55 protein-coding genes and 1 riboswitch (2 of these 56 cut by a window edge) are annotated in these 57671 nt (G+C 53.0%); of the genes, 23 read left to right on the top strand and 32 right to left on the bottom strand.

What is annotated here, in order from left to right; genetic code table 11:
* On the top strand, window positions 1-347 hold the final stretch of the coding sequence (gene aroP / locus ACJHXA_RS12205) for an aromatic amino acid transporter AroP (RefSeq protein ID WP_000969914.1). The gene continues 1027 nt to the left of window position 1, outside the view; 347 of the gene's 1374 nt are visible here — the last part of the coding sequence; the start codon falls outside the window, past its left edge; its stop codon occupies window positions 345-347.
* A gap of 42 nt (window positions 348-389) precedes the next feature.
* Here the strand turns inward: aroP and ampE are convergent, their stop codons facing one another.
* Both ampE and ampD read right to left on the bottom strand, forming a co-directional pair.
* A complete protein-coding gene (gene ampE / locus ACJHXA_RS12200; protein ID WP_000172006.1) occupies window positions 390-1244 on the bottom strand; it encodes a beta-lactamase regulator AmpE in 855 nt (284 codons plus the stop codon).
* Window positions 1241-1792, bottom strand: coding sequence for a 1,6-anhydro-N-acetylmuramyl-L-alanine amidase AmpD (gene ampD, locus ACJHXA_RS12195; protein WP_000923721.1), 552 nt, complete (start codon window positions 1790-1792; stop codon window positions 1241-1243). The genes ampE and ampD overlap by 4 nt, the downstream gene beginning before the upstream one ends.
* A gap of 87 nt (window positions 1793-1879) precedes the next feature.
* On the opposite strand from ampD, the gene nadC reads away from it, so the two are divergent.
* The 4 genes from nadC (at window position 1880) to hofC (ending at window position 6003) form a co-directional block, all read left to right on the top strand.
* Entirely contained in the window at window positions 1880-2773 is an 894-nt protein-coding gene (gene nadC, locus ACJHXA_RS12190; protein WP_001135174.1) for a carboxylating nicotinate-nucleotide diphosphorylase, read from the top strand.
* A 202-nt stretch (window positions 2774-2975) separates the two neighbouring features.
* The gene (gene ppdD / locus ACJHXA_RS12185; protein WP_000360895.1) at window positions 2976-3416 is read left to right on the top strand and encodes a prepilin peptidase-dependent pilin; all 441 of its coding nucleotides are present in this window, start codon (window positions 2976-2978) and stop codon (window positions 3414-3416) included.
* Between the two features lie 9 nt (window positions 3417-3425).
* Window positions 3426-4811 (top strand): type II secretion system protein GspE, encoded by a 1386-nt coding sequence (gene gspE, locus ACJHXA_RS12180; RefSeq protein ID WP_001025173.1) that lies wholly within the window; start codon window positions 3426-3428, stop codon window positions 4809-4811.
* Window positions 4801-6003, top strand: coding sequence for a protein transport protein HofC (hofC, locus tag ACJHXA_RS12175; protein WP_000157234.1), 1203 nt, complete (start codon window positions 4801-4803; stop codon window positions 6001-6003). The genes gspE and hofC overlap by 11 nt, the downstream gene beginning before the upstream one ends.
* Window positions 6004-6037: 34 nt before the next feature.
* Here hofC and guaC read toward each other — a convergent pair whose 3' ends face one another.
* Window positions 6038-7081 carry a GMP reductase gene (gene guaC / locus ACJHXA_RS12170; protein WP_001217338.1) on the bottom strand — a complete coding sequence of 348 codons (1044 nt, stop codon included), beginning with the start codon at window positions 7079-7081 and terminating at the stop codon, window positions 6038-6040.
* 155 nt (window positions 7082-7236) lie between these two features.
* On the bottom strand, window positions 7237-7281 hold the full coding sequence (locus ACJHXA_RS12165; protein WP_120795372.1) for a protein YacM: 45 nt from the start codon (window positions 7279-7281) through the stop codon (window positions 7237-7239).
* A 24-nt stretch (window positions 7282-7305) separates the two neighbouring features.
* Here ACJHXA_RS12165 and coaE point away from each other — a divergent pair, with 24 nt between their 5' ends.
* The 3 genes from coaE to yacG are packed head-to-tail and all read left to right on the top strand — an operon-like array spanning window position 7306 to window position 8876.
* A complete protein-coding gene (gene coaE / locus ACJHXA_RS12160; protein WP_001269527.1) occupies window positions 7306-7926 on the top strand; it encodes a dephospho-CoA kinase in 621 nt (206 codons plus the stop codon).
* The gene (zapD, locus tag ACJHXA_RS12155) at window positions 7926-8669 is read left to right on the top strand and encodes a cell division protein ZapD (protein ID WP_001194734.1); all 744 of its coding nucleotides are present in this window, start codon (window positions 7926-7928) and stop codon (window positions 8667-8669) included. The genes coaE and zapD overlap by 1 nt, the downstream gene beginning before the upstream one ends.
* 9 nt (window positions 8670-8678) lie before the next feature.
* Window positions 8679-8876 carry a DNA gyrase inhibitor YacG gene (yacG, locus tag ACJHXA_RS12150; RefSeq protein WP_000005042.1) on the top strand — a complete coding sequence of 66 codons (198 nt, stop codon included), beginning with the start codon at window positions 8679-8681 and terminating at the stop codon, window positions 8874-8876.
* Window positions 8877-8975: 99 nt separating this feature from the next.
* On the opposite strand, the gene mutT is transcribed toward yacG, so the two are convergent.
* The 23 genes from mutT to ilvI form a co-directional block, all read right to left on the bottom strand.
* On the bottom strand, window positions 8976-9365 hold the full coding sequence (mutT, locus tag ACJHXA_RS12145) for an 8-oxo-dGTP diphosphatase MutT (protein ID WP_000736013.1): 390 nt from the start codon (window positions 9363-9365) through the stop codon (window positions 8976-8978).
* 59 nt (window positions 9366-9424) lie between these two features.
* Window positions 9425-12130: a preprotein translocase subunit SecA gene (secA, locus tag ACJHXA_RS12140; protein ID WP_000905789.1), complete on the bottom strand. Its 2706-nt coding sequence runs from the start codon at window positions 12128-12130 to the stop codon at window positions 9425-9427.
* A 61-nt stretch (window positions 12131-12191) separates the two neighbouring features.
* Window positions 12192-12704, bottom strand: coding sequence for a secA translation cis-regulator SecM (gene secM / locus ACJHXA_RS12135; RefSeq protein WP_000014321.1), 513 nt, complete (start codon window positions 12702-12704; stop codon window positions 12192-12194).
* Window positions 12705-12934: 230 nt separating this feature from the next.
* On the bottom strand, window positions 12935-13852 hold the full coding sequence (gene lpxC, locus ACJHXA_RS12130; protein WP_000595482.1) for a UDP-3-O-acyl-N-acetylglucosamine deacetylase: 918 nt from the start codon (window positions 13850-13852) through the stop codon (window positions 12935-12937).
* Window positions 13853-13952: 100 nt separating this feature from the next.
* Entirely contained in the window at window positions 13953-15104 is a 1152-nt protein-coding gene (gene ftsZ / locus ACJHXA_RS12125; RefSeq protein WP_000462776.1) for a cell division protein FtsZ, read from the bottom strand.
* 60 nt (window positions 15105-15164) lie between these two features.
* Window positions 15165-16427, bottom strand: a complete 1263-nt coding sequence (gene ftsA / locus ACJHXA_RS12120) for a cell division protein FtsA (protein ID WP_000588474.1) — start codon at window positions 16425-16427, stop codon at window positions 15165-15167.
* Window positions 16424-17254, bottom strand: a complete 831-nt coding sequence (ftsQ, locus tag ACJHXA_RS12115) for a cell division protein FtsQ (protein WP_000075744.1) — start codon at window positions 17252-17254, stop codon at window positions 16424-16426. Before ftsQ ends, ftsA begins: the two co-directional genes overlap by 4 nt.
* Before the next feature lies 1 nt (window position 17255).
* Window positions 17256-18176: a D-alanine--D-alanine ligase gene (gene ddlB, locus ACJHXA_RS12110; protein ID WP_000130056.1), complete on the bottom strand. Its 921-nt coding sequence runs from the start codon at window positions 18174-18176 to the stop codon at window positions 17256-17258.
* Window positions 18169-19644: a UDP-N-acetylmuramate--L-alanine ligase gene (murC, locus tag ACJHXA_RS12105; protein ID WP_001096048.1), complete on the bottom strand. Its 1476-nt coding sequence runs from the start codon at window positions 19642-19644 to the stop codon at window positions 18169-18171. The genes ddlB and murC overlap by 8 nt, the downstream gene beginning before the upstream one ends.
* Before the next feature lie 53 nt (window positions 19645-19697).
* Window positions 19698-20765, bottom strand: a complete 1068-nt coding sequence (gene murG, locus ACJHXA_RS12100; protein ID WP_000016559.1) for an undecaprenyldiphospho-muramoylpentapeptide beta-N-acetylglucosaminyltransferase — start codon at window positions 20763-20765, stop codon at window positions 19698-19700.
* Window positions 20762-22006, bottom strand: coding sequence for a cell division protein FtsW (gene ftsW / locus ACJHXA_RS12095; protein ID WP_001295532.1), 1245 nt, complete (start codon window positions 22004-22006; stop codon window positions 20762-20764). The genes murG and ftsW overlap by 4 nt, the downstream gene beginning before the upstream one ends.
* Entirely contained in the window at window positions 22006-23322 is a 1317-nt protein-coding gene (murD, locus tag ACJHXA_RS12090; protein ID WP_000796448.1) for a UDP-N-acetylmuramoyl-L-alanine--D-glutamate ligase, read from the bottom strand. Before murD ends, ftsW begins: the two co-directional genes overlap by 1 nt.
* A 2-nt stretch (window positions 23323-23324) precedes the next feature.
* Window positions 23325-24407 carry a phospho-N-acetylmuramoyl-pentapeptide-transferase gene (gene mraY, locus ACJHXA_RS12085; RefSeq protein ID WP_000964131.1) on the bottom strand — a complete coding sequence of 361 codons (1083 nt, stop codon included), beginning with the start codon at window positions 24405-24407 and terminating at the stop codon, window positions 23325-23327.
* Window positions 24401-25759 carry a UDP-N-acetylmuramoyl-tripeptide--D-alanyl-D-alanine ligase gene (gene murF / locus ACJHXA_RS12080; RefSeq protein WP_000626688.1) on the bottom strand — a complete coding sequence of 453 codons (1359 nt, stop codon included), beginning with the start codon at window positions 25757-25759 and terminating at the stop codon, window positions 24401-24403. Before murF ends, mraY begins: the two co-directional genes overlap by 7 nt.
* Complete coding sequence (gene murE / locus ACJHXA_RS12075; RefSeq protein ID WP_000785141.1) at window positions 25756-27243, bottom strand: UDP-N-acetylmuramoyl-L-alanyl-D-glutamate--2,6-diaminopimelate ligase; 1488 nt, start codon at window positions 27241-27243, stop codon at window positions 25756-25758. Before murE ends, murF begins: the two co-directional genes overlap by 4 nt.
* Window positions 27230-28996 carry a peptidoglycan glycosyltransferase FtsI gene (gene ftsI / locus ACJHXA_RS12070; RefSeq protein WP_000642196.1) on the bottom strand — a complete coding sequence of 589 codons (1767 nt, stop codon included), beginning with the start codon at window positions 28994-28996 and terminating at the stop codon, window positions 27230-27232. Before ftsI ends, murE begins: the two co-directional genes overlap by 14 nt.
* A 15-nt stretch (window positions 28997-29011) precedes the next feature.
* On the bottom strand, window positions 29012-29377 hold the full coding sequence (ftsL, locus tag ACJHXA_RS12065; RefSeq protein WP_231227968.1) for a cell division protein FtsL: 366 nt from the start codon (window positions 29375-29377) through the stop codon (window positions 29012-29014).
* Entirely contained in the window at window positions 29374-30315 is a 942-nt protein-coding gene (gene rsmH / locus ACJHXA_RS12060) for a 16S rRNA (cytosine(1402)-N(4))-methyltransferase RsmH (RefSeq protein ID WP_000970479.1), read from the bottom strand. The genes ftsL and rsmH overlap by 4 nt, the downstream gene beginning before the upstream one ends.
* A 1-nt stretch (window position 30316) precedes the next feature.
* The gene (gene mraZ, locus ACJHXA_RS12055) at window positions 30317-30775 is read right to left on the bottom strand and encodes a division/cell wall cluster transcriptional repressor MraZ (protein ID WP_001295770.1); all 459 of its coding nucleotides are present in this window, start codon (window positions 30773-30775) and stop codon (window positions 30317-30319) included.
* Window positions 30776-31376: 601 nt separating this feature from the next.
* Complete coding sequence (cra, locus tag ACJHXA_RS12050; RefSeq protein WP_000762401.1) at window positions 31377-32381, bottom strand: catabolite repressor/activator; 1005 nt, start codon at window positions 32379-32381, stop codon at window positions 31377-31379.
* Window positions 32382-32462: 81 nt separating this feature from the next.
* Window positions 32463-32549, bottom strand: a complete 87-nt coding sequence (locus ACJHXA_RS12045; protein WP_001303787.1) for a fruR/shl operon leader peptide — start codon at window positions 32547-32549, stop codon at window positions 32463-32465.
* Window positions 32550-32560: 11 nt separating this feature from the next.
* Entirely contained in the window at window positions 32561-33052 is a 492-nt protein-coding gene (gene ilvN, locus ACJHXA_RS12040) for an acetolactate synthase small subunit (RefSeq protein ID WP_001252744.1), read from the bottom strand.
* Between the two features lie 2 nt (window positions 33053-33054).
* Entirely contained in the window at window positions 33055-34779 is a 1725-nt protein-coding gene (ilvI, locus tag ACJHXA_RS12035) for an acetolactate synthase 3 large subunit (protein ID WP_000425668.1), read from the bottom strand.
* 118 nt (window positions 34780-34897) lie between these two features.
* Here ilvI and ACJHXA_RS12030 point away from each other — a divergent pair, with 118 nt between their 5' ends.
* On the top strand, window positions 34898-34942 hold the full coding sequence (locus ACJHXA_RS12030; protein ID WP_128566915.1) for a hypothetical protein: 45 nt from the start codon (window positions 34898-34900) through the stop codon (window positions 34940-34942).
* Between the two features lie 154 nt (window positions 34943-35096).
* Here ACJHXA_RS12030 and leuO read toward each other — a convergent pair whose 3' ends face one another.
* Window positions 35097-36041 carry a transcriptional regulator LeuO gene (gene leuO, locus ACJHXA_RS12025; RefSeq protein ID WP_001297362.1) on the bottom strand — a complete coding sequence of 315 codons (945 nt, stop codon included), beginning with the start codon at window positions 36039-36041 and terminating at the stop codon, window positions 35097-35099.
* Between the two features lie 659 nt (window positions 36042-36700).
* Between leuO and leuL the strand changes: the two genes are divergently transcribed.
* The 5 genes from leuL (at window position 36701) to leuD (ending at window position 41561) form a co-directional block, all read left to right on the top strand.
* Window positions 36701-36787 carry a leu operon leader peptide gene (gene leuL, locus ACJHXA_RS12020; RefSeq protein ID WP_001300467.1) on the top strand — a complete coding sequence of 29 codons (87 nt, stop codon included), beginning with the start codon at window positions 36701-36703 and terminating at the stop codon, window positions 36785-36787.
* A 92-nt stretch (window positions 36788-36879) separates the two neighbouring features.
* Entirely contained in the window at window positions 36880-38451 is a 1572-nt protein-coding gene (leuA, locus tag ACJHXA_RS12015) for a 2-isopropylmalate synthase (protein ID WP_000082846.1), read from the top strand.
* The gene (gene leuB / locus ACJHXA_RS12010) at window positions 38451-39542 is read left to right on the top strand and encodes a 3-isopropylmalate dehydrogenase (protein WP_000042353.1); all 1092 of its coding nucleotides are present in this window, start codon (window positions 38451-38453) and stop codon (window positions 39540-39542) included. The genes leuA and leuB overlap by 1 nt, the downstream gene beginning before the upstream one ends.
* 2 nt (window positions 39543-39544) lie before the next feature.
* Window positions 39545-40945, top strand: a complete 1401-nt coding sequence (leuC, locus tag ACJHXA_RS12005) for a 3-isopropylmalate dehydratase large subunit (RefSeq protein ID WP_001140652.1) — start codon at window positions 39545-39547, stop codon at window positions 40943-40945.
* Window positions 40946-40955: 10 nt separating this feature from the next.
* On the top strand, window positions 40956-41561 hold the full coding sequence (leuD, locus tag ACJHXA_RS12000; protein WP_000818228.1) for a 3-isopropylmalate dehydratase small subunit: 606 nt from the start codon (window positions 40956-40958) through the stop codon (window positions 41559-41561).
* A gap of 48 nt (window positions 41562-41609) precedes the next feature.
* Here leuD and setA read toward each other — a convergent pair whose 3' ends face one another.
* Window positions 41610-42788: a sugar efflux transporter SetA gene (gene setA, locus ACJHXA_RS11995; RefSeq protein WP_000637846.1), complete on the bottom strand. Its 1179-nt coding sequence runs from the start codon at window positions 42786-42788 to the stop codon at window positions 41610-41612.
* Window positions 42789-42889: 101 nt separating this feature from the next.
* Window positions 42890-43021, bottom strand: a complete 132-nt coding sequence (sgrT, locus tag ACJHXA_RS11990) for a glucose uptake inhibitor SgrT (protein ID WP_001248770.1) — start codon at window positions 43019-43021, stop codon at window positions 42890-42892.
* An 88-nt stretch (window positions 43022-43109) separates the two neighbouring features.
* Here sgrT and sgrR point away from each other — a divergent pair, with 88 nt between their 5' ends.
* The 4 genes from sgrR (at window position 43110) to thiQ (ending at window position 48180) form a co-directional block, all read left to right on the top strand.
* Window positions 43110-44765 (top strand): DNA-binding transcriptional regulator SgrR, encoded by a 1656-nt coding sequence (gene sgrR / locus ACJHXA_RS11985; RefSeq protein ID WP_001297366.1) that lies wholly within the window; start codon window positions 43110-43112, stop codon window positions 44763-44765.
* A gap of 33 nt (window positions 44766-44798) precedes the next feature.
* Window positions 44799-44898: riboswitch (TPP riboswitch) on the top strand.
* Window positions 44899-44928: 30 nt separating this feature from the next.
* Window positions 44929-45912 (top strand): thiamine ABC transporter substrate binding subunit, encoded by a 984-nt coding sequence (gene thiB / locus ACJHXA_RS11980; RefSeq protein WP_001297368.1) that lies wholly within the window; start codon window positions 44929-44931, stop codon window positions 45910-45912.
* Window positions 45888-47498 carry a thiamine/thiamine pyrophosphate ABC transporter permease ThiP gene (thiP, locus tag ACJHXA_RS11975; RefSeq protein WP_000235687.1) on the top strand — a complete coding sequence of 537 codons (1611 nt, stop codon included), beginning with the start codon at window positions 45888-45890 and terminating at the stop codon, window positions 47496-47498. The genes thiB and thiP overlap by 25 nt, the downstream gene beginning before the upstream one ends.
* Window positions 47482-48180 (top strand): thiamine ABC transporter ATP-binding protein ThiQ, encoded by a 699-nt coding sequence (gene thiQ, locus ACJHXA_RS11970; protein WP_000916310.1) that lies wholly within the window; start codon window positions 47482-47484, stop codon window positions 48178-48180. The genes thiP and thiQ overlap by 17 nt, the downstream gene beginning before the upstream one ends.
* Window positions 48181-48293: 113 nt before the next feature.
* Here the strand turns inward: thiQ and ACJHXA_RS11965 are convergent, their stop codons facing one another.
* Both ACJHXA_RS11965 and araC read right to left on the bottom strand, forming a co-directional pair.
* The gene (locus ACJHXA_RS11965) at window positions 48294-49058 is read right to left on the bottom strand and encodes a DedA family protein (protein WP_001532173.1); all 765 of its coding nucleotides are present in this window, start codon (window positions 49056-49058) and stop codon (window positions 48294-48296) included.
* A gap of 85 nt (window positions 49059-49143) precedes the next feature.
* The gene (gene araC, locus ACJHXA_RS11960) at window positions 49144-50022 is read right to left on the bottom strand and encodes an arabinose operon transcriptional regulator AraC (RefSeq protein WP_001300811.1); all 879 of its coding nucleotides are present in this window, start codon (window positions 50020-50022) and stop codon (window positions 49144-49146) included.
* 338 nt (window positions 50023-50360) lie between these two features.
* Here araC and araB point away from each other — a divergent pair, with 338 nt between their 5' ends.
* The 5 genes from araB to rapA form a co-directional block, all read left to right on the top strand.
* A complete protein-coding gene (araB, locus tag ACJHXA_RS11955) occupies window positions 50361-52061 on the top strand; it encodes a ribulokinase (protein ID WP_000951795.1) in 1701 nt (566 codons plus the stop codon).
* A gap of 10 nt (window positions 52062-52071) precedes the next feature.
* Window positions 52072-53574 (top strand): L-arabinose isomerase, encoded by a 1503-nt coding sequence (araA, locus tag ACJHXA_RS11950; protein WP_000151734.1) that lies wholly within the window; start codon window positions 52072-52074, stop codon window positions 53572-53574.
* Window positions 53575-53742: 168 nt separating this feature from the next.
* Entirely contained in the window at window positions 53743-54438 is a 696-nt protein-coding gene (gene araD / locus ACJHXA_RS11945) for an L-ribulose-5-phosphate 4-epimerase (RefSeq protein ID WP_000888668.1), read from the top strand.
* A gap of 74 nt (window positions 54439-54512) precedes the next feature.
* Window positions 54513-56864, top strand: a complete 2352-nt coding sequence (polB, locus tag ACJHXA_RS11940; protein WP_283512307.1) for a DNA polymerase II — start codon at window positions 54513-54515, stop codon at window positions 56862-56864.
* A 164-nt stretch (window positions 56865-57028) separates the two neighbouring features.
* Window positions 57029-57671, top strand: partial view of an RNA polymerase-associated protein RapA gene (gene rapA / locus ACJHXA_RS11935; RefSeq protein WP_001117011.1) — the 5' portion only. Its footprint extends 2264 nt past the window's final position; the window shows 643 of its 2907 coding nt (coding positions 1-643); its start codon is at window positions 57029-57031; its stop codon lies off the right edge, out of view.

Raw genomic sequence — 57671 nt, 5'->3', positions numbered from 1 at the left:
TAACGGCGTTGTGCGTACTGATTAACTACCTTGCCCCAGAGTCCGCTTTCGGACTGTTAATGGCGCTGGTGGTATCTGCACTGGTAATCAACTGGGCGATGATTAGCCTGGCGCATATGAAATTCCGTCGCGCCAAGCAGGAACAAGGCGTGGTAACTCACTTCCCTGCTCTGCTTTATCCGCTGGGTAACTGGATCTGCCTGCTGTTTATGGCGGCGGTACTGGTGATTATGCTGATGACCCCAGGAATGGCGATTTCGGTATACCTGATCCCGGTATGGCTGATCGTGTTAGGTATCGGCTATCTGTTTAAAGAGAAAACCGCCAAAGCCGTAAAAGCGCATTAATCTCTCTACGCCCTCACCCGTACAGGGTGAGGGCAATAATCTTTACACCAACGCCCCGTAAATCGTCAGTAGTGCAATCACCACCACGACCACGAACGAGGTTTTCTTCGCCATTGAAACCGCTGCCCTCGGCGTCTCCACCTTATCGACATGCGGTTCACGCGCCAGAGAGAACTGCGCCAGACGCGTTAACACCTGATACTGCGAAGTATGGAAATCACCCAGCGAAGCAAACCAGGCCGGTAACGCTTTCTCACCATGACCGATCAAGGCATATACCACACCCGCAAGACGAACCGGCACCCAATCCAGTACATGAAGCACGGCATCAATGCCGGACTGTAAACGATGATGCGGCGTCTGATATCGCGCCAGCCAGTATTGCCATGCACGCAAAAACGCATACCCCATCAGCGTAACGGGTCCCCAGGTTCCCCCCACAATCAGCCAGAACAGCGGTGCAAGATAAAAACGAAAGTTAATCCACAGCAATGCATTTTGCAGCTCACGCAAATACTCACGTTCGTCGCAGCCTGCCGGGACGCCGTGAATCATGGTGAGTTCGCCAGCCATCGTGGCACGGGCATGGCTATCATTACGTGAAGCAGCTGTCAGATAAGCATGATAATGAAGACGAACTTTACCTGCGCCAATACACAGCAAACCAATCAGCAGCCACACCAGTAGCGTGGGAACGTTGAACAATACTCCCTGCAATGCGCGTAACAGTAAAAAAGTCACGCCCATCGCAATAATGGTCATGCCTAACGTGCGCCCGAGAGAAAAATGTTTCACCCGCCGAAAGAACGCTTCAAGACGATGATCAAGCTGCCAGTGCTCGCCCAACTTAAACAGGCGCTCGAAAATTAACACCAGTAAGGTTGTAAATAGCGTCATGTTGTCTCCTTGCTGACCAGCACACGAAACCGTGCCCAATCAAATGCAGGACCGGGATCGGTTTTCCGATCCGGCGCAATATCACAATGGCCCGTCATGTTTTTAGCGATATCCGGATAGCAATCAATCAGTGCCCGCGTAACCGCCGCAAGCTGTTGATACTGCGCATCGGTATACGCCAGCGTATCGGTGCCTTCAAGCTCAATCCCAATAGAAAAATCATTGCAGCGTTCGCGCCCCTGATACTGAGAGACTCCCGCATGCCATGCACGTTTATCGAAAGGAACATACTGGACTATTTCACCATCACGGCGAATCAAACAGTGAGCGGAGACGCGCAAATGGGCGATCTCAGCAAAGAAAGGATGTGCCTGCGGATCAATAGTTCCAGTGAATAATGCGTCGATCCACGGACCGCCAAACTCGCCTGGCGGCAGGCTAATATTGTGCACCACCAGCAGGGTGGGTGTTTCGTCATCCGGGCGGCAATCGTAATGTGGTGAGGGAACGCGGCGCGCGCCAACCAGCCACCCCTGTTCTAACAACATGCAGGATCTCCTTATATGTGGTGCTAATACCCGGTTCAGAGTAGCATGTTTCTACCTTATGATTCGTTAGCTATCTGGAGTTTTAACATGCCGCCTCGCCGCTATAACCCTGACACCCGACGTGACGAGCTGCTGGAACGCATTAATCTCGATATCCCCGGCGCGGTAGCCCAGGCGCTGCGGGAAGATTTAGGCGGAACAGTCGATGCCAACAATGATATTACGGCAAAACTTTTACCGGAAAATTCTCGCTCTCATGCCACGGTGATCACCCGCGAGAATGGCGTCTTTTGCGGCAAACGCTGGGTTGAAGAGGTGTTTATTCAACTGGCAGGCGACGATGTCACCATAATCTGGCATGTGGATGACGGCGATGTCATCAATGCCAATCAATCCTTGTTCGAACTTGAAGGCCCATCCCGCGTGCTGTTAACGGGCGAACGCACTGCGCTTAATTTTGTGCAAACCCTTTCAGGAGTTGCCAGTAAGGTACGCCACTATGTCGAATTGCTGGAAGGCACCAACACGCAGTTGTTGGATACGCGCAAAACCTTACCCGGCCTGCGTTCAGCTCTGAAATACGCGGTACTTTGCGGCGGCGGAGCGAATCACCGTCTGGGGCTTTCTGATGCCTTCCTGATCAAAGAAAACCATATTATTGCCTCCGGCTCAGTGCGCCAGGCGGTCGAAAAAGCGTCCTGGCTGCACCCGGATGCGCCAGTAGAAGTCGAAGTAGAGAATCTGGAAGAACTTGATGAAGCCCTGAAAGCAGGAGCCGATATCATCATGCTGGATAACTTCGAAACAGAACAGATGCGCGAAGCCGTCAAACGCACCAACGGCAAGGCGCTACTGGAAGTGTCTGGCAACGTCACTGACAAAACACTGCGTGAATTTGCCGAAACGGGCGTGGACTTTATCTCCGTCGGTGCGCTAACTAAACACGTACAAGCACTCGACCTTTCAATGCGTTTTCGCTAATAGTTGACAGATTTATCCGCTCCATCGCGGGCGGATAATCTCCCCTTCCCCAACTTTCTTCGTAACGCCTCGCAAATTTCTTGTCTTTCGCTGCAACGAAATAAAAAACCTCGGAATCTGCTTTCCCGTTTCGTTTTTTGCCCCTCGCCTGTGCTGATGGCGTTTGCCAAAGTAGCGCCAACCAAATCAAGGAGCGAAACAGATGGACAAGCAACGCGGTTTTACACTTATCGAACTGATGGTGGTTATTGGCATCATTGCCATTTTAAGCGCCATTGGTATTCCCGCTTATCAAAACTACCTGCGCAAAGCCGCACTCACCGACATGCTACAAACCTTTGTGCCTTACCGTACCGCCGTAGAGTTGTGCGCGCTGGAACATGGTGGATTAGATACCTGCGACGGTGGCAGCAATGGCATTCCCTCGCCTACCACCACCCACTATGTTTCAGCCATGAGTGTGGCAAAAGGCGTGGTGTCGCTGACCGGGCAAGAAAGTCTCAATGGACTAAGCGTCGTCATGACACCGGGTTGGGATAACGCAAACGGCGTCACCGGCTGGACGCGCAACTGCAATATTCAAAGTGACAGCGCATTGCAGCAAGCCTGCGAAGATGTCTTCCGCTTTGATGACGCCAACTAAGGAGCGGCAATGAATATTCCACAGCTCACGGCCCTGTGTCTGCGTTATCAGGGAGTCTTGCTGGATGCCAGCGAAGAAGTGGTTCATGTTGCGGTGGTCGATGCCCCCTCACATGAGTTGCTGGACGCATTGCATTTCGCTACCACCAAACGTATTGAGATCACCTGCTGGACGCGCCAACAAATGGAAGGTCACGCCAGTCGCACACAACAGACATTGCCCGTAGCTGTTCAGGAGAAGCATCAGCCCAAAGCAGAGTTGCTAGCTCGAACGTTACAATCTGCGCTGGAACAACGCGCGTCTGATATTCATATCGAACCAGCGGACAATGCCTACCGCATCCGCTTGCGTATCGACGGCGTATTGCATCCTTTACCGGATGTTTCACCGGATGCCGGAGTCGCATTAACCGCCAGATTAAAAGTGCTGGGAAACCTGGATATTGCGGAACATCGCCTGCCGCAGGACGGGCAATTCACTGTCGAACTGGCAGGAAACGCCGTCTCATTTCGTATTGCGACCTTACCATGTCGGGGTGGTGAAAAGGTGGTATTAAGGTTGTTACAGCAGGTGGGTCAGGCACTGGATGTCAACACGCTTGGAATGCAGCCGTTACAACTGGCGGACTTTGCTCATGCCTTGCAACAACCACAGGGACTGGTGCTGGTAACTGGCCCTACAGGCAGCGGCAAAACGGTCACGCTTTATAGTGCCCTGCAAACGCTGAATACCGCTGACATTAATATTTGTAGCGTCGAAGATCCGGTTGAGATCCCCATAGCCGGACTAAACCAGACGCAAATCCATCCGCGTGCCGGACTCACCTTTCAGGGCGTGTTGCGTGCGTTATTGCGCCAGGATCCTGACGTCATCATGATCGGAGAGATCCGCGATGGCGAAACAGCAGAGATCGCTATTAAAGCGGCGCAAACTGGTCACCTGGTGTTGTCTACCCTACACACTAATTCCACCTGCGAAACGCTGGTACGTTTACAGCAAATGGGAGTCGCCCGCTGGATGCTCTCATCAGCGCTTACGCTGGTAATAGCCCAGCGTCTGGTACGTAAACTTTGCCCACATTGTCGCCAGCAGCAAGGGGAGCCCATCCATATTCCAGTCAATGTATGGCCGTCGCCGCTGCCCCACTGGCAGGCACCCGGTTGTGTACATTGCTACCACGGTTTTTATGGTCGTACGGCCTTATTTGAAGTTCTGCCCATAACGCCGGTCATTCGTCAGCTTATTTCCGCTAATACCGACGTTGAATCGCTGGAAACGCACGCACGACAGGCGGGTATGTGTACGCTTTTTGAAAACGGCTGCCTGGCCGTGGAGCAAGGCTTAACCACCTTTGAAGAGTTAATCCGCGTACTGGGGATGCCGCATGGCGAGTAAGCAACTCTGGCGCTGGCATGGCATAACCGGCGACGGCAATGCGCAAGATGGGATGCTATGGGCAGAGAGCCGTGCTTTGCTGCTCATGGCACTACAGCAACAGATGGTTACCCCACTTAGCCTGAAGCGAATCGCCATCAATTCTGCGCAGTGGCGAGGAGATAAAAGCGCGGAAGTCATTCATCAACTGGCGACGCTACTCAAAGCCGGGTTAACGCTTTCTGAAGGGCTGGCACTGCTGGCGGAACAGCATCCCAGTAAGCAATGGCAAGCGTTGCTGCAATCGCTGGCGCACGATCTCGAACAGGGCATTGCTTTTTCCAATGCCTTATTACCCTGGTCAGAGGTATTTCCGCCACTCTATCAGGCGATGATCCGCACGGGTGAACTGACCGGTAAGCTGGATGAATGCTGCTTTGAACTGGCGCGTCAGCAAAAAGCCCAGCGTCAGTTGACCGACAAAGTGAAATCAGCGTTACGTTATCCCATCATCATTTTAGCGATGGCAATCATGGTGGTTGTGGCAATGCTGCATTTTGTTCTGCCGGAGTTTGCCGCTATCTATAAGACCTTCAACACCCCACTACCGGCACTAACGCAGGGGATCATGACGCTGGCAGACTTTAGTGGCGAATGGAGCTGGCTGCTGGTGTTGTTCGGCTTTCTGCTGGCGATAGCCAATAAGTTGCTGATGCGCCGACCGACCTGGCTTATAGTGCGGCAGAAATTGCTGTTACGCATCCCGATTATGGGTTCACTGATGCGGGGACAAAAACTCACGCAGATTTTTACGATTCTGGCGCTGACACAAAGTGCAGGCATTACTTTTTTGCAGGGCGTAGAGAGCGTCAGAGAAACAATGCGCTGCCCGTACTGGGTGCAACTTCTGACACAAATCCAGCACGATATCAGTAACGGTCATCCCATCTGGCTGGCGCTAAAAAATACCGGGGAGTTTAGCCCGCTCTGTTTGCAATTAGTGAGAACAGGAGAGGCATCCGGCTCGCTGGACCTCATGTTAGACAACCTCGCCCATCATCATCGGGATAACACAATGGCGCTGGCGGATAACCTCGCAGCCTTACTGGAACCGGCGTTGCTGATCATAACGGGAGGAATTATCGGTACGCTGGTGGTGGCGATGTATCTGCCAATTTTCCATTTAGGCGATGCGATGAGTGGGATGGGATAACGCTGGCGTGTTGCTCCACACCAGCGTTGGAAGATTACAGGTTGTTGAAGATGCGGTTTTCTTGTTCCTGCACACGGATAAATGTGGTGCGCTTGGTCAGTTCTTTCAGGCGTGAAGCCCCAACGTATGTACAAGCTGAACGCAGGCCGCCCAAAATATCACGCGCGGTATTTTCAACCGGGCCTCGCAGCGGCAGCTTAACGGTTTTACCTTCTGCTGCGCGATATTCCGCAACGCCGCCAACGTGACGTTTCATCGCAGACTCGGAGCTCATGCCGTAGAACAGCATAAATTTCTCGCCGTTCTCCTCAACGATGCGACCGCCGCTCTCTTCGTGGCCCGCCAGCATGCCGCCAAGCATGACGAAATCGGCACCGCCGCCAAAGGCTTTTGCGACATCGCCCGGCGTGGTGCAGCCACCGTCGCTGACGATCATTCCGCCCAGACCGTGCGCCGCATCGGCACATTCGATTACCGCAGAAAGCTGCGGATAACCGACGCCTGTTTTGACGCGAGTTGTACAAACAGAACCTGGGCCAATGCCAACTTTAACGATATCAGCACCGGAGAGGATAAGCTCCTCACACATTTCACCAGTCACTACGTTGCCAGCACAAATGGTTTTGGTCGGCCACGCTTCACGCGCTTTCGCAACGAACTGCACGAAGTGTTCGGAATAACCATTCGCCACATCAATACAAACGAAGTTTAATGCCGGGTTCAGGTCGAGAATCTGTTTAGTTTTTTCGAAATCCGCATCAGACGTACCGGTAGAAACCATCACATGTTTCAGCACATCAGCGGAAGAATTGTTGATAAACGCTTGCCACTCTTCGACAGAATAGTGTTTATGCACAGCAGTCAAAATATCAAAAGAAGCCAGCGCAGAGGCCATAGAAAATGTACCTACGGTGTCCATATTTGCGGCGATAATTGGCACGCCGGACCAGCTCTGACCTGAATGTTTGAAGGTGAATTGACGTTCCAGTTCAACATCGGAACGGCTTTTAAGAGTGGAGCGTTTAGGGCGGATGAGAACGTCTTTAAAACCTAACTTCAGATCTTCTTCAATACGCATGTGCGGATTCCTGGGGTTAATGGCTATAAGGGTAAGAGCGCAACTCCAGTGACGCTATCATACGCACTAATCAATGCGGCGCAAGACTGCGAAATTGTCTTTTTTTACGCTACAATCCCATAAATTTACCTGGTAAATAGTGAGCGAACGTTTCATCAATTTCGCTTTCGTGCGCTCATTTTTAACGTTTTGATAATCATGATGAATTCCCGGGAATATAAATTATGAGGTATATAGTTGCCTTAACGGGAGGCATTGGCAGTGGCAAGAGTACCGTTGCCAATGCGTTTGCTGATCTCGGAATTAACGTCATTGATGCCGATATTATTGCGCGTCAGGTGGTTGAACCTGGTGCACCTGCGCTACATGCCATTGCTGATCACTTTGGCGCTAACATGATTGCTGCTGATGGAACATTGCAGCGCCGGGCCTTGCGCGAGCGGATCTTCGCCAACCCGGAAGAGAAAAACTGGCTTAACGACCTGCTGCATCCGCTGATTCAGCAAGAGACGCAACACCAGATCCAGCAAGCAACTTCCCCCTATGTACTGTGGGTTGTGCCATTGCTGGTAGAAAACTCACTGTATAAAAAAGCGAATCGAGTGCTGGTGGTGGATGTCAGCCCAGAAACGCAACTTAAGCGCACCATGCAGCGCGATGATGTAACTCGCGAACATGTCGAACAAATCCTTGCTGCTCAGGCAACGCGCGAAGCCCGCCTTGCCGTGGCAGATGACGTCATTGATAATAACGGCGCACCGGATGCTATCGCATCGGATGTTGCCCGCCTGCACGCACACTATTTGCAGCTTGCGTCGCAGTTTGTCTCACAGGAAAAACCGTAATGCAGACCCAGGTCCTTTTTGAACATCCACTAAATGAAAAAATGCGTACATGGCTGCGCATTGAGTTTTTGATTCAGCAACTCACCGTTAATTTACCCATCGTTGACCACGCTGGCGCGCTGCATTTCTTCCGTAATGTCAGTGAATTACTGGATGTTTTCGAGCGCGGCGAAGTCCGCACTGAGCTGTTGAAAGAACTTGACCGGCAGCAACGTAAACTCCAGACCTGGATTGGCGTGCCTGGCGTGGACCAGAGCCGTATTGAAGCATTAATTCAGCAGTTAAAAGCGGCGGGGAGCGTATTAATTTCCGCGCCGCGTATCGGGCAATTTCTGCGTGAAGATCGTTTGATTGCTCTGGTGCGTCAGCGACTGAGCATCCCAGGCGGCTGTTGCAGCTTTGATTTACCTACATTGCACATTTGGCTGCATCTACCCCAGGCGCAGCGCGACAGCCAGGTAGAAACCTGGATTGCCAGCCTGAACCCGCTCACCCAGGCACTTACCATGGTGCTGGATTTAATTCGCCAGTCGGCCCCCTTCCGTAAACAAACCAGCCTGAATGGTTTTTATCAGGATAACGGTGGCGATGCCGACTTGCTGCGCCTGAATCTGTCGCTCGATTCACAGCTTTATCCGCAAATTTCCGGACATAAGAGCCGTTTTGCCATTCGTTTTATGCCGCTGGACACTGAAAACGGACAGGTACCGGAACGTCTGGATTTCGAACTGGCCTGTTGCTAAGGAGTGAAAATGTCAGAAACTATTACGGTGAATTGCCCAACCTGCGGGAAAACGGTGGTGTGGGGTGAAATCAGCCCGTTTCGGCCATTTTGCTCCAAACGTTGTCAGCTGATCGACCTCGGAGAATGGGCTGCTGAAGAAAAACGAATCCCCAGCAGTGGCGATCTTTCCGAAAGCGATGACTGGAGCGAAGAGCCAAAGCAGTGACATTTGTCTGATGCCGCACGTAGGCCTGATAAGACGCGGACAGCGTCGCATCAGGCATCTTGTGCAAATGTCGGATGCGGCGTGAACGCCTTATCCGACCTACAGACGCTTAAGCTTCGCAATTACCGGTTCATTGGCTGGCGGAAAATCATCGGCATTAAGACCGACTAGCGACATCCACTCACCGGGTTGCCCTTCTTTACCCCACGGCTCCCCTTCCCAGCTTTCGACCAGCCAGAACCACAGAGTTATATGCCTGTCCGGGAATTCATATTCCAGTTTTTCAAATAGCGAAAAATGTTGTGGGGTAATCCCGACTTCTTCCTGAAGTTCACGCACCACCGCCTGTTCCGGCGTTTCGCCCATTTCAATTTTACCGCCGGGAAACTCCAGTTTATTCGCCATGTGCGCATCTGCTGCGCGACGCGTTATAAAGATTTCATTGTTCTCGTTGCGAATAATACCTACCGCAATTTGCAGCTTTTTCATTGTCTTAAACCTATAAAAAAGGCGCAGAATCCTGCGCCTTTTACTTCAACTGTTAGCTTTTATTGCAGGCGACCATGGCACTGCTTGTATTTTTTACCAGAACCGCACGGGCAAGGATCGTTACGTCCTACTTTGCGCTCACCGGTTTGCGCCGCCAGTGCAGCTGCGGCTGCAGAGTCGTCATCCTGATGGCTAAGCTGCTGCATTTGCGCTAAACGCTCGGCTTCCATACGACGCTGTTGTTCCAGCTCCTCAACCTCTTCAGGCATACGTACCTGGACTTTGCTCAGCGTGCTGATAACTTCATATTTTAACGACTCCAGCATCGCTGCAAACATGGAGAACGATTCACGTTTGTATTCCTGCTTCGGATCTTTCTGTGCATAGCCACGCAGGTGGATACCCTGACGCAGATAGTCCATCGCTGCCAGGTGCTCTTTCCACAGGGAGTCAAGCGTTTGCAGCATGACGCCTTTCTCGAAGTGACGCATCATCTCAGCACCAACCACTTCTTCTTTACGCTGATACACTTCGATGGACTGCGCCAGAATGCGCTCACGCAGCGTCTCTTCATGCAGTTCTGGTTCTTTATCCAGCCACTCGGCAATTGGTAAATCGAGGTCGAAATCGTTCTTCAGACGTTCCTGCAGCCCCGGAATATCCCACATTTCTTCCAGCGACTGTGGCGGAATGTAGGCATCAATGGTGGCTTTGAACACATCTTCACGAATGCTGTTGATGGTTTCGCTCACATCGCTGACATCCAGCAGTTCGTTACGCTGGGAGTAAATGGCGCGACGCTGATCGTTAGCCACGTCATCATATTCCAGCAGTTGCTTACGAATGTCGAAGTTACGGCTTTCAACTTTACGCTGGGCGTTGGCAATCGCTTTAGTCACCCACGGGTGTTCAATGGCTTCGCCTGGCTTCATACCCAGTTTACGCATCATGCCGGATACTCGGTCGGAAGCAAAAATACGCATCAGCGCATCTTCCATCGACAGGTAGAAACGGGAAGAACCAGCATCCCCCTGACGACCAGAACGACCGCGCAACTGGTTATCGATACGACGGGATTCGTGACGCTCGGTACCGATGATATGCAGGCCACCTGCTTCCAGTACCGCATCGTGACGTACCTGCCAGTCGGCTTTAATTTTTTCAATTTGCTCTGCGGTCGGATTTTCCAGCGCGGCAACTTCTGCCTGCCAGCTACCACCGAGCACAATATCTGTACCACGACCCGCCATATTGGTCGCGATAGTCACCGCAGCCGGATAACCTGCCTGAGCAACAATCGCCGCTTCGTTGGCGTGGAATTTGGCGTTCAGGACGTTGTGCTTAATACCGGCTTTGGTCAGTTCGTTTGACACCAGCTCCGATTTTTCGATGGAGATAGTACCCACCAGCACCGGCTGGCCTTTCGCAGTACGTTCTTTGATATCTTCAATGATCGCCTGAATTTTTTCCGCTTCAGTCATGTAGACCAGGTCCGGCAGATCTTTACGAATCATTGGACGGTTGGTCGGAACAACGACGGTATCCAGCTTGTAGATGGAGCTAAATTCGAAAGCTTCGGTATCAGCAGTACCGGTCATCCCCGCCAGTTTTTCATACAGACGGAAGTAGTTCTGGAAGGTGATCGAAGCCAGCGTTTGGTTTTCGTTCTGGATCTGCACACCTTCTTTCGCTTCCACAGCCTGGTGCAGACCATCGGACCAGCGACGGCCCTGCATGGTACGACCGGTGTGTTCGTCAACGATGATAACTTCACCATCTTTAACGATGTAGTCGACGTCGCGGGTAAACAGCGCATGAGCGCGCAGCGCCGCCGTTACGTGGTGCATCAGCATGATGTTGGCCGGAGAGTACAGAGACTCCCCTTCATCCATGATGCCCTCTTTCACCAGCAGTTCTTCAATCAGCACCAGACCACGTTCGGTCAGGTTCACCTGGCGAGATTTTTCGTCCACCGAGAAGTGGCCTTCGCCCTGGAAGGTTTCGGAGTCTTCTTTTTCCTGACGGATCAGGTGCGGAATAATTTTATTCACGCGTTTATACATTTCCGAGCTGTCTTCTGCCGGGCCGGAAATGATCAGCGGTGTACGCGCTTCATCGATCAGGATGGAGTCCACTTCGTCCACCAGCGCATAGTGCAGTTTACGCTGTACACGTTCTTCAGGGCTGAACGCCATATTGTCGCGCAGGTAGTCAAAGCCGTATTCGTTGTTCGTACCGTAAGTGATGTCAGCTGCGTAAGCTTCGCGCTTTGCCGGTGCTGGCATGCCCGGCAGGTTGATACCGACAGTCAGGCCAAGGAATTCAAACAGCGGACGGTTGTTTTCGGCGTCACGTTGCGCCAGGTAGTCGTTGACGGTAACTACGTGCACGCCTTTACCGGTTAGTGCGTTCAGGTAAGCAGGCAGCGTTGCGGTCAGGGTTTTACCTTCACCGGTACGCATTTCGGCGATGCAGCGTTCGTTAAGAACCATACCGCCGAGTAACTGAACGTCGAAGTGACGCATACCAAAGACGCGCTTACTTGCCTCACGTACCACGGCGAAAGCTTCCGGGATCAGATTTTCCAGCACTTCGCCTTTTTCCAGACGTGCACGAAACTCTGCGGTTTTCCCTTTCAGTTCTTCGTCGGAGAGTTTTTCCATCTCCGGTTCCATGGCATTGATGATGTTGACCACTTTGCGCATCCGGCGCAGGGTGCGATCGTTACGACTACCGAAAACTTTAGTTAACAATTTGATTAGCATAATAAAATCTCAAACGCCCCGCGTTGCGGAGTTAATAAAATGAAGTAAAGGTTTATTGTTGTTAGGTGAGGCGTTGAGGGCCAGCACGGATGCCTTGCGCCTGGCTTATCCAGACGGGCGTGCTGAATTTTGCTTGTGGGGTAAAATGCGCATAATCAATGCGATAACCCTTTTCAGACGGCGTGCCTTCCTGGGTCAGCAGCGCGCTGAGCGTATCCAGTAATGCAAGATGTTGCGCCTGAAGAGGCAAAGATTCTTCAGCAACGGGCAGTGTTTGCGGTGCCATTGCGAAAGAAAGATGACGGATTACCGTGCGAATGGCATGTTGATGCCAGTAATCAACGGAATAGTTCGAATTCGGGCGGCGTGTGTTCGCTTCCAGCAAGGCCAATTGACCAAAGTTAACTTTGGCTGAAGGCTCGTGGTTGCGGGTTGTCGCTTTTGCGGGCGCGTTTGGTTCGGCGGCGTTGCTGAGCGCAGGCAAACCTAAACTCGCCGCAACCATCCCTAATAAGAGATGCGGCCAGAAGTAGCGTTTACCAAACTGTCGCCAGCGCGTCAGTATTCCACTCACGTTATTGCCATCCCGATCGTATTCAAACGTATTTAGCGCACAAATCTTATCATTAAAGCCTGCAGTCCACAGCACGAATGAAGATAAGTTGTGCGGAAAAGTGCTTAAGAAAACAGCGTTCGCACCGTTTTTTATAGCTCTTATAAAATTCAAAAAAAAACGACTGGTTCACCTGGCCGGAGAGAGTGCCAGATTTGCCAGTCGAATTTTATACGACAGTATAAATGTCGTTATGCCAGTACAGCTGAAGGCGCTTTGAAGGCCAACGGCAGTTCTGCGTCGTCCTGGAAGGTCACATATTCCCAGGCTTCCTGTTTCGCCAGGACAGCCTGCAGCAGTTTGTTATTCAGTGCATGACCGGATTTATAAGCGGTAAATGCACCAATAATATTGTGACCACACATGAACAAGTCACCGATCGCATCGAGCATTTTGTGACGCACAAATTCGTCTTCAAAACGCAGGCCGTCTTCGTTCAGTACGCGATAATCGTCAACAACGATGGCACAATCGAAGCTGCCGCCCAGGCACAAACCACGGGACTGCAGATATTCGATATCACGCATGAAACCGAACGTACGCGCACGGCTGATCTGGCGCATAAACGCATCAGCGGAGAAGTTCATCGCATAGCGCTGGTTGCTGGAATCAATAGCCGGATGGTTAAAATCGATGGTGAAATCCAGCGAAAAACCATTGTACGGCTTAAATTCAGCCCACTTATCGCCATCTTCGACACGAACAGTCTCTTTGATGCGAACAAATTTTTTGGCGCAGTTCAACTCGTCGATACCGGCGTCAAGCAGCAGGTATACAAACGGAGCGGCGCTGCCGTCCATGATCGGGATTTCCGGCGCGTTAACTTCGATAACAATGTTATCGATGCCCAAGCCCGCGAGAGCAGCATTGAGGTGCTCTACGGTTGAAATCCGTACATCATGCTCGTTGACCAGACACGTACAGAGCATGGTATCACGCACAGATTTGGCATCGGCCGGGAAATCTACCGGTGGATTCAAGTCGGTGCGACGATAGATGACCCCGGTGTTGGCCGGCGCAGGGCGTAACGTCAGGGTGACTTTCTTGCCGGTATGTAAACCGACACCCGTCGCCTGAACGATACGTTTAAGTGTCCTTTGTTTGATCATCGTATTATCTCGCCAAATTACCTATCCAACCGAAGTGTACTATACATTCGGCGGGCCAGTTTAGCACAAAGAGCCTCGAAACCCAAATTCCAGTCAATTCTTAATCAGCTTGCTTACGCAGGAATGCTGGGATATCCAGATAATCCGGCTCTTTCGCAGTTTGCGGCGCATTGTCATTCACGACTTTAGCAACCGGCTTCTGCTCCTGGGTCAGCGGAGCCATCCCATGCTGCTGGTAGCGATCCATCACTGGCTGCTGAACCTGCTTATTGGTCACCAGAGTGATTTCAGGACGTTTGTCCATGCCGATACCTGTCGCAACAACGGTTACGCGCAGCTCGTCATTCATATCCGGGTCAAGAGAAGTACCGATAACCACAGTCGCGTTGTCGGAAGCAAATGCACGGATGGTGTTACCTACCGTTTCGAACTCATCCAGACGCAGGTCGAAGCCCGCCGTGATGTTAACCAGCACGCCGCGCGCGCCAGACAGGTCGATATCTTCCAGCAGCGGAGAAGAGATAGCCATTTCAGCAGCTTCTTCCGCACGGTCTTCACCGCTCGCCACGCCAGAACCCATCATTGCGTAGCCCATCTCAGACATTACGGTGCGTACGTCTGCAAAGTCCACGTTCATCAAACCCGGACGAGTAATCAGTTCAGCGATACCTTGCACAGCGCCTTTCAGTACATCGTTCGCTGCGCCAAACGCATCCAGCAGGGAGATACCGCGGCCCAGAACTTTCAGCAGTTTGTCGTTCGGGATAGTGATCAGAGAGTCCACATGCTTGGACAGTTCAGTGATCCCCTGCTCCGCGAATGCCATACGCTTCTTGCCTTCAAAGTTGAAAGGCTTAGTGACGACAGCAACGGTCAGGATACCCAAATCTTTTGCCACTTCAGCGACGACTGGTGCTGCACCTGTACCGGTACCACCACCCATACCCGCAGCAATAAAGACCATGTCTGCACCTTCCAGCGCCGCACGCAATGCATCGCGATCCTCATCAGCCGCATTGCGGCCAACTTCTGGATTAGCGCCAGCGCCCAGTCCTTTGGTGATACCGCTACCGATTTGAATCGTCTGTCCAACCGCTGTTTTACGCAGCGCTTGTGCATCGGTATTTACCGCGAAGAATTCAACACCTTCAATGCGCTCGCGCACCATGTGTTCAACAGCATTACCGCCGCCGCCGCCGACGCCGATGACTTTAATCACCGCGTCATTGGTAAGTTCCATTGGTTCAAACATAGTTTCTCTCCGATTTGTGCCTGTCGCCTGAGGCCGTAATCATCGTCGGCCTCATAAAAATTAAAACTCTTTTCGCAGCCAACTATTGAGTCGCTTGATCCACGAGCCAACTGATGCTGTAACACGTTTTTCTACTTCAGCTTCACCGTTAAGATGTGACTCTTTCCCATAGTGAAGCAATCCCACCGCCGTCGAATAATACGGCTCCTGAGCATAATCCGTTAAACCGGTAATGTTCAGCGGCGCGCCGATACGCACTTGCGTATGAAACACGCGCTGAGCACAGGCTGCAAGACCTTCGATCTGCGCTGCGCCACCGGTTAATACAATGCCTGCCGCCAGGTGATGTTTAACCCCTTGTTGGCGAAGCTTTTCCTGCAACTGCAATATCTCTTCGTTGACCAGGTTGAGCAGCTCGGTATAGCGCGGCTCGATCACCTCTGCCAGGGTCTGACGTTGCAGACTCCGTGGCGGACGACCGCCTACGCTCGGCACTTCCACGCTCTCATCTTTTCCAACGATGGAACCCAGCGCACAACCGTGGCGAACTTTAATCGCTTCGGCGTCGCTTGGCGGCGTGCCAAAGGCGTAAGCGATATCACTGGTCACGACATTGCCAGCATAAGGAATTACCTTAGTGTGGCGCAATGCCCCACCGGTATAAACGGCGATATCCATTGTACCACCACCGATATCGACGACGCAGACACCCAGTTCACGTTCATCTTCCGTCAATACCGAATAACTTGATGCCAGTCCGGCAAATATCAGTTGGTCAACTTTCAGCCCACAACGTTCAACCGCTTTGACGATGTTTTTCGCCATATCGTTGTGACATGTGATCAGGTGCACTTTTGCCTGCATCCGCACGCCCGAAAGTCCTACCGGATTCTTGATCCCTTCCTGATAGTCAATCGCATACTCTTGCGGGATCACATGCAGCACACGATGTTCATCGCGCACACGCACCGATTTCGCGGTATGGACGACGTTTTCCACATCTTCTTGCGTCACTTCTTCTTCAGAAATAGGCACCATACCAATTTCATTCTGGCAGCTGATGTGCTTACCAGAAAGCGCCAGATATACCGAAGAGATCTGACAATCTGCCATCAATTCTGCCTGGTCAATGGCGCGTTGTACGCACTTGACCACGGATTCGAGGTCGTTCACCCCGCCTTTATCCATACCACGTGACGGGCAGCTGCCCACGCCAATGATATTGACCATACCGTCGGGCAGAACTTCCCCTACTAAAGCGGCAACCTTCGCGGTACCAATCTCCAGTCCTACTACCAGTTTTCTGTCCGTCGCCTTGATCATTGTTGTTCTGCCTGTGCCTGATTTTGTTGCTGAGTAGATTCCTCTGGCGGCAAGGGCGCCCAGCCTACTGCCGCTCCAGAGTCATAACGCAAATCAACGTAGCTAATCCGTTTGCCATCGGTTTGCGCCTGCTGCTGTAAAACCGGATAAAGTTCTACAAAGCGAGCCAAACGTTTCATCGTATCGCCCCGGCCAAGATTGAGCTTAATATCGTTATTCAGCGTCAACTGCCAGGAACGCCGCGCGGTCATCGCCGCTTCCTTCAGAGTAAATCTGTCCTTTGCCAGCATCTGCCCCATTTCGCGATAGCCCTGCAACACTTCATTGGCGCTGCCTTCCGGGCCATACAGCATTGGAAGCACCTGCTTGCTGGTGCGATCTGGCGGCACGCTGAAGGTGTTTCCTTCCGCGTCTACCATGTGTTGATCATTCCACCGCGCAATCGGCACATATTCAACCAGATGAATCTTCAATTCATCAGGCCACTGCTTTCTGACGCTCACCTGCTTAATCCACGGCAGGCGTTGTTCTATTTGCGTCTGGATGATGTTGACATCCTGGGTCATAAAGGTACCCGGCTCACCCAATGCCAGGATCGACTGCCGGATATCGTCATTACGCGTGTAATGGCGTTCACCGGTCAACACCAGCTTTGAGAGCGGCAGGCGTTGCGCATCTTCCATCCAGCCCAACACGACCCAGCCGCTCACCAACACTGTCGTTAAAACGGTCAGCAGGAAAAGGATCCCCGCCAGACGCGTTCCATTATTGCGGCGAGAAGAAACCTCTTCTTCGCTATTTCGCGTGTTCAGAGCAGCCTGCGACATATTAGTCCGCCAGTTCCAGAATTCGTACTACCAACTGCGAGAAGCTCATACCTGCCTGACGTGCCGCCATCGGCACCAGGCTGTGGCTGGTCATACCCGGTGAGGTATTGGCTTCCAGCAGATAAAACTGTCCATCGCTGTCCAGCATAACGTCAATACGTCCCCATCCTTTGCAACCTAACGTCGTCCATGCTTTCAGCACTAATGCCTGCAAATTGGCCTCTTGTGACGCTTCCAGACCTGCGGGGCAGAAATACTGTGTCTCATCAGAGAGATACTTCGCCTCATAATCATAGAAGGTTCCGGACGGTTGAATACGTATTGACGGTAAAATTTCTTCACCGAGTATCGCAACCGTGAACTCCGGCCCACTTAGCCATTTTTCAATCAATACTTCTTCATCGTGCTGAAATGCCAATCTTAATGCATCTTGTAGAGCATTTTCTGCTACTACTTTTGACATTCCCACACTGGAACCTTCGCGGCTCGGCTTAACGATAACCGGCAAACCCAGAGCAGAAATTTCTGCTAACTGCTTATCGCTCAGGCCTTTTTCAAACTCTGCGCGGGTTAACGCTACCCACGGCGCGACCGGTAAACCGGCACCTTGCCACAGCAGTTTGCTGCGTAGTTTATCCATTGAAAGCGCAGATGCCATCACTCCGCTGCCGGTATAAGGCAAGCCCATCAGCTCGAGCATGCCCTGCAGCGTACCATCTTCACCGCCGCGACCGTGTAGCGCGATAAACACTTTCTGAAAACCCATCGACTTCAGTTGCGTCACGTCGACTTCTTTCGGGTCGACAGGATACGCATCAATACCGCCTTCACGCAGCCCGGCTAACACCGCTGCGCCAGAATTCAGAGAAACTTCCCGCTCAGCGGAAGTCCCGCCCAACAGGACCGCGATTTTATCAGTCATGTTGTTCTTCCTCCGGAGTTTGCGGCTTCAGTTTGATTTCAGCTAAAGAACGGGCAATTTTTCCGATATTACCAGCCCCCTGAACGAGAATCAGGTCGTTACCGGTTAATACCGGTGCCAGCATCTCGGCTACCTGCGCAGGGTCCGGCACCAGAATGGGATCAATTTTCCCACGTCCACGAATTGTGCGACACAGCGAACGGCTGTCCGCTCCCGGAATTGGCGCTTCGCCAGCCGGATACACTTCCAGCATCAACAGGGTATCAACCTGCGTCAGCACATTGGCGAAATCATCATACAGGTCGCGCGTACGGGTAAAACGGTGCGGCTGAAACAGCATTACCAGGTTTTTATCCGGCCAGCCTGCGCGCGCCGCTTTAATGGTGGCGTCAACTTCCGTCGGGTGGTGGCCGTAGTCATCGACCAGCATTGCCGTACCGCTTTTACCATTCACTGGCTCCAGCGGGAATTCACCGAGGAAATCAAAACGGCGCCCAGTCCCCTGGAAGCTCTCCAGCGCACGTAAAATAGCCTCGTCATCAATTCCCTCTTCCGTAGCAACCGCAACCGCAGCTGCGGCGTTCAGCGCGTTATGACGACCTGGCGCATTCAGGGTGACGCGCATCGGCTCTTTGTCCTGGCGCAGCAGCGTAAAGTGCCCCTGCGGGCCAATCTGCTGATAATCTTCTACACGCACGTCGGCATCTTCGCTGAAGCCGTAAGTCGTGGTCTGACGTCCCACTCGCGGTAACAATTCGCGGATCACCGGATCATCAACACACATCACCGCACGACCGTAAAACGGCAGGTTGTGCAGAAAATTAATAAAAGTCTGTTTTAAATTCTCAAAGTCGCCCTGGTAGGTATCCATGTGGTCGGCTTCGATATTGGTGACAATCGCCACCATCGGTTGCAGATGCAGGAACGATGCATCACTCTCATCTGCTTCGGCAATCAGGTACCGACCATGCCCCAAACGCGCATGAACCCCCGCCGCTTTTACCAGCCCGCCGTTAACGAAGGTTGGGTCGAGCCCCGCTTCTGCGTAGATGCTGGAAACCATCGCGGTGGTTGTCGTTTTGCCGTGCGTTCCTGCAATGGCGATGCCATGACGAAAACGCATTAACTCAGCCAGCATTTCGGCACGACGGATCACCGGAATACGCGCTTCATGAGCTGCGACAATTTCCGGGTTATCGGCAGAAATGGCGCTGGAAACAACGACCACGCTGGCATCACGTACGTTTTCCGGGCGATGGTTGAAATAAATCGTCGCTCCCAGATTCATTAACTGCTGCGTGACCGGATTTGGCGCTAAATCGGAACCACTGATCTGATAACCTTCATTGGCCAGAACTTCGGCAATACCGCCCATACCGGCACCACCGATGCCGACAAAATGTATGTGCCGAACGCGACGCATTTCGGGCACGATGGAACGCAGTTTTGCCAATTGTTGTGTATTCATTCTTTACGCCATTAACTTCTTAAATTCATACGATGCAAAAGGCATCGCTACAATTACGCCCGGGCAGCCCGGCTCACTTCATTTGCCACTCGCTCGGTGGCATCCGGAATGGATGCAGCGCGGGCGCGTTCTGCCATGGTTAATAAGGTTTCTCGCGACCACCCGGCCAGGGTGTTGGCGACAGCATCCACGCTAAGCTGTGGCTGCTCGATAATTTTGGCTGCGCCCGCTTTTTCCAGCGGTAGCGCATTCCAGTATTGCTGGCGGTCTTTATGTTGAAACGGCACAAACAACGCCGGTAGTCCTGCCGCGGCGATTTCACTCACCGTTAAAGCACCGGAGCGGCAAACGACGACATCCGCCCACGCATACGCCGCCGCCATATCATCAATAAATTCCGTCACTTTATGCTGCGGTTGCCCCGCTTCGGCATACGCCTGTTCAACGGATTGTTGCGAACCTTTACCGCTCTGATGCCAGATAGTGACTGAATCACCCAGTTTCGCAGCAACCTGCGGCATTGTCTGGTTAAGAATGCGTGCGCCCTGGGAACCACCCACTACCAGCACACGAACCGGACCTTCACGTCCAGCCAAACGTTGCTGCGGCAACGGCAGCGCCAGCACATCGGTACGCACCGGGTTACCCACCACTTCCGCATTAGGGAAAGCGCCTGGAAACGCCTGCATCACTTTGGTGGCAATCTTCGCCAGCCATTTATTGGTTAAGCCCGCAATACCGTTTTGTTCATGAAGTACAACCGGAATGCCTAACGACCACGCGGCCAGACCACCTGGACCTGATACATAGCCGCCCATACCGAGTACCACGTCAGGTTTGTACGCTTTCATAATCGCCCGCGCCTGACGCCAGGCGTTGAAGATACGCAGCGGCGCAGCTATCAGTGCTTTTATACCTTTTCCACGCAGACCAGAGATACGAATGAAATCAATTTCGATGCCATGTTTTGGCACTAAGTCCGCTTCCATACGGTCGGCAGTCCCCAGCCAGCGAACTTGCCAACCCTGAGCCATTAGATGGTGCGCAACCGCCAGTCCCGGGAATACATGTCCACCGGTTCCGCCTGCCATCACCATTAATCGCTTTCCTTGACCACTCATCGTGAACCTCGTACAAACGCCTGCGCTTTCTCCAGACGCGTTTCATAATCAATACGCAACAGCATCATGATGGCTGTCGACATAATCAGTAAGCTCGAACCACCGTAACTGATCAGCGGCAATGTCAGACCTTTGGTCGGTAACATCCCCGCCGCCGCGCCTACGTTAACCAGCGCCTGGAAGCTAAACCAGATGCCAATAGAACAGGCGAGAAAACCGGAAAAACGGTGGTCAATTTCTAACGCTTTGCGGCCAATCGACATCGCGCGAAAAGCGACGAAGAATACCATTAAAAGTGCCAGCACCACACCGACATACCCCAGTTCTTCGCCGATAATGGCGAAAATAAAGTCAGTGTGCGCTTCCGGCAGATACTCCAGTTTTTGTACCGAGTTACCTAAACCTTGTCCCCAAAGTTCGCCGCGACCAAACGCCATCAGCGATTGCGTTAACTGATAGCCGCTGCCAAAGGGATCTTCCCACGGGTTCCAGAATGCGGTAACACGGCGGATACGGTACGGTTCGGCGAGTATCAGCAACACAACCGCTGAAATGCCCATACCGATAATGGCAATGAACTGCCACAATTTCGCTCCCGCCAGGAACAACATCGCCAGCGTAGTCACAAACAACACCACCACCGTACCAAGGTCTGGCTGTGCCAGCAGTAACACTGCCAACACCAGAATCACGCCCATCGGTTTCAGGAAGCCGCGCAGGTTATTACGTACTTCGTCGCCTTTACGCACCAGATAGTTGGCGATATAACAAAACAGCGACAGTTTTGTCAGCTCCGCAGGCTGGATACGCAGCAAACCGAGATCGATCCAACGCGATGCCCCTTTAACCGAGCTACCCACTACCAGCACGATCATCAGCAGGATGATAGATCCGAGCAGCATCGTGGCACTGTAGCGTTGCCAGAACTCCATCGGCAGACGCAGCGTAATGATCGCCAGAATGAATGCCAGGATCAGATAGACGCCATCACGCTTCGCGAAGAAGAACGGATCGTTGGTTAAGCGTTGCCCTATGGGCATTGACGCCGAGGTCACCATGATAAAGCCAATCGCCGCAAGGCCGAAGGTCAGCCACAGTAAGGTGCGATCGTACATGATCAGGCTGTCGGTATCTTTTTCCCGCGAGCCCATCACCCAGCCTTTTAGCGCCGTGGAGATCCAGACCAGGATACTGAATCCTGGCAGGCGCGGCATTTTCAGGCGAGGGAGAGATAAACGCATCAACCTAACTCCTTCGCCAGACGGGCAAACTCATTGCCTCGTTGTTCAAAGTTCTTGAACTGATCAAGGCTGGCACAGGCCGGGGAGAGCAGAACCATATCGCCCGGCTGAACACGCGGAGCCAGCAAGCGCATCGCCTGTTCCATAGTTTCGGTTTGTTCTGCCACTTCCGGGCGTAGCGCCGCCAGCTGCGCACCGTCACGACCAAAACAGTACAAACGCACGTTGTCGCCATTCAGATAGCGCGCCAGTGGACTGAAGTCCGCCGATTTACCATCGCCGCCCAGCAACAAATGCAGCGTGCCGTCTACCTGCAAGCCATTCAACGCCGCTTCCGTACTGCCGACGTTAGTGGCTTTCGAATCGTTAATCCAGCGTACGCCATTGTGCTCCAGCACCACTTCAAAGCGATGCGGCAGACCGGTGAAGGTGGTTAACGCTTTCAGGCTGCTGGCGCGCGGCAAACCAGCTGCGTCTGCCAGTGCCAGTGCTGCCAGCGCATTGGTGTAGTTATGCTGCCCGGAAAGTTTCATCTCTTTCACGTTCAGCACTTTCTCGCCTTTCACTCGCAGCCAGGTTTCTCCCTGCTGATGATTCAGGTGATAGTCACCCATGTTGACGCCAAAGCTGACGCAGCGTTCATCAGCACCGCGAATCGGCATTGTTAAGGCATCATCAGCATTGACGACACAAACTTTCGCATTTTCGTAAATACGCAATTTTGCCGCACGGTATTGCTGCAAACCAAACGGATAGCGGTCCATATGATCTTCAGTCACGTTCAGAATGGTCGCCGCCACCGCCTGTAAGCTGGAAGTGGTTTCCAGCTGGAAGCTCGACAGTTCCAGCACGTACAGTTCGCACTCAGCATCAAGCAGCATCAACGCTGGCAGGCCAATATTGCCACCCACACCAACGTTAACCCCCGCCGCTTTCGCCATTTCACCCACTAGCGTGGTGACCGTGCTTTTGCCGTTAGAACCGGTAATCGCCACAATCGGTGCTTGTGCTTCGCGGCAGAACAGCTCGATATCGCCAACGATTTCGATTCCGGCATCAGCGGCAGCGCTTAAGGATGGATGCGCCAGTGCAATACCGGGACTGGCGACAATCAGATCTGCCGCCATCAGCCATTCATCATTCAGACTGCCCGTGTGGCGTTCTACGGCTTCGGGTAATTTATCCAGGCCAGGCGGTGTCATACGCGTATCCATAACGCGCGGCGTCAGACCGCGAGCGAGGAAAAAGTCCACGCAGGAAAGCCCAGTGAGGCCCAGGCCGATAATGACGACATTTTTACCCTGATAATCAGCCATGATTAACGTACCTTCAGCGTTGCCAGACCAATCAGAACCAGCATCAGCGAAATAATCCAGAAACGCACAATGACGCGCGGTTCCGGCCAGCCTTTCAGTTCATAGTGGTGATGAATCGGTGCCATGCGGAAAATACGTTGTCCGCGCAGTTTAAAGGAGCCGACCTGCAGGATGACAGAAAGCGTTTCTACCACGAACACGCCCCCCATAATCACCAGCAGGAATTCCTGACGTAGCAGTACGGCGATAATGCCTAACGCACCACCTAACGCCAGCGAACCTACATCGCCCATAAAGACCTGCGCCGGATAGGTGTTAAACCACAGGAAGCCCAGTCCTGCCCCGACTATCGCGGTACAGACAATAACCAGTTCCCCTGCGTGTCGCAGATACGGTATATGCAAGTAGCTGGCAAAGTTCATATTGCCGGTCGCCCACGCCACCAGCGCAAAACCACCGGCGACAAATACGGTCGGCATAATTGCCAGGCCGTCGAGACCATCGGTCAGGTTTACCGCGTTGCCAGTACCCACAATGACGAAGTAAGCCAGCAGAATGTAGAACAGCCCCAGCTGCGGCATCACATCTTTAAAGAATGGGACCACCAGCTGCGTTGCGGGCGTGTCTTTGCCGGCAAGGTACAGGGCGAAGGCGACACCCAGCGCAATGACCGACATCCAGAAATACTTCCAACGAGCGATCAACCCTTTGGTGTCTTTACGCACCACTTTGCGATAATCATCAACAAAGCCAATAACACCGTAACCTACCAGCACCACCAACACGCACCAGACGTACGGATTGGACGGGTAAGCCCACAGCAGTACGGAGATCACAATCGCCGTCAGGATCATAATCCCGCCCATGGTCGGCGTACCGCGCTTGCTGAAGTGTGATTCAGGACCGTCGTTACGCACCACCTGACCAAAGGAAAGTTTTTGCAAATGAGCAATCATACGCGGGCCCATCCACAATGAGATGAACAGCGCGGTCAGCAGGCTGACGATGGCGCGAAACGTCAGATAGGAAAAGACGTTAAAGCCGGAATAATATTTGACCAAATGTTCGGCCAGCCAAACTAACATGTCCCATTCTCCTGTAAAGCGCGTACTACCTCTTCCATGGCGGCACTACGTGAACCCTTAACTAAAATCGTAATTACCTGTTGCTCAGCAATCAGTGATTTAAGACGCGTAATTAACGCAGTTTTATCAGCAAAATGTTCGCCAACGCCGCTGGCGGTGCTGATAGCATGGCTTTGTTTACCCACGCTTAACACGCGGTCAATACCAGCAGCTTTTGCCGCCTCGCCCACCTGTACATGGCAGGCTTCGCTTTCAGCGCCCAGTTCCGCCATATCGCCCACCACCAGCACGCGGTAGCCCGGCATTTCAGCCAGTACCTGAACAGCGGCGGTCATTGAACCGACATTGGCGTTGTAGGAGTCGTCGAGCAGCAACTGGTTTTCTGCCAGTTGGATGGGGAACAGACGGCCTGGAACAGCTTTCAGATTTGCCAGCCCCGCTTTGATAGCATCAAGCGTTGCGCCCACGGACATGGAGAGCGCAGCGGCTGCCAGCGCATTCGCAATATTGTGACGCCCCGGCAACGGCAGCAGAACATCGACGCTACCGGTTGGGGTTTGTAGGGTAAATTCCGTACCGTGCGAGGTCACATGGATATTGGTGGCGGTGAAATCGCTGTTGGCGGCATTGGGTGAGAAACGCCACACTTTGCGTGAGCCAATTACGCTCTGCCAGTTCAGCCAGTCGTTGTTGTCGGCGTTCATAATGGCGATACCGTTTTCCGGCAGGCCGCTAAAGATTTCACCTTTCGCTTTCGCGACACCCGCAAGCGAGCCAAAACCTTCCAGATGCGCCGCTGCCAGGTTGTTGACCAGCGCAGCTTCCGGGCGAGTCAGACTCACAGTCCAGGCTATTTCGCCCTGATGGTTCGCGCCAAGTTCAATAACTGCGTAATCGTATTCCGGCGTTAAGCGCAACAGCGTCATCGGTACACCGATGTCGTTGTTGAGATTGCCTGCCGTATAAAGCGTGTTGCCGCACTGGCTTAAAATCGCCGCCGTCATCTCTTTAACGGAGGTTTTGCCGGAGGACCCCGTCAGAGCAACCACGCGCGCCGGAACTTGCTGGCGAACCCATGCAGCCAGTTCACCAAACGCCAGACGCGTATCCTTGACGATTAACTGCGGCAGGTCGATGTCCAGCGGACGGCTAACCAGTAGTGCGCCTGCGCCGCCAGCTTTCGCCTGGTCGGCAAAATCGTGGGCATCAAAACGTTCGCCTTTCAGGGCAACAAACAGGCAGCCCGGCGTCAGTTTTCGGGTATCAGTGGTTACAGCATCAAGGGTGATATCTGCACCTTGCAGTTCACCGTTGAGAATGTCGGTAAGTTGGCTAAGGGTTACGCTAATCATGCAATCACCCCCAGCAGACGCGCCACCGTGACGCGATCGGAGTAGTCCAGACGCTGATTGCCAACAATCTGGTAATCTTCATGGCCTTTGCCCGCGACCAGTACCACATCATTCTCTTTAGCCTGCATAACGGCGCAAGTCACCGCTTCAGCACGGCCTTCCATCACTTTGGCATGTCCGGCATCTAACATTCCCGCCAGAATATCGTTGATGATGGCACGCGGTTCTTCGGTACGCGGGTTATCGTCCGTCACCACCGCCACGTCAGCAAACTCTTCGGCAATTGCGCCCATCAGTGGACGCTTACCTTTATCGCGATCGCCACCACAGCCAAAGACGCACCACAGCTTGCCCGCACAGTGCAGGCGCGCCGCCTGTAAGGCTTTTTCCAGTGCATCCGGCGTATGCGCGTAATCCACCACCACCGTCGGTTTGCCTGGCGCAGTGAACACTTCCATACGTCCGCAAACCGGTTGCAGACGCGCGGCGGTTTTCAGCAGATCAGCCAGTGGATAGCCGAGTGCCAGCAGTGTCGCCAGCGCGAGCAGCAGGTTGCTGACGTTAAAAGCGCCCATCAGATGGCTTTCAATTTCGCCATCGCCCCAACTTGAGCTAAAGCGAATCGTCGCACCGCTGTCGTGATAGTTCACGTCGATCGCTTTTAACCAGCGTCCGTGACAGTTCGGATTGATATGATCTTCCATTGATACCGCAACCGCGTCCGGCAGTTTTGCCAGCCAGCGGCGGCCCACTTCATCGTCGGCGTTAATAATCGCCTGACCGCAATGATGTTCAGAATAAAGCAGCCATTTCGCAGCTTCGTAGTGTTCCATATCACCATGATAATCAAGGTGATCGCGGCTTAAGTTGGTAAAGACCGACGCCGCAAATTTCAATGCCGCCACACGGTGCTGTACCAGCCCGTGGGAGGAAACTTCCATTGCGCAAAACGTCGCGCCCTGCTCCACCAGCCCCGCCAGCTCATGCTGAACATCGACTGCGGAACCGGTAGTATTTTCTGTCGGGATCACTTTCCCAAGCAGACCGTTACCAACGGTGCCCATTACCGCGCTGGTTTCGCCAAGCAGTTGGCTCCACTGCGCCAGCAGCTGGGTAGTCGTGGTTTTGCCGTTGGTGCCCGTTACGCCTACGAGACGTAAATTGTCAGAGGGTTCATGGTAAAAGCGGCCCGCCAGTGCAGATAAACGCTCGTTGAGCTGGCTGAGATAGATGACCGGTACGCCGTGCATTTCACGGATTTCACCATCGGTCGCCTCATCTTTCGCCTCTGCAATAATGGCAGCCACACCTTGCGCTATCGCCTGCGGGATATATCGACGCCCGTCCGCCTGATGACCTACTACAGCTACAAAGAGATCGCCCGCCGCAGCCACACGGCTGTCGAGTGTCATCTCTCGCAGTGCTCGCGAAGGTGCGTCTGGCACCCACGGAGCAAGAAGGTCGCGCAAATTACGATCTGCCACCTGTCCCCTCGCCTTGATTAATCACAAATTCATTTTTATCGCCCGTTGTCAGCGCATCCGGCTCGATGTTCATGGTACGCAATACGCCGCCCATGATGGCACCAAAGACCGGCGCGGAAACGGCGCCGCCGTAGTATTTACCCGCCTGCGGATCGTTGATAACAACAACCAGCGCGAAGCGCGGCTGACTCGCAGGCGCAACGCCTGCGGTATAAGCAATATATTTATTGATGTAGCGACCGTCCGGCCCGACCTTTTTCGCGGTACCGGTTTTAATGGCGATACGATAGCCTTTAATCGCCGCTTTCACGCCGCCGCCGCCTGGTAGCGCCACGCTTTCCATCATATGCACCACGGTGCGAACAATGGATTCCGGGAAGACACGTTCACCGGGAACCGGGGGGTCAACTTTGGTAATCGACAGTGGGCGATAAATGCCGTAGCTGCCGATAGTTGCGTAGACTCGCGCTAACTGTAACGGTGTTACCATTAGCCCGTAGCCGAAAGAGAAGGTGGCCCTCTCTATGTCAGACCACCGTTGTTTTTGAGGATATAAGCCACTGCGTTCTCCGACCAACCCCAAATTGGTCGCTTTTCCCAGTCCAAAACGTGAGTAAGTATCTACTAACGCTGAGGACGGCATCGCTAACGCCAGCTTGGAAACACCGACGTTACTCGACTTCTGTAATACCCCGGTCAGGGTTAATTCGCTGTAGCGTGCCACGTCTTTGATTTCGTGGCCGTTAATTCGATAAGGAATGGTATTGAGTACCGAGTTTTCCCGCACCACGCCACGTTGCAACGCGGTCATTACCACCATCGGTTTAACCGTTGAGCCCGGTTCAAACACGTCGGTGATGGTACGGTTACGCATCGCCTCTTTCGGCGTGCCGCTCAGATTGTTAGGGTTGTATGACGGGCTGTTAGCCATCGCCAGCACTTCACCGGTGTTGACATCCACCAGCACGGCGCTACCGGATTCAGCCTTGTTAAAGGCCACCGCGTTGTTCAGTTCGCGATAAACCAGCGCCTGCAAGCGTTCATCAATACTCAACGCCAGGTTGTGCGCCGCCTGGCTGTCAGTAGAAGAAATATCTTCAATTACGCGACCATAGCGGTCTTTACGCACAATGCGCTCACCCGGCTGCCCGGTAAGCCATTTATCGAAACTCTTCTCAACGCCCTCAATCCCTTGACTATCGACGTTAGTAAAGCCGATGAGGTGAGCAGTCACTTCGCCGGACGGATAGTAACGGCGAGACTCTTCACGCAGATGAATCCCCGGCAGTTTCAGTTTTTTGATGTAGTCCGCCATGTCAGGGTTCACCTGACGCGCCAGATAAATAAAGCGCCCTTTCGGGTTGGCGTTAATGCGGGCTGAAAGCTGATCCAGCGGAATATTGAGCGCGTTAGCCAGCGCCTTCCAGCGGTCACCGACGCTGATACCGCCAGCGTCATGCACTTCTTTCGGGTCAGCCCAAATCGCTTTTACCGGCACGCTCACCGCTAACGGGCGACCAGAACGGTCAGTAATCATGCCGCGGGAGGTGGAAACTTGCTGAACGCGAAGAGAACGCATGTCGCCCTCTTTCACCAGCATATCCGGGGAGATAACTTGTAACCACGCTACGCGTCCGAGCAGAAAAGCCAGCGCCAGGAGAATACAGCCGCATAACAACGCAAAACGCCAACTGATAAAGTTGGCATGTTCTTCCTGACGTTTTGGTTTCTGCGTTTTCGCCGCTGCTTTCATGCGTCGCGTTTATCCTTATTTTTGCACTACGATATTTTCTTGTGACGGATCAACATGCTGCATTTGCAGCTTTTCCGTGGCGATCCTTTCCACCCGGCTATGGTCGCCGAGCGCATTCTCTTCAAGGATCAGGTTGCGCCATTCAATGTCTAAAGCATCTCGCTCCAGCAGCAGTTGTTCGCGCTGAGCGGTCAGTAAACGGGTATGGTGCGCCGTGGTTACCACAGTCACCGCCGTCAAAATAATGCAAATGAACAGGCAGAGTGGCAGCTTCCCAAATCGCAAAAGATCGTCACCGATAACACCAGGCAATGCATGGCGCTCGTGGCTTCCCATCGATCCTTTAACTTTGCTTAGAGCTTCTGTCACTCTGCTGATCATGCATTCGTCCTCTCTGCAATACGCAGAACTGAACTACGGGCACGAGGGTTCTCAGCCACCTCTTCTTCGCCCGGCATTAACTTGCCTAGTGCTCGCAGCTGACGGCCACCCAGTTTTTTGAGCTGCTCTTCAGTCATCGGTAACCCTGCCGGAACTTGCGGACCGCGGCTGTTTTCACGCATAAAACGTTTCACAATACGGTCTTCCAGCGAGTGGAAGCTGATGATCGAAAGCCGCCCACCCGGGGCCAGCACGTTGAGCGAGCTTTTTAGCGCCTGCTCTATCTCCTCCAGTTCACTGTTTACCCAAATGCGCACCGCCTGGAAGGTACGGGTCGCGGGATGTTTAAACTTATCTTTCACCGGCGTTGCAGCAGCCACGACTTCCGCCAGTTCTTTGGTGCGGGTCATCGGCTGTTCGCGGTTACGCTCGACAATGGCGCGGGCAATGCGTTTGGCAAAACGCTCTTCACCATAGGTTTTCAATACCCAGGCGATATCGGCTTCTTCTGCGGTTTGTAGCCATTCAGCGGCTGACTGCCCACGGGTTGGGTCCATACGCATGTCCAGCGGACCATCGCGCATAAAGGAAAAGCCGCGCTCAGCATCATCAAGTTGCGGTGAAGAGACGCCAAGATCGAGGAGAATGCCGTCGATCTTGCCGATAAGATCGCGCTCGGCAACGTATTCGCCCAGCGCGGAGAAAGGTCCGTGGATGATGGAGAAGCGCGGATCATCAATAGTCTTCGCAACGGCGATAGCCTGCGGGTCGCGATCGATCGCCAGCAAACGCCCCTCTTCGCCAAGCTGCGAGAGGATCAGACGTGAGTGACCACCGCGACCAAAAGTCCCATCAATGTAGATGCCATCAGGACGGATATTGAGGCCATTAACGGCTTCATCCAGCAGCACCGTAGTATGTTTATAGTTTTCCATCATTTTATAGAGACAAGTCCTGCAGTCGCTCCGATAAGTCTCCGGTAGCCAACTGCTCTGCGTCGATATCTTCCTTGACCTGTTGATGCCAGGTTGTTTCATCCCACAGCTCAAACTTGTTGAACTGTCCAACCAGCATCACTTCTTTTGTCAGCCCGGCATGTTGCCGCAGTACTGGCGCGATTAACAATCGACCTGCGCCATCCATCTGACATTCGCTGGCATGACCTAACAGTAGGCGCTGCACACGGCGCTCAACCGGGTTCATGCTCGACAGACGCGATAATTTTTGCTCGATAATTTCCCATTCAGGCAGGGGGTAAAGCAGCAGGCACGGGTGATGAATGTCAATGGTGCAAACCATTTGACCGGCAGCGTTCTCAAGCAGCTGTTCCCGGTAACGGGTAGGCACTGATAAGCGCCCTTTGCTGTCGAGATTGACTAACGTTGCTCCCCGGAACATGCCAGCCTCACCCCTTATTCCCACTTTGCCCCACAATTTCCCACTGAAAGGAGTTTACGGAGCGGAGGAAAAGCTTGTCAAGCCAGTCACAAGGCATACCGAGGTAAAAAACCCGATGTTTACGGCTAATATCAGCGTTGTTTATTTTACGTCCAACGTGCGCAGCAAATTAACGTTATGAATAGCTGTAAGAAAAAATCCCTCATCGTCATCACCGTTTTAAAATGACTCACTATTTTCCACAGCAAATATAAAGTGTCAGTTTGCGACGCGAGCGGCATTTTAGGACATATCTTCCCCGGTTAACAGTCCCTGTTGCGTCTGTGTGGCGCTTGATGCCAGCGGGTTTGCGCAAAAGCAAAGAAAAGTGCTTGTTAAATCGGCAATTCATCTCTGCATGTAACAAAATAATGCAAAAACGCGCTGTCGATATCACTTAATTATTGTGAATTTCAGCTGGTGATTTAATTAACGGGCGGGTTTAAAAGAACTTATCAATAATAGTCAGGAATAGTCTTATTTACTTTAAGGATATTGATGTCCATTCCCGTACTCTACGCGCCAGAGGGAAATTCACCTGGCGCGTATTTTTGTTCGCGGCTTAGCTACGGCTGAGCACACCGCGACGATAGAGATTACGTTTAATGCGCGTTAAACCAGGTTTTGGCTTACGCGGTTCGTCCAGGCTTGCCAGGACAATCTCCAGCACACGCTCTGCGACATCGCGGTGACGTTGAGCCACTGCCAGCACCGGGCACTGTAAGAAGTCGAGCAGTTCGTTATCGCCAAAGGTGGCAATTGCCAGGTCAGAAGGCAGTTTACCATCGCGACGTAGCGTTACATCCATCACCCCTTGCAACAACGCAAACGACGTTGTGAACAGCGCCTGCGGCATCGGATGCGTTTCCAGCCATTTTTCGAATAACTGGGCAGCCGCCTCCCGCTCATAGCTGTTGGCATACAGGAAATGCACTTCGCGCGGATCATCTTTCCAGGCAGTACGGAAACCTTGTTCACGCAGGAAGCTGACAGAAAGCTCCGGCAGCGCGCCAAGATAAAGCACCGTCTCGGCGGGAAACTTACGTAACTCTTCCGCCAGCATTTCGGCATCATCCTGATCGGCACCAACCACGCTGGTGAAGTGTTCACGATCGAGGGCGCGGTCCAGCGCGACAATCGGGAACGGGTCGTTAGCCCAGCGTTGATAAAAAGGATGCTCAGGAGGCAACGACGTCGAAACAATAATGGCATCGACCTGACGCTGTAAAAGGTGCTCAATACAGCGCATTTCGTTGTCTGGCTGATCTTCTGAGCAGGCAATTAGCAGTTGATAACCCCGTTGCCGCGCCTGGCGTTCAAGATAGTTAGCGATGCGGGTATAGCTGGTGTTCTCCAGATCGGGGATCACAAGACCAATAGAACGTGTGCGTCCAGCACGAAGCCCAGCTGCCACGGCGTTCGGGTGGTAATTGTGCTCACGCACCACAGCCATGACTTTTTCAACGGTTTTGTCGCTCACACGGTATTGCTTCGCTTTGCCGTTAATAACATAGCTTGCAGTGGTCCGCGACACTCCCGCCAGCCGAGCGATTTCATCCAGTTTCACAATTGCCCCTTGCGTAAAATGTAAAAACCATAGCCATTGTACTGGTATGGGTTAAATTCATTAACATCTAAGCGCAGAAAATTAACTGCGGCAACTGCTTTTATTCCAGGTTCCCACTGATTTCGCAAAAAAAGCCCAACGTGACATGTTGGGCTGCAAATTGCGCACTGAGATCATTCTCAACGCATTATTTTATCGCCGCGCGAAAGTCCGACCACACCAGAGCGAGCAACTTCCACAATTTTCGCCACATCGCGAATCGATGCTAAAAATGCATCAAGCTTATCGCTGGTGCCTGCTAATTGAACGGTATAAAGCGAGGGGGTGACATCGATAATTTGCCCACGGAATATTTCCGTATTACGTTTCACTTCGTCACGCCCGTAACCGCTGGCCTGAATTTTCACCAGCATGATTTCCCGCTCAACATGCGCGCCCTGCCCCAACTCACTCACGCGCAAGACATCGACCAGCTTGTGTAATTGCTTTTCGATCTGCTCAAGCACTTTTTCATCGCCCACGGTCTGGATGGTCATACGCGATAATGTCGGATCGTCGGTTGGCGCAACGGTCAGGCTTTCAATGTTGTAGCCACGCTGGGAAAAAAGGCCAATCACGCGGGATAACGCGCCTGATTCATTTTCGAGTAAGACTGATAATATCCGGCGCATAATCAGGTTCTCTCCGTTTTGCTTAACCACATTTCATCCATTCCGCCCCCGCGAATCTGCATCGGGTAGACGTGCTCACTGCCATCGACGGTAACATCAACAAACACCAGGCGATTATTGCGCACCTGTTCCAGCGCCTCGCTAAGTTTGCTTTCCAGCTCATGCGGATGAGAGATCTGGATCCCGACGTGACCATAGGCTTCCGCCAGACGGACGAAATCGGGTAGTGATTGCATATAAGATTGTGAATGACGGCCGGAATAGATCATGTCCTGCCACTGTTTCACCATCCCCAGATAGCGGTTATTGAGATTCACCACCAGTACCGGCAACTCGTATTGCAACGCGGTAGACAGTTCCTGGATGTTCATCTGAATACTGCCGTCGCCAGTGACGCAAACCACGGTTTCTTCTGGCAACGCCATTTTGACGCCCAGTGCCGCAGGTAAACCAAAACCCATCGTGCCGAGGCCACCGGAATTGATCCAGCGACGCGGTTTGTCGAATGGATAATAAAGTGCAGCAAACATCTGGTGCTGCCCGACATCGGACGTCACGTAAGCGTCTCCCTTCGTCAACCGCCAAAGAGTCTCGATCACCGCCTGCGGTTTAATCTTTTCACTGTGAGTGTCATATTTCAGGCACTGACGAGCGCGCCACTGTTCAATCTGCTGCCACCAGTCGCGGATCTCATCCAGCGGTTGATGGGCGGATTCTTGCGACAGGAGTTCAAGCATTTGTTCGAGGACCTGGCGAGCATCCCCCACAATCGGGATATCAGCAGTCACGGTTTTAGAAATGGAAGTAGGATCAATATCGATATGCAGAACAGTGGCATTTGGGCAGTACTTTGCCAGATTATTCGTCGTTCGGTCATCAAATCTTACCCCGACGGCGAAAATCACATCCGCGTTATGCATCGTCATATTGGCTTCGTAGGTGCCGTGCATTCCCAGCATGCCCAGCGCCTGACGATGCGTTGCCGGAAATGCCCCCAGGCCCATCAATGAGGAAACAACGGGCAGATTCAACGCCTCCACCGTTTCTTTCAACTGCTGATGGCAGCCCGCCGTGATTGCCCCACCGCCTACGTAGACAACCGGTTTTTTTGCCGCCACCAGCGTTTGCAGAGCACGCTTAATTTGCCCTTTATGTCCGGTAGTAGTGGGATTGTAAGAACGCATACTAACCGACTCCGGCCAGACATAGGGTAATTTGTTCGCCGGATTAAGAATATCTTTCGGTAAATCAACGACTACTGGTCCAGGACGACCACTTGCCGCCAGCCAGAAAGCCTTTTTCAGCACCTGCGGAATGTCTTCCGTTTGCTTAACCAGAAAACTGTGTTTAACCACCGGTCGCGAAATCCCCACCATGTCGCACTCCTGAAAGGCATCGTAACCTATCAACGAGGTCGCTACCTGCCCGGAAAGGACAACTAATGGAATGGAATCCATATAAGCGGTGGCGATGCCGGTAATCGCATTGGTCGCCCCTGGACCCGACGTTACCAGCACGACGCCGACTTCCCCGGTCGCACGCGCCAGGCCATCGGCCATATGCACCGCCGCCTGCTCATGACGAACTAATACATGATCAATACCACCCACGGTATGCAATGCATCGTAAATATCAAGGACTGCGCCTCCGGGATAACCGAATACTTGTTTAACGCCCTGATCGATAAGCGATCGGACGACCATCTCGGCTCCAGACAACATCTCCATGGCCTGCCTCACTGTTTGACGGAAAAAATGTGTAAAACACATTAACCGTCCGATCTTGCTTAAGCAATTGGCAGCCAGAGACATAAACGCAGGGTAATAAGAATAAACAGGAGGAAAGGTGAAAAGAAACGATAAAATCCTCCATTACGAAGGATTAAATTGACAATAAATCGGCTGAATCCCACAACTTACAGCAATTTCTCTATTTTTTTAATTAATCCTAAAATAGAGAGCACACACATTCAGAATAAAATTCTACATTCAATAAAAAATGCAGAATAAACCAGACATTCATGTCTGGCCTATTCTGCATTCAGTTAGCGTTTGCAAATTGAGACTAATTGTTCTTCCATCCACTGATGGCCTTTATCGCGCCCGGCAGCTTCATGCCAGGAGAGATAACAGGTTCTGCTGTTTTGTTTTAACGGCAGCGGTAATACCTGTAATTCTAAGGATTCAGCGAACTCTTCAGCCAGCCAACGCGGCGCAATAGCGACCAAATGCGTTTGCGACACCACGCTAAGTACGCTCATCATTGCCATGCCCTGATACGCGATACTGGCTTGCTTATCTACCGTGTCATACCAAGGTTGACTAAATGACGCGAAACGATCGAGCGAAACCGCCGCATGTTGTTCGTTATAAACATCATGTTTCAGTAACGGGCCCTTAATTGTTGGATGATTTTTGCTGGCTACCAGCACCATTTCATCTTTAAATAATGGCACGCTGGTAAATTCAGGACGATGGAAGTCTTCATAACTAATCACAAACTCCGTTTCCTGATAACGCAGCTGATGTTCAGTGTTCTGATTTAATGAAGACTTGAACATAACATGTATATTTGGCGCAATCTGCTCAATGTGATTATAAATCTGCGAGGTCAGAATGCTGTCTAACGGGCTGCAAACACAAAGATGAAATACACGTTCACTGCTCGCGGGTTCAAAACCTGAACCAGGCAATTCATTTTGTACTAGTTGCAATGCCTGACGAACTGAGCCAAAAAGTTGAAATGCGCGAGCAGTCGGTTGAATACCACGGCCATAACGAACAAAAAGCTCGTCATTAAACATCACCTTCAGGCGTGCAACAGCGTTACTGACCGCAGGTTGCGACATACCCAGAACATGAGCGGCACGGGTAATGTTTTGCTCCTGCATCACGGCATCGAAAACGGTTAATAAGTTGAGATCGACCATGCGTAGCTGTGGCTTGCTTAACTCCGCCGTCTCTGAATGATCTGTTTGTACCTCTGGCATACTTAACTCCACTGTCACACTTAACTCCCTTTCCCTTATTGGAATGCAGAGAAATAATCCTGAAGAATATGATTTATCATGCATATAAAATAAGAAAAAGCAAAATGAGTAAAATTCGGAAAACATAAAGATACGGGTTCTGATAAAAACAGAATCCATTGCCGTGGAATGAGTCATTTACCACAGCATAATAATCCATAATGTTTTTGTTGCGAAAACAATCTAATCATAACTACCGCGAATACTCAATCATCTACAAAATGGATTAAATGTGCTTATTTAATAATTAATTTATATATTTAATGCATTAATTCTTAACATTAATTGATCAATAATATTCACCAAATCAATATCAAAAAAAATCGCAAAACATATAATTCAATACAAATCATCAGGATAGGTTTTGCAACGCGTGCATTTTGTCCCCTTTTTCCTCGTTGATTAGATGCAAAAATTTATGCTGAAATATGTCAACCGATGAAAAGCGTCGGTAGTTAAGCAGAAATTAATATCGCTTACTTTAACCACCGCAGCACAATTAGCTAATTTTACGGATGCAGAACTCACGCTGGCGGGACGTTTTTATTGCGTCAGGGTTGACATCCGTTTTTGTATCCAGTAACTCTAAAAGCATATCGCATTCATCTGGAGCTGATTTAATGACTCACATCGTTCGCTTTATCGGTCTACTACTACTAAACGCATCTTCTTTGCGCGGTAGACGAGTGAGCGGCATCCAGCATTAAGCCAGCACGCAGTCAAACAAAAAACCCGCGCCATTGCGCGGGTTTTTTTATGCCCGAAGCGAGGCGCTCTAAAAGAGACAAGGACCCAAACCATGAGCCAGCAAGTCATTATTTTCGATACCACATTGCGCGACGGTGAACAGGCGTTACAGGCAAGCTTGAGTGTGAAAGAAAAACTGCAAATTGCGCTGGCCCTTGAGCGTATGGGTGTTGACGTGATGGAAGTCGGTTTCCCCGTCTCTTCGCCGGGCGATTTTGAATCGGTGCAAACCATCGCCCGCCAGGTTAAAAACAGCCGCGTATGTGCGTTAGCTCGCTGCGTGGAGAAAGATATCGACGTGGCGGCCGAATCCCTGAAAGTCGCCGAAGCCTTCCGTATTCATACCTTTATTGCCACTTCGCCAATGCACATCGCCACCAAGCTGCGCAGCACGCTGGATGAAGTGATCGAACGCGCTATCTATATGGTGAAACGCGCCCGTAATTACACCGATGATGTTGAATTTTCTTGCGAAGATGCCGGGCGTACACCCATTGCCGATCTGGCGCGAGTGGTCGAAGCGGCGATTAATGCCGGTGCCACCACCATCAACATTCCGGACACCGTGGGCTACACCATGCCGTTTGAGTTCGCCGGAATCATCAGCGGCCTGTATGAACGCGTACCTAACATCGACAAAGCCATTATTTCCGTACATACCCACGACGATTTAGGCCTGGCGGTCGGCAACTCACTGGCGGCGGTACATGCCGGTGCACGCCAGGTGGAAGGTGCAATGAACGGGATCGGCGAGCGTGCCGGTAACTGTTCGCTGGAAGAAGTCATCATGGCGATTAAAGTTCGTAAGGATATTCTCAACGTCCACACCGCCATTAATCACCAGGAGATATGGCGCACCAGCCAGTTAGTTAGCCAGATTTGTAATATGCCGATCCCGGCAAACAAAGCCATTGTTGGCAGCGGCGCATTCGCTCACTCCTCCGGTATCCACCAGGATGGCGTGCTGAAAAACCGCGAAAACTACGAAATCATGACACCAGAATCTATTGGTCTGAACCAAATCCAGCTGAATCTGACCTCTCGTTCGGGGCGTGCGGCGGTGAAACATCGCATGGATGAGATGGGGTATAAAGAAAGTGAATATAATTTAGACAATTTGTACGATGCTTTCCTGAAGCTGGCGGACAAAAAAGGTCAGGTGTTTGATTACGATCTGGAGGCGCTGGCCTTCATCGGTAAGCAGCAAGAAGAGCCGGAGCATTTCCGTCTGGATTACTTCAGCGTGCAGTCTGGCTCTAACGATATCGCCACCGCCGCCGTCAAACTGGCCTGTGGCGAAGAAGTCAAAGCAGAAGCCGCCAACGGTAACGGTCCGGTCGATGCCGTCTATCAGGCAATTAACCGCATCACTGACTATAACGTCGAACTGGTGAAATACAGCCTGACCGCCAAAGGTCACGGTAAAGATGCGCTGGGTCAGGTGGATATTGTCGCCAACTACAACGGTCGCCGCTTCCACGGCGTCGGCCTGGCCACCGATATTGTCGAGTCCTCCGCCAAAGCCATGGTGCACGTACTGAACAATATCTGGCGTGCCGCAGAAGTCGAAAAAGAGTTGCAACGCAAAGCTCAACACAACGAAAACAACAAGGAAACCGTGTGATGTCGAAGAATTACCATATTGCCGTATTGCCGGGGGACGGTATTGGTCCGGAAGTGATGACCCAGGCGCTGAAAGTGCTGGATGCCGTGCGCAACCGCTTTGCGATGCGCATCACCACCAGCCATTACGATGTAGGCGGCGCAGCCATTGATAACCACGGGCAACCACTGCCGCCTGCGACGGTTGAAGGTTGTGAGCAAGCCGATGCCGTGCTGTTTGGCTCGGTAGGCGGTCCGAAATGGGAACATTTACCACCAGACCAGCAACCAGAACGCGGCGCGCTGTTGCCTTTGCGTAAGCACTTCAAATTATTCAGCAACCTGCGCCCGGCAAAACTGTATCAGGGGCTGGAAGCATTCTGTCCGCTGCGTGCAGACATTGCCGCTAACGGCTTCGACATCCTGTGCGTGCGCGAACTGACCGGCGGCATCTATTTCGGTCAGCCAAAAGGCCGCGAAGGTAGCGGACAATATGAAAAAGCGTTTGATACCGAGGTGTATCACCGTTTTGAGATCGAGCGTATTGCCCGCATCGCGTTTGAATCTGCTCGTAAACGTCGCCACAAAGTCACCTCAATCGACAAAGCTAACGTGCTGCAATCCTCTATTTTATGGCGTGAAATCGTCAACGAGATCGCCACGGAATACCCGGATGTCGAACTGGCGCATATGTACATCGACAACGCCACCATGCAGCTGATTAAAGATCCATCACAGTTTGACGTTCTGCTGTGCTCCAACCTGTTTGGCGACATTCTGTCTGACGAGTGCGCAATGATCACTGGCTCGATGGGGATGTTGCCTTCCGCCAGCCTGAACGAGCAAGGTTTTGGTCTGTATGAACCGGCAGGCGGCTCAGCACCAGATATCGCAGGCAAAAACATCGCCAACCCGATTGCGCAAATTCTGTCGCTGGCACTGCTGCTGCGCTACAGCCTGGATGCCGATGATGCGGCTTGCGCCATTGAACGCGCCATTAACCGCGCATTAGAAGAAGGCATTCGCACCGGGGATTTAGCCCGTGGCGCTGCCGCCGTTAGTACCGATGAAATGGGCGATATCATTGCCCGCTATGTGGCAGAAGGGGTGTAATCATGGCTAAAACGTTATACGAAAAATTATTCGACGCTCACGTAGTGTACGAAGCCGAAAACGAAACCCCGCTGTTATATATCGACCGCCACCTGGTGCATGAAGTGACCTCACCGCAGGCGTTTGATGGTCTGCGCGCCCACGGTCGCCCGGTACGTCAGCCGGGCAAAACCTTCGCCACTATGGATCACAACGTCTCTACCCAGACCAAAGACATTAATGCCTGTGGTGAAATGGCGCGCATCCAGATGCAGGAGCTGATTAAAAACTGCAAAGAATTTGGCGTCGAGCTGTATGACCTGAATCACCCGTATCAGGGGATCGTCCACGTAATGGGGCCGGAACAGGGCGTCACCTTGCCGGGGATGACCATTGTCTGCGGCGACTCGCATACCGCCACCCACGGCGCGTTTGGCGCACTGGCCTTTGGTATCGGCACTTCCGAAGTTGAACACGTACTGGCAACACAAACCCTGAAACAGGGCCGTGCGAAGACCATGAAAATTGAAGTCCAGGGCAAAGCCGCGCCGGGCATTACAGCAAAAGATATCGTGCTGGCAATTATCGGTAAAACTGGCAGCGCAGGCGGCACCGGGCATGTGGTGGAGTTTTGCGGCGAAGCAATTCGTGATTTAAGCATGGAAGGTCGTATGACCCTGTGCAATATGGCAATCGAAATGGGCGCAAAAGCCGGTCTGGTTGCACCGGACGAAACCACCTTTAACTATGTCAAAGGCCGTTTGCATGCGCCGAAAGGCAAAGATTTCGACGACGCCGTTGCCTACTGGAAAACCCTGCAAACCGACGAAGGCGCAACTTTCGATACCGTTGTCACTCTGCAAGCAGAAGAAATTTCACCGCAGGTCACCTGGGGCACCAATCCAGGCCAGGTGATTTCCGTGAACGACAATATTCCCGATCCGGCTTCGTTTGCCGATCCGGTTGAACGCGCGTCGGCAGAAAAAGCGCTGGCCTATATGGGGCTGAAACCGGGCATTCCGCTGACCGAAGTGGCTATCGACAAAGTGTTTATCGGTTCCTGTACCAACTCGCGCATTGAAGATTTACGCGCGGCAGCGGAGATCGCCAAAGGGCGAAAAGTCGCGCCAGGCGTGCAGGCACTGGTGGTTCCCGGCTCTGGCCCGGTAAAAGCCCAGGCGGAAGCGGAAGGTCTGGATAAAATCTTTATTGAAGCCGGTTTTGAATGGCGCTTGCCTGGCTGCTCAATGTGTCTGGCGATGAACAACGACCGTCTGAATCCGGGCGAACGTTGTGCATCCACCAGCAACCGTAACTTTGAAGGCCGCCAGGGGCGCGGCGGGCGCACGCATCTGGTCAGCCCGGCAATGGCTGCCGCTGCTGCTGTGACCGGACATTTCGCCGACATTCGCAACATTAAATAAGGAGCACACCATGGCAGAGAAATTTATCAAACACACAGGCCTGGTGGTTCCGCTGGATGCCGCCAATGTCGATACCGATGCAATCATCCCGAAACAGTTTTTGCAGAAAGTGACCCGTACGGGTTTTGGCGCGCATCTGTTTAACGACTGGCGTTTTCTCGATGAAAAAGGCCAACAGCCAAACCCGGACTTCGTGCTGAACTTCCCGCAGTATCAGGGCGCTTCCATTTTGCTGGCACGAGAAAACTTCGGCTGTGGCTCCTCGCGTGAGCACGCGCCCTGGGCATTGACCGACTACGGTTTTAAAGTGGTGATTGCGCCGAGTTTTGCTGACATCTTCTACGGCAATAGCTTTAACAACCAGCTGCTGCCGGTGAAATTAAGCGATGCAGAAGTGGACGAACTGTTTGCGCTGGTGAAAGCCAATCCGGGGATCCATTTCGACGTGGATCTGGAAGCGCAAGAGGTGAAAGCGGGAGAGAAAACCTATCGCTTTACCATCGATGCCTTCCGCCGCCACTGCATGATGAACGGTCTGGACAGTATTGGGCTTACCTTGCAGCACGACGACGCCATTGCCGCTTATGAAGCAAAACAACCTGCGTTTATGAATTAATCCCCTTGCCCGGTCAAATGACCGGGCTTTCCGCTATCGTCCACGTCATCAAACGTCTTTAACCTTTGCGGTTAAAAATAATGCGACAACAGAAATAACCGCAATTACCCAGTAGACAGCAAAGTGCCCCCAACTTTGTGCAATTGCTCCCTGAATAACGCCAGCCAGAATTACCCCGGTAGAAATACTGTTAGTAAATAAGGTGGTAGCTGCCCCCGCTCTTCCAGGCATTAAATCCTGAAACCATAGCATCCCAATACCCGCAACAATGCCGATAAATACAGCGTTAAAAAGTTGCAGCGTCATCAACGCCATACGGCTATGAAAGAAAATCAATCCGGTGTAAAACAGTACTCCTGCCGCCACTGCTATGACCATCATTCGCCGCTTACCATAACGTTTGACATAGTAGCCAGCCAGAATCATTGCTGGTATTTCCAGTCCAGCTGCCGTCCCCATCAGGAAACCCGCCAGTTTGTCTGGCAATCCTAACTCGCTACTGATCCACAACGGCATATCAATAATGTACATGGTGTTGCAGGTCCACATTAACGTCGAGGCGACAAATAACATCCGTACGTTACTATCCTGCCAGCCACCTTGCATTGATAAAGCATTTTCCGACGGCAGTTCTACCCGCGCCACAGACGGAAGCATAAATGCAATCAATACCAGACTGAGTGTGAATATCCCGGCGGCAATCGAAAACATCACCGTAAAGCCGTAATTCAACGCCAGCATAAAGGCCAACGGTGGACCGATAACCCATGCCAGAGAAAGCTGCGCACGCATCACCGAGCTAAACATCACCACTTCTCGCGCCGAGTTATCCGCATATTCCCGCGCCAGAGCAAATAACTGTGGCATTGCCGTATTGGCCAGAGATGCCAGAAGCACACCACAGGTGATAAGCGTCAGATAATGACGATTAAATGCAAACAATAGCGCATTGCCGATAGCCATCAAACAGCAAAATATAATCAGTTTTCGCCGATCGCCCTGACTGTCAGAACGTTTTGCCAACCAGAGGCTTACGCCGATCCCAGCAATAGCATTCACCGTATAAAAGAGTCCGATCCAGAAAGGTTGCGCGCCAACCTCACGACTCAGAAATAAGCTCAATGTAGGAGCCTGTAGCGCCCCGGCCACCCCCATCATAAAAGCGACCAGCATAAATGCCGCGTAAACACCGTTCATACGGCGAGCCATCGTCATTATCCAGATCATACGTTCCCTTTTTAGCGCGGCGAGAATAAAAAAAACCAGCAGGTATAATCTGCTGGCGGGTGATTTTACACCAATACTCAGTCACACATGATGCAGGCAAGTCAACTTTCAGAATTGCGGTCATCCCACTGCATCAGTCCTTCAAGCATGGTTAATCGTTGTGGGACGCTTAACCAACGCAACCAGCACAACTTCGCTGTCGCGGTAAAATAGTGCTGATAAAACTGACGCATGGGGCACCTCCTTGCTTCATCGTTAGGAATTATTGACTTAATATAGGGAAAATAAAATTGCTGTCTTTTGCGCAGGAGTTCCCCTTTTATGCCATCTGCTCGTCTGCAACAACAGTTCATCCGCCTGTGGCAATGCTGCGAGGGTAAATCGCAGGACACAACGCTCAACGAACTGGCAGCGTTATTGAGCTGCTCGCGTCGTCATATGCGTACCCTGCTCAACACCATGCAGGATCGCGGCTGGCTGACGTGGGAAGCGGAAGTCGGGCGCGGTAAACGCTCGCGTCTGACATTCCTCTATACCGGGCTGGCGCTTCAGCAACAGCGGGCGGAAGACCTGCTGGAGCAGGATCGTATCGACCAACTAGTGCAGTTGGTTGGCGACAAAGCGACTGTGCGGCAAATGCTGGTTTCTCATCTGGGCCGCAGCTTCCGCCAGGGGCGGCACATCCTGCGCGTGCTCTACTATCGTCCGTTGCGTAATCTGCTACCTGGCAGCGCATTGCGCCGTTCCGAAACCCATATTGCCCGGCAAATCTTCAGTTCGCTAACGCGCATAAATGAGGAAAATGGGGAACTGGAAGCAGACATCGCCCACCACTGGCAGCAAATATCACCGCTTCACTGGCGTTTCTTTTTGCGTCCAGGAGTCCATTTTCATCATGGTCGTGAACTGGAAATGGACGACGTGATCGCCTCTTTAAAACGAATCAATACGCTGCCGCTCTATTCGCATATTGCGGACATTGTGTCGCCGACGCCCTGGACGCTGGATATCCATCTCACGCAACCGGACCGCTGGTTACCGTTACTGCTGGGACAAGTTCCGGCGATGATCCTGCCGCGCGAATGGGAAACCCTCAGTAACTTTGCCAGCCATCCCATCGGCACCGGTCCGTATGCGGTGATCCGCAACACCACCAATCAACTGAAAATTCAGGCATTCGATGACTTCTTCGGTTACCGGGCATTAATCGATGAAGTTAACGTCTGGGTTCTGCCGGAAATTGCCGACGAGCCAGCTGGAGGTCTGATGCTAAAAGGTCCACAGGGCGAGGAAAAAGAGATTGAAAGCCGCCTGGAGGAAGGTTGCTACTATTTACTGTTCGACAGCCGCACCCATCGCGGGGCGAATCAGCAAGTCAGGGACTGGGTAAGCTATGTGCTTTCTCCAACTAATCTGGTCTATTTCGCTGAGGAACAGTACCAGCAACTGTGGTTCCCGGCTTATGGACTGCTCCCCCGTTGGCACCATGCCCGCACCATAAAGAGCGAAAAACCGGCTGGCCTGGAAAGCCTCACCCTGACCTTTTATCAGGATCACAGTGAGCATCGGGTGATTGCCGGGATCATGCAGCAGATTCTGGCAAGTCACCAGGTCACGCTGGAAATCAAAGAGATCAGCTACGATCAGTGGCATGAAGGAGAGATCGAGAGCGATATCTGGCTTAATAGCGCCAACTTTACGCTGCCGCTGGATTTTTCGCTGTTCGCGCACTTGTGCGAGGTGCCGCTGCTCCAACACTGTATTCCGATCGACTGGCAAGCCGACGCCGCCCGCTGGCGCAATGGCGAAATGAACCTGGCGAACTGGTGCCAGCAACTGGTCGCCAGTAAAGCAATGGTGCCGCTTATCCACCACTGGCTGATCATTCAGGGGCAACGCAGTATGCGCGGCCTGCGCATGAATACCCTCGGCTGGTTCGATTTTAAATCAGCGTGGTTTGCGCCACCGGATCCATGATTGCTGGTTGATAACAAAATCACTACACTAACGCCGTTCTCAACGGGGTGCCACGCAGACGCGTGCGCTGAGAAAATACCCGTCGAACCTGATCCGGATAACGCCGGCGAAGGGATTTGAGGCTCCTTCTCAAGTCCTTTGCCACTCTTTTTTGAGGTGCAAAGTGTTAAAAAAATGTCTGCCCCTGCTGTTGCTGTGCACAGCGCCCGTTTTCGCTAAACCCGTTCTGACTGTTTATACCTACGATTCCTTCGCCGCCAACTGGGGGCCAGGCCCGGTGGTAAAAAAAGCCTTTGAAGCCGACTGTAATTGCGAACTGAAACTGGTGGCGCTGGAAGATGGCGTTTCGCTTCTCAACCGTCTGCGCATGGAAGGCAAAAACAGTAAAGCCGATGTGGTGCTGGGGCTGGATAACAACCTGTTAGACGCCGCCAGTAAAACCGGACTATTTGCCAAAAGCGGCGTGGCAGCGGATGCCGTTAACGTTCCCGGCGGCTGGAATAATGACACTTTCGTACCGTTTGATTACGGCTATTTCGCCTTCGTCTATGACAAGAACAAACTGAAAAATCCGCCGCAAAGCCTGAAAGAGCTTGTTGAGAGCGATCAAAACTGGCGGGTGATTTATCAGGATCCGCGCACCAGTACGCCGGGGCTGGGCCTGCTGTTGTGGATGCAAAAAGTCTATGGCGATGACGCCCCACAAGCCTGGCAGAAACTGGCGAAGAAAACGGTCACGGTCACCAAAGGCTGGAGCGAAGCCTACGGCCTGTTTTTAAAAGGTGAAAGCGATCTGGTGCTGAGTTACACCACCTCTCCGGCTTATCACATTCTCGAAGAGAAAAAAGATAACTACGCCGCCGCGAACTTTAGCGAAGGTCACTATCTGCAGGTGGAAGTCGCCGCCCGCACCGCTGCCAGCAAGCAGCCGGAGCTGGCGCAAAAATTCCTCCAGTTTATGGTTTCTCCGGCTTTTCAGAATGCGATCCCAACCGGCAACTGGATGTATCCGGTGGCAAACGTCACGCTGCCTGCCGGTTTTGAACAATTGACCAAACCCGCAACCACGCTGGAGTTCACGCCAGCCGAAGTGGCGGCACAACGTCAGGCATGGATTAGCGAATGGCAACGCGCCGTCAGCCGTTAATTCCCGGCTGGTTAATTCCAGGTGTAAGCGCCGCCACGCTGGTGGTAGCGGTTGCGCTGGCGGCGTTTCTCGCCCTGTGGTGGAACGCGCCGCAGGGTAACTGGGTGGCAATCTGGCAGGACAGCTACCTGTGTCATGTGGTGCGCTTCTCCTTCTGGCAGGCGTTTCTCTCGGCGCTACTCTCTGTCGTACCCGCGATATTCCTCGCCCGCGCCCTCTATCGCAGGCGCTTTCCGGGTCGGCTGGCGCTGTTGCGTCTGTGCGCAATGACCTTGATCCTCCCGGTGCTAGTTGCTGTTTTCGGCATTCTTAGCGTCTATGGTCGTCAGGGCTGGCTGGCATCGCTCTGCCAATCGCTCGGTCTGGAGTGGACCTTTTCGCCCTACGGCCTGCAAGGCATTTTGCTGGCGCACGTATTTTTTAATCTGCCGATGGCGAGCCGCTTATTACTCCAGGCACTGGAAAACATTCCCGGCGAACAACGTCAGCTTGCCGCCCAGCTTGGGATGCGCGGCTGGCATTTTTTCCGCTTCGTCGAATGGCCGTGGCTACGGCGACAAATCCCGCCGGTTGCCGCGCTTATCTTTATGCTCTGTTTCGCCAGCTTCGCCACCGTGCTATCGCTGGGCGGCGGTCCGCAGGCAACTACTATCGAGCTGGCTATTTATCAGGCGCTGAGTTACGACTACGATCCTGCCCGCGCGGCGATGCTGGCGCTGCTCCAGATGGTGTGTTGCCTTGGGCTGGTGCTGTTGAGTCAGCGACTAAGTAAGGCCATTGCGCCCGGTACCACGCTGCTGCAAGGCTGGCGCGATCCGGACGATCGTCTGCATAGCCGCATTTGCGACACGGTGTTAATAGTGCTGGCGCTGCTGCTGTTGCTGCCACCGTTGCTGGCGGTGATCGTCGATGGGGTAAATCGCCAGTTGCCGGAAGTGCTGGCACAACCGGTGCTGTGGCAGGCGCTGTGGACCTCGTTGCGTATTGCGCTGGCGGCAGGTGTATTGTGCGTAGTGCTGACCATGATGCTGCTATGGAGCAGTCGCGAACTGCGGGCGCGGCAGAAAATGCTGGCGGGTCAGGCGCTGGAGATGAGCGGCATGTTGATCCTCGCCATGCCGGGGATTGTGCTGGCTACCGGCTTCTTTTTACTGCTCAACAACACCATTGGCCTGCCGCAATCTGCTGACGGCATTGTGATTTTCACCAATGCGTTAATGGCGATCCCTTATGCGCTGAAAGTACTGGAAAACCCGATGCGCGATATCACCGCCCGCTACAGTATGTTGTGTCAGTCGCTGGGCATTGAAGGCTGGTCGCGCTTAAAAGTGGTCGAGCTGCGCGCCCTGAAACGTCCACTGGCGCAGGCGCTGGCTTTTGCCTGCGTGCTGTCGATTGGTGATTTTGGCGTAGTGGCGTTGTTCGGTAACGATGATTTCCGTACCCTGCCGTTTTATCTCTACCAGCAAATTGGCTCCTATCGCAGCCAGGACGGCGCGGTCACCGCGTTAATTCTGCTACTACTCTGTTTTCTGCTGTTTACCGTGATTGAAAAACTACCGGGGCGAAATGTTAAAACTGACTGATATCACCTGGCTTTATCACCATTTGCCGATGCGTTTTAGCTTAACGGTAGAACGCGGCGAGCAGGTGGCAATCCTCGGGCCAAGCGGCGCGGGTAAAAGTACCCTGCTGAATTTGATTGCCGGTTTTCTGACGCCAGCCAGCGGTTCGCTGACTATCGACAGCGTTGATCACACCACGACGCCGCCGTCACGCCGCCCGGTATCGATGCTGTTTCAGGAGAACAACCTGTTCAGCCACCTGACGGTCGCGCAGAACATCGGGCTGGGGCTTAATCCGGGATTGAAGCTGAACGCGGCGCAGCAGGAGAAAATGCACGCTATCGCCCGCCAGATGGGGATTGATAATTTAATGGCGCGGTTACCGGGCGAGCTTTCCGGCGGTCAGCGACAGCGCGTGGCGTTAGCGCGTTGTCTGGTGCGCGAACAGCCGATTTTATTGCTCGATGAACCGTTCTCTGCGCTCGATCCGGCGTTACGTCAGGAGATGCTGACGCTGGTGAGCACGAGCTGCCAGCAGCAAAAAATGACGCTATTGATGGTGTCGCACAGTGTGGAAGATGCGGCGCGGATCGCCACACGCTCGGTGGTGGTCGCCGACGGGCGCATCGCCTGGCAGGGTAAGACCAATGAGTTGTTGAGCGGTAAGGCGAGTGCTTCGGCACTATTGGGGATTACGGGTTAGTATGCACTGTCGGATGCGGCGTGAACGCCTTATCCGACCTACGGGTAGTGCGTTTTGTAGGCATGATAAGACGCGGTCAGCGTCGCATCAGGCAACCCGCACAAGACTATCTCCTAACCCCCAACCGCTTTACGCAAAATATCGATATACACCGGCATCAACGGGTGGCGAATTAACACCACCAGCGCCACCACGCCGATGGCAGAAATTAACGGCGTCAGCCACAACAAACGGCCGCGCGACAAATAATGACTTAAACGATCGGTTGCTTTACCGCTGCGCCATAACCGCCAGCACAGCCAGCCACCAACCCACAAAAATACCGCCGTCGCCAGCAGCAACCATTTAAACTCGCCGCTCTGCATTCCGGCTGGAATATCGATCGCCGCGCCCGCCAGAATCCCAGGCAGGAAGTAAAACGGTGGCCACAGCAGGCAGCCAATAATATTCGGCGTAATGAATTTTGCCACCGGCAGATCCAGCATTCCCGCCACCATTGGCACCAGCGGACGCGTCGGGCCAACAAAGCGACCGACCAGAATGGTGAACATGCTGTGTTGATGCAACGCATGTTCAGTTTTATCGAGTAATGCTTTGTTTTTCTTCAGAAATGACCAGCGATGCAACGGCTTTTTAAAACGCCAGCCCAGCCAGAAGGAGATCCAGTCGCCCAGCAGACAACCGACAATCCCTGCCAGCCAGGCGTGCCAGAAACTTAACTCGCCGCTGCCAATCAGCGCTCCCAGCCCCGCCATCAGCACCGTACCGGGTAGAATCAAACCGACCAGCGCCAGCGACTCCAGAAAGGCCACCAACACCACCGCCATCAATGAATACACGGTAGATTGGGTAATAAAGTGTTCCAGCAATGCTTGCATAATGTGCCTGTCAAATGGACGAAGCAGGGATTCTGCAAACCCTATGCTACTCCGTCAAGCCGTCAATTGTCTGATTCGTTACCAATTATGACAACTTGACGGCTACATCATTCACTTTTTCTTCACAACCGGCACGGAACTCGCTCGGGCTGGCCCCGGTGCATTTTTTAAATACTCGCGAGAAATAGAGTTGATCGTCAAAACCAACATTGCGACCGACGGTGGCGATAGGCATCCGGGTGGTGCTCAAAAGCAGCTTCGCCTGGCTGATACGTTGGTCCTCGCGCCAGCTTAAGACGCTAATCCCTAACTGCTGGCGGAAAAGATGTGACAGACGCGACGGTGACAAGCAAACATGCTGTGCGACGCTGGCGATATCAAAATTGCTGTCTGCCAGGTGATCGCTGATGTACTGACAAGCCTCGCGTACCCGATTATCCATCGGTGGATGGAGCGACTCGTTAATCGCTTCCATGCGCCGCAGTAACAATTGCTCAAGCAGATTTATCGCCAGCAGCTCCGAATAGCGCCCTTCCCCTTGCCCGGCGTTAATGATTTGCCCAAACAGGTCGCTGAAATGCGGCTGGTGCGCTTCATCCGGGCGAAAGAAACCCGTATTGGCAAATATTGACGGCCAGTTAAGCCATTCATGCCAGTAGGCGCGCGGACGAAAGTAAACCCACTGGTGATACCATTCGCGAGCCTCCGGATGACGACCGTAGTGATGAATCTCTCCTGGCGGGAACAGCAAAATATCACCCGGTCGGCAAACAAATTCTCGTCCCTGATTTTTCACCACCCCCTGACCGCGAATGGTGAGATTGAGAATATAACCTTTCATTCCCAGCGGTCGGTCGATAAAAAAATCGAGATAACCGTTGGCCTCAATCGGCGTTAAACCCGCCACCAGATGGGCATTAAACGAGTATCCCGGCAGCAGGGGATCATTTTGCGCTTCAGCCATACTTTTCATACTCCCGCCATTCAGAGAAGAAACCAATTGTCCATATTGCATCAGACATTGCCGTCACTGCGTCTTTTACTGGCTCTTCTCGCTAACCCAACCGGTAACCCCGCTTATTAAAAGCATTCTGTAACAAAGCGGGACCAAAGCCATGACAAAAACGCGTAACAAAAGTGTCTATAATCACGGCAGAAAAGTCCACATTGATTATTTGCACGGCGTCACACTTTGCTATGCCATAGCATTTTTATCCATAAGATTAGCGGATCCTACCTGACGCTTTTTATCGCAACTCTCTACTGTTTCTCCATACCCGTTTTTTTGGATGGAGTGAAACGATGGCGATTGCAATTGGCCTCGATTTTGGCAGTGATTCTGTGCGAGCTTTGGCGGTGGACTGCGCCAGCGGTGAAGAGATCGCCACCAGCGTAGAGTGGTATCCCCGTTGGCAAAAAGGGCAATTTTGTGATGCCCCGAATAACCAGTTCCGTCATCATCCGCGTGACTACATTGAGTCAATGGAAGCGGCACTGAAAACCGTGCTTGCAGAGCTTAGCGTCGAACAGCGCGCAGCTGTGGTCGGGATTGGCGTTGACACAACCGGCTCGACGCCCGCACCGATTGATGCCGACGGTAACGTGCTGGCGCTGCGCCCGGAGTTTGCCGAAAACCCGAACGCGATGTTCGTATTGTGGAAAGACCACACTGCGGTTGAAGAAGCGGAAGAGATTACCCGTTTGTGCCACGCGCCGGGCAACGTTGACTACTCCCGCTACATTGGCGGTATTTATTCCAGCGAATGGTTCTGGGCAAAAATCCTGCATGTGACTCGCCAGGACACCGCCGTGGCGCAATCTGCCGCATCGTGGATTGAGCTGTGCGACTGGGTGCCAGCTCTGCTTTCCGGTACCACCCGCCCGCAGGATATTCGTCGCGGACGTTGCAGCGCCGGGCATAAGTCGCTATGGCACGAAAGCTGGGGTGGCTTGCCGCCAGCCAGTTTCTTTGATGAGCTGGACCCGATCCTCAATCGCCATTTGCCTTCCCCGCTGTTCACTGACACCTGGACTGCCGATATTCCGGTGGGCACCTTATGCCCGGAATGGGCGCAGCGTCTCGGCCTGCCTGAAAGCGTGGTGATTTCCGGCGGCGCGTTTGACTGCCATATGGGCGCAGTTGGCGCAGGCGCACAGCCTAACGCACTGGTAAAAGTTATCGGTACTTCCACCTGCGACATTCTGATTGCCGACAAACAGAGCGTTGGCGAGCGGGCAGTGAAAGGTATTTGCGGTCAGGTTGATGGCAGCGTGGTACCTGGATTTATCGGTCTGGAAGCAGGCCAATCGGCGTTTGGTGATATCTACGCCTGGTTTGGTCGCGTACTCGGCTGGCCGCTGGAACAGCTTGCCGCCCAGCATCCGGAACTGAAAGCGCAAATCAACGCCAGCCAGAAACAACTGCTTCCGGCGCTGACCGAAGCATGGGCCAAAAATCCGTCTCTGGATCACCTGCCGGTGGTGCTCGACTGGTTTAACGGCCGCCGCACACCGAACGCTAACCAACGCCTGAAAGGGGTGATTACCGATCTTAACCTCGCTACCGACGCTCCGCTGCTGTTCGGCGGTTTGATTGCTGCCACCGCCTTTGGCGCACGCGCAATCATGGAGTGCTTTACCGATCAGGGGATCGCCGTCAATAACGTGATGGCGCTGGGCGGCATCGCGCGGAAAAACCAGGTCATTATGCAGGCCTGCTGCGACGTGCTGAATCGCCCGCTGCAAATTGTTGCCTCTGACCAGTGCTGTGCGCTCGGTGCGGCGATTTTTGCTGCCGTCGCCGCGAAAGTGCACGCAGACATCCCATCAGCCCAGCAAAAAATGGCCAGTGCGGTAGAGAAAACCCTGCAACCGCGCAGCGAACAGGCACAACGCTTTGAACAGCTTTATCGCCGCTATCAGCAATGGGCGATGAGCGCCGAACAACACTATCTTCCAACTTCCGCCCCGGCACAGGCTGCCCAGGCCGTTGCGACTCTATAAGGACACGATAATGACGATTTTTGATAATTATGAAGTGTGGTTTGTCATTGGCAGCCAGCATCTGTATGGCCCGGAAACCCTGCGTCAGGTCACCCAACATGCCGAGCACGTTGTTAATGCGCTGAATACGGAAGCGAAACTGCCCTGCAAACTGGTGTTGAAACCGCTGGGCACCACGCCGGATGAAATCACCGCTATTTGCCGCGACGCGAATTACGACGATCGTTGCGCTGGTCTGGTGGTGTGGCTGCACACCTTCTCCCCGGCCAAAATGTGGATCAACGGCCTGACCATGCTCAACAAACCGTTGCTGCAATTCCACACCCAGTTTAACGCGGCGCTGCCGTGGGACAGTATCGATATGGACTTTATGAACCTGAACCAGACTGCACATGGCGGTCGCGAGTTCGGCTTCATTGGCGCGCGTATGCGTCAGCAACATGCCGTGGTTACCGGTCACTGGCAGGATAAACAAGCCCATGAGCGTATCGGCTCCTGGATGCGCCAGGCGGTCTCTAAACAGGATACCCGTCATCTGAAAGTCTGCCGTTTTGGCGATAACATGCGTGAAGTAGCGGTCACCGATGGTGATAAAGTTGCCGCACAGATCAAGTTCGGTTTCTCCGTCAATACCTGGGCGGTTGGCGATCTGGTGCAGGTGGTGAACTCCATCAGCGACGGCGATGTTAATGCGCTGGTCGATGAGTACGAAAGCTGCTACACCATGACGCCTGCCACACAAATCCACGGCGAAAAACGACAGAACGTGCTGGAAGCGGCGCGTATTGAGCTGGGGATGAAGCGTTTCCTGGAACAAGGTGGCTTCCACGCGTTCACCACCACCTTTGAAGATTTGCACGGTCTGAAACAGCTTCCAGGTCTGGCCGTACAGCGTCTGATGCAGCAGGGTTACGGCTTTGCGGGCGAAGGCGACTGGAAAACCGCCGCCCTGCTTCGCATCATGAAGGTGATGTCAACCGGTCTGCAGGGCGGCACCTCCTTTATGGAGGACTACACCTATCACTTCGAGAAAGGTAATGACCTGGTGCTCGGCTCCCATATGCTGGAAGTCTGCCCGTCGATTGCCGTAGAAGAGAAACCGATCCTCGACGTTCAGCATCTCGGTATTGGTGGTAAGGACGATCCTGCCCGACTGATCTTCAATACCCAAACCGGTCCAGCGATTGTCGCCAGCCTGATTGATCTCGGCGATCGTTACCGTCTGCTGGTTAACTGTATCGACACGGTGAAAACACCGCACTCCCTGCCGAAACTGCCGGTGGCGAATGCGCTGTGGAAAGCGCAACCGGATCTGCCAACTGCTTCCGAAGCGTGGATCCTCGCTGGTGGCGCGCACCATACCGTCTTCAGCCATGCGCTGAACCTCAACGATATGCGCCAGTTCGCCGAGATGCACGACATTGAAATCACGGTGATTGATAACGACACCCGCCTGCCAGCGTTTAAAGACGCACTGCGCTGGAACGAAGTGTATTACGGATTTCGTCGCTAAGTAGCCACATCAGGTATGTAACGCCTGATGCGACGCTGACGCGTCTTATCTGGCCTACACGCTGCGATTTTGTAGGCCGGATAAGCAAAGCGCATCCGGCATTGTTTTCCCCCTCGCCCCTTTGGGGAGAGGGCCGGGGTGAGGGGAAACGACCTCTCAGGAGTCAACATGTTAGAAGATCTCAAACGCCAGGTATTAGAAGCCAACCTGGCGCTGCCAAAACACAACCTGGTCACGCTCACATGGGGCAACGTCAGCGCCGTTGATCGCGAGCGCGGCGTCTTTGTGATCAAACCTTCCGGCGTCGATTACAGCGTCATGACCGCTGACGATATGGTCGTGGTTAGCATCGAAACCGGTGAAGTGGTTGAAGGTACGAAAAAGCCCTCCTCCGACACGCCAACTCACCGGCTGCTCTATCAGGCATTCCCCTCCATTGGCGGCATTGTGCATACGCACTCGCGCCACGCCACCATCTGGGCGCAGTCGGGTCAGTCGATTCCAGCAATCGGCACCACCCACGCCGACTATTTCTACGGCACCATTCCCTGCACCCGCAAAATGACCGACGCAGAAATCAACGGCGAATATGAGTGGGAAACCGGTAACGTCATCGTAGAAACCTTTGAAAAACAGGGTATCGATGCAGCGCAAATGCCCGGCGTTCTGGTCCATTCCCACGGCCCGTTTGCATGGGGCAAAAATGCCGAAGATGCGGTGCATAACGCCATCGTGCTGGAAGAGGTCGCTTATATGGGGATATTCTGCCGTCAGTTAGCGCCGCAGTTACCGGATATGCAGCAAACGCTGCTGGATAAACACTATCTGCGTAAGCATGGCGCGAAGGCATATTACGGGCAGTAATGACTGTATAAAACCACAGCCAATCAAACGAAACCAGGCTATACTCAAGCCTGGTTTTTTGATGGATTTTCAGCGTGGCGCAGGCAGGTTTTATCTTAACCCGACACTGGCGGGACACCCCGCAAGGGACAGAAGTCTCCTTCTGGCTGGCGACGGACAACGGGCCGTTGCAGGTTACGCTTGCACCGCAAGAGTCCGTGGCGTTTATTCCCGCCGATCAGGTTCCCCGCGCTCAGCATATTTTGCAGGGTGAACAAGGCTTTCGCCTGACACCGCTGGCGTTAAAGGATTTTCACCGCCAGCCGGTGTATGGCCTTTACTGTCGCGCCCATCGCCAATTGATGAATTACGAAAAGCGCCTGCGTGAAGGTGGCGTTACCGTCTACGAGGCCGATGTGCGCCCGCCAGAACGCTATCTGATGGAGCGGTTTATCACCTCACCGGTGTGGGTCGAGGGTGATATGCACAATGGCACTATCGTTAATGCCCGTCTGAAACCGCATCCCGACTATCGTCCGCCGCTCAAGTGGGTTTCTATAGATATTGAAACCACCCGCCACGGTGAGCTGTACTGCATCGGCCTGGAAGGCTGCGGGCAGCGCATCGTTTATATGCTGGGGCCGGAGAATGGCGACGCCTCCTCGCTTGATTTCGAACTGGAATACGTCGCCAGCCGCCCGCTGCTGCTGGAAAAACTCAACGCCTGGTTTGCAAACCACGATCCCGATGTGATCATCGGCTGGAACGTGGTGCAGTTCGATCTGCGAATGCTGCAAAAACATGCCGAGCGTTACCGTCTTCCGCTGCGTCTTGGGTGCGATAATAGCGAGCTGGAGTGGCGCGAGCACGGCTTTAAAAACGGCGTCTTTTTTGCCCAGGCTAAAGGTCGGCTAATTATCGACGGTATCGAGGCGCTGAAATCCGCGTTCTGGAATTTCTCTTCATTCTCGCTGGAAACTGTCGCTCAGGAGCTATTAGGCGAAGGAAAATCTATCGATAACCCGTGGGATCGAATGGACGAAATTGACCGCCGTTTCGCCGAAGATAAACCTGCGCTGGCAACTTATAACCTGAAAGATTGCGAGCTGGTGACGCAGATCTTCCACAAAACTGAAATCATGCCATTTTTACTCGAACGAGCAACGGTGAACGGCCTGCCGGTGGATCGGCACGGCGGTTCGGTGGCAGCGTTTGGTCATCTCTATTTTCCGCGAATGCATCGCGCTGGTTATGTCGCGCCTAATCTCGGCGAAGTGCCACCGCACGCCAGCCCTGGCGGCTACGTGATGGATTCACGGCCAGGGCTTTATGATTCAGTGCTGGTGCTGGACTATAAAAGCCTGTACCCGTCGATCATCCGCACCTTTCTGATTGATCCCGTCGGGCTGGTGGAAGGCATGGCGCAGCCTGATCCAGAGCACAGTACCGAAGGTTTTCTCGATGCCTGGTTCTCACGAGAAAAACATTGCCTGCCGGAGATTGTGACTAACATCTGGCACGGGCGCGATGAAGCCAAACGCCAGGGTAACAAACCGCTGTCGCAGGCGCTGAAAATCATCATGAATGCCTTTTATGGCGTGCTCGGCACCACCGCCTGCCGCTTCTTCGATCCGCGGCTGGCATCGTCGATCACCATGCGTGGTCATCAGATCATGCGGCAAACCAAAGCGTTGATTGAAGCACAGGGCTACGACGTTATCTACGGCGATACCGACTCAACGTTTGTCTGGCTGAAAGGCGCACATTCGGAAGAAGAAGCGGCGAAAATCGGTCGTGCACTGGTGCAGCACGTTAACGCCTGGTGGGCGGAAACGCTGCAAAAACAACGGCTGACCAGCGCATTAGAACTGGAGTATGAAACCCATTTCTGCCGTTTTCTGATGCCAACCATTCGCGGAGCCGATACCGGCAGTAAAAAGCGTTATGCCGGACTGATTCAGGAGGGCGACAAGCAGCGGATGGTGTTTAAAGGGCTGGAAACCGTGCGCACCGACTGGACGCCGCTGGCCCAGCAGTTTCAGCAGGAGCTATACCTGCGTATCTTCCGTAACGAGCCATATCAGGAATACATCCGCGAAACCATCGACAAACTGATGGCGGGTGAACTGGATGCGCGGCTGGTTTACCGTAAACGCCTTCGCCGTCCGCTGAGCGAATATCAGCGTAATGTTCCGCCTCATGTACGCGCCGCTCGCCTTGCCGATGAAGAAAACCAAAAGCGCGGTCGCCCCTTGCAATATCAGAATCGCGGCACCATTAAGTACGTATGGACCACCAACGGCCCGGAGCCGCTGGACTACCAACGTTCACCACTGGATTACGAACACTATCTGACCCGCCAGCTACAACCCGTGGCGGAGGGAATACTCCCTTTTATTGAGGATAATTTTGCTACACTTATGACCGGGCAACTTGGGCTATTTTGAGCAAAAAAAAGAGTTCGCCAGATACCATTTTGATGCGTGACGAATGCTTTGCCATCCAGTACCATAGCGCCCTTTCCATTCCTGGACCTGAATAACGCCACTACCTCATAAGCACGGTAGCGGGTGGTTATTGCCTGCAATTAAAGATATAGAGCCGAACACATATGCCTTTTACACTTGGTCAACGCTGGATCAGCGATACAGAAAGCGAATTGGGACTTGGAACCGTTGTCGCGGTGGATGCGCGAACTGTCACTTTACTTTTCCCATCTACTGGTGAAAACCGTCTGTACGCACGCAGTGATTCCCCCGTGACCCGCGTGATGTTCAACCCTGGTGATACCATTACCAGCCATGACGGCTGGCAGATGCAAGTCGAAGAAGTAAAAGAAGAAAATGGCTTGCTGACCTATATCGGTACTCGCCTGGATACTGAAGAGTCCGGCGTAGCCCTGCGTGAAGTTTTCCTTGATAGCAAACTGGTGTTCAGCAAACCGCAGGACCGTCTGTTTGCCGGGCAGATTGACCGTATGGACCGCTTTGCGCTGCGTTATCGCGCGCGTAAGTATTCCAGCGAACAGTTCCGTATGCCGTACAGCGGCCTGCGCGGTCAGCGTACCAGCCTGATTCCGCATCAGCTCAACATCGCTCATGATGTTGGTCGCCGCCACGCGCCGCGCGTCCTGCTGGCTGACGAAGTGGGTTTAGGGAAAACCATTGAAGCCGGGATGATCCTGCATCAGCAACTGCTCTCTGGCGCTGCTGAACGTGTGCTGATTATCGTCCCGGAAACCTTACAGCATCAGT

This window comes from Escherichia sp. WS33 (assembly GCF_046486385.1).
Taxonomy (GTDB): domain Bacteria; phylum Pseudomonadota; class Gammaproteobacteria; order Enterobacterales; family Enterobacteriaceae; genus ECMA0423.
The sequence above is the reverse complement of the archived record's forward strand: the minus strand, read 5'-3'. Positions and strand labels throughout refer to the sequence as shown.

Bases quoted from the DNA above. Each gene is read 5' to 3' on its own strand.
- nadC (WP_001135174.1), top strand. From the start codon at position 1,880: ATGCCGCCTCGCCGCTATAACCCTGACACCCGACGTGACGAGCTGCTG.
- murG (WP_000016559.1), bottom strand. From the start codon at position 20,765: ATGAGTGGTCAAGGAAAGCGATTAATGGTGATGGCAGGCGGAACCGGT.
- ampD (WP_000923721.1), bottom strand. From the start codon at position 1,792: ATGTTGTTAGAACAGGGGTGGCTGGTTGGCGCGCGCCGCGTTCCCTCA.
- leuL (WP_001300467.1), top strand. From the start codon at position 36,701: ATGACTCACATCGTTCGCTTTATCGGTCTACTACTACTAAACGCATCT.
- mutT (WP_000736013.1), bottom strand. From the start codon at position 9,365: ATGAAAAAGCTGCAAATTGCGGTAGGTATTATTCGCAACGAGAACAAT.
- leuC (WP_001140652.1), top strand. From the start codon at position 39,545: ATGGCTAAAACGTTATACGAAAAATTATTCGACGCTCACGTAGTGTAC.
- leuB (WP_000042353.1), top strand. From the start codon at position 38,451: ATGTCGAAGAATTACCATATTGCCGTATTGCCGGGGGACGGTATTGGT.
- leuA (WP_000082846.1), top strand. From the start codon at position 36,880: ATGAGCCAGCAAGTCATTATTTTCGATACCACATTGCGCGACGGTGAA.
- murF (WP_000626688.1), bottom strand. From the start codon at position 25,759: ATGATTAGCGTAACCCTTAGCCAACTTACCGACATTCTCAACGGTGAA.
- lpxC (WP_000595482.1), bottom strand. From the start codon at position 13,852: ATGATCAAACAAAGGACACTTAAACGTATCGTTCAGGCGACGGGTGTC.
- ilvN (WP_001252744.1), bottom strand. From the start codon at position 33,052: ATGCGCCGGATATTATCAGTCTTACTCGAAAATGAATCAGGCGCGTTA.
- ddlB (WP_000130056.1), bottom strand. From the start codon at position 18,176: ATGACTGATAAAATCGCGGTCCTGTTGGGCGGGACTTCCGCTGAGCGG.
- secA (WP_000905789.1), bottom strand. From the start codon at position 12,130: ATGCTAATCAAATTGTTAACTAAAGTTTTCGGTAGTCGTAACGATCGC.
- araD (WP_000888668.1), top strand. From the start codon at position 53,743: ATGTTAGAAGATCTCAAACGCCAGGTATTAGAAGCCAACCTGGCGCTG.
- mraZ (WP_001295770.1), bottom strand. From the start codon at position 30,775: ATGTTCCGGGGAGCAACGTTAGTCAATCTCGACAGCAAAGGGCGCTTA.
- hofC (WP_000157234.1), top strand. From the start codon at position 4,801: ATGGCGAGTAAGCAACTCTGGCGCTGGCATGGCATAACCGGCGACGGC.
- ilvI (WP_000425668.1), bottom strand. From the start codon at position 34,779: ATGGAGATGTTGTCTGGAGCCGAGATGGTCGTCCGATCGCTTATCGAT.
- ftsZ (WP_000462776.1), bottom strand. From the start codon at position 15,104: ATGTTTGAACCAATGGAACTTACCAATGACGCGGTGATTAAAGTCATC.
- araA (WP_000151734.1), top strand. From the start codon at position 52,072: ATGACGATTTTTGATAATTATGAAGTGTGGTTTGTCATTGGCAGCCAG.
- sgrR (WP_001297366.1), top strand. From the start codon at position 43,110: ATGCCATCTGCTCGTCTGCAACAACAGTTCATCCGCCTGTGGCAATGC.
- rsmH (WP_000970479.1), bottom strand. From the start codon at position 30,315: ATGATGGAAAACTATAAACATACTACGGTGCTGCTGGATGAAGCCGTT.
- guaC (WP_001217338.1), bottom strand. From the start codon at position 7,081: ATGCGTATTGAAGAAGATCTGAAGTTAGGTTTTAAAGACGTTCTCATC.
- ftsQ (WP_000075744.1), bottom strand. From the start codon at position 17,254: ATGTCGCAGGCTGCTCTGAACACGCGAAATAGCGAAGAAGAGGTTTCT.
- murD (WP_000796448.1), bottom strand. From the start codon at position 23,322: ATGGCTGATTATCAGGGTAAAAATGTCGTCATTATCGGCCTGGGCCTC.
- thiQ (WP_000916310.1), top strand. From the start codon at position 47,482: ATGTTAAAACTGACTGATATCACCTGGCTTTATCACCATTTGCCGATG.
- araB (WP_000951795.1), top strand. From the start codon at position 50,361: ATGGCGATTGCAATTGGCCTCGATTTTGGCAGTGATTCTGTGCGAGCT.
- setA (WP_000637846.1), bottom strand. From the start codon at position 42,788: ATGATCTGGATAATGACGATGGCTCGCCGTATGAACGGTGTTTACGCG.
- thiP (WP_000235687.1), top strand. From the start codon at position 45,888: ATGGCAACGCGCCGTCAGCCGTTAATTCCCGGCTGGTTAATTCCAGGT.
- ampE (WP_000172006.1), bottom strand. From the start codon at position 1,244: ATGACGCTATTTACAACCTTACTGGTGTTAATTTTCGAGCGCCTGTTT.
- gspE (WP_001025173.1), top strand. From the start codon at position 3,426: ATGAATATTCCACAGCTCACGGCCCTGTGTCTGCGTTATCAGGGAGTC.
- araC (WP_001300811.1), bottom strand. From the start codon at position 50,022: ATGGCTGAAGCGCAAAATGATCCCCTGCTGCCGGGATACTCGTTTAAT.
- leuD (WP_000818228.1), top strand. From the start codon at position 40,956: ATGGCAGAGAAATTTATCAAACACACAGGCCTGGTGGTTCCGCTGGAT.
- coaE (WP_001269527.1), top strand. From the start codon at position 7,306: ATGAGGTATATAGTTGCCTTAACGGGAGGCATTGGCAGTGGCAAGAGT.
- murC (WP_001096048.1), bottom strand. From the start codon at position 19,644: ATGAATACACAACAATTGGCAAAACTGCGTTCCATCGTGCCCGAAATG.
- ftsA (WP_000588474.1), bottom strand. From the start codon at position 16,427: ATGATCAAGGCGACGGACAGAAAACTGGTAGTAGGACTGGAGATTGGT.
- leuO (WP_001297362.1), bottom strand. From the start codon at position 36,041: ATGCCAGAGGTACAAACAGATCATTCAGAGACGGCGGAGTTAAGCAAG.
- ftsI (WP_000642196.1), bottom strand. From the start codon at position 28,996: ATGAAAGCAGCGGCGAAAACGCAGAAACCAAAACGTCAGGAAGAACAT.
- ftsL (WP_231227968.1), bottom strand. From the start codon at position 29,377: ATGATCAGCAGAGTGACAGAAGCTCTAAGCAAAGTTAAAGGATCGATG.
- ppdD (WP_000360895.1), top strand. From the start codon at position 2,976: ATGGACAAGCAACGCGGTTTTACACTTATCGAACTGATGGTGGTTATT.
- ACJHXA_RS11965 (WP_001532173.1), bottom strand. From the start codon at position 49,058: ATGCAAGCATTGCTGGAACACTTTATTACCCAATCTACCGTGTATTCA.
- mraY (WP_000964131.1), bottom strand. From the start codon at position 24,407: ATGTTAGTTTGGCTGGCCGAACATTTGGTCAAATATTATTCCGGCTTT.
- zapD (WP_001194734.1), top strand. From the start codon at position 7,926: ATGCAGACCCAGGTCCTTTTTGAACATCCACTAAATGAAAAAATGCGT.
- yacG (WP_000005042.1), top strand. From the start codon at position 8,679: ATGTCAGAAACTATTACGGTGAATTGCCCAACCTGCGGGAAAACGGTG.
- sgrT (WP_001248770.1), bottom strand. From the start codon at position 43,021: ATGCGTCAGTTTTATCAGCACTATTTTACCGCGACAGCGAAGTTGTGC.
- ftsW (WP_001295532.1), bottom strand. From the start codon at position 22,006: ATGCGTTTATCTCTCCCTCGCCTGAAAATGCCGCGCCTGCCAGGATTC.